Origin of the sequence: Roseinatronobacter domitianus, from assembly GCF_023336755.1 — a bacterium.
In the GTDB taxonomy this organism is placed as follows: Bacteria; Pseudomonadota; Alphaproteobacteria; order Rhodobacterales; family Rhodobacteraceae; genus Roseinatronobacter; species Roseinatronobacter domitianus.
In genome coordinates, this window is the sequence record NZ_JALZWP010000007.1 from 1 (window position 1) to 56111 (window position 56111).

Sequence of the window (56111 nt, forward strand, 5' to 3'; positions counted from 1 at the left end):
CGAAATGTCCGGGAATGGTTTGCCGCCCGCAACCATTTCGCCATAATGTTCGAGGATCGCTTCAATGCGTAACCGTATCTGAAACCCGCATGGGCCAGACCAGATACACAAAGTTCATGACACTCCCGACATAATGTCTGATGCTCTGCACCGACAGCCCGTCACCTGCTTCCGCCCAGATTTCCTGAACGAGTTTCGACATATGCCGACCAACCTTGCGCCCGAGGATCTTGGAGGCCGGCTCACGGAGATCCGGAAACAGAAGGCCGCCTCCGCGAACCTTTGCGGCACCAACAACATCAAGGAGACCGAGGTCAATCAGATCGTTGTGCACAGGTACCCGCCGTCTTGAGGCGACGGTCTTGAGGCGACGGTCGTCGGTTTCCATGATATCGAAGAAGACGACACCATCCTCTTCACGGATGTAGTCCACCCCGATCCCGGCGATTTCTTCACGCCGCATGCCCGTATATGCGGCAATAAGGGGCACCCAATACAGCCCGCTGGTCCGGCGCACGTCGAGCGGGGGCAGGCTGCGGCCCGAACCAGAGTCAGTCCAGTAACGATGGACGAATAGCCTCTTCAGTTCATTCAGCATGAAAGTCCTCTTTTTGTCACGTTGACGTACCTTTTCTTTTCGTCTGAGGCTGCTGGGGTCCAGCCTGGGATGAAGTTCGAAACCTTCGGACTTGGCGGCAGCAACGAGGGCGCTTGCGTGGTCGACGTACCGATTGACCGTTCCGACGGACAGGCCCACCTTGTCTTTTGGGAGCGTTGCGGCCTTCGCTAGGATCGTTTCCAGCGGCAGGGTGTGATCCAAGGGGGATTTTCCGAACGATTTTGGTAGCTTGTACAATGTCGAGCGGAAATGTACGAAATCTGGCTGAAGCAGGGTCCGGATATCTGTTTTCCCGGTAACCCGCTGAAGAAGCGTACCAAAAGCTTTATATTGGCGCGCTGTCTTGTCCTCCAACCCCTCCTCGGCGTTTCGCTTGAACTCCAGCATGCGCGCGATCACAGCATCGATAGAAGGGTCAAGCTGAAGGGACGCAGGTTCGGGCATTGGGACCTCAACTTGAAGGTTCGGGACCTCCACCGGCTGAAGCACCGCCATGCCCGGTAGGGCACCAGCAGCGTCTGGCCGCGGCGCGTCTGTTCGCTGCCCTTCGGAAGAAAACACCCCCCGGGCCGGGTCGAACTGACTCAATACTTCGGACGCCAGTGACCGCGCAGGCGGTATCGCCTCCACGGCCATGGCTGCGCGCATTCCCTCAATGTGAAGTTCGAGCAGTTGGGCCTGTTCACGAGGTCCATTGATCCGACGACCATTCACCTCTTCAAATACCGCTGCACGGTGATCTGCGCCGACATGGCTCCGCAAGATGGGCCCGAAGTTGGAATCCAAGACCAGCCGGAGCATGGCCACCTCGGCACGCGTACGGCCTGCGGCCATCATCTCTTGCTCGACCCGGTCCGAGATCGTCGCGCCGATCCCTTGTTCCGCCAGAATGTCCCAAGCCTCCTTCGTGCCCGAGACAATCTGGCGTTCAATTTCGCAGGGCGGCGATCCGTATCGGAATCGGAGATCCCCTCGTAGGTCATGCTGTGCCGTCACATGGGTTTTCACCACATGCTGCAAATACTGCCGTGCCTCAGCCAGTGTAATTCTATCCTGTTCAAGGGCCGCGATCATCGGCTCACTCTCCGCGCTTAACACACGGGATAATATAGTCGCACGAACCCGGTCTGTGGTACGCAAAGACACCCTAAGGTCGCAGATAGTTGTGGATTGAGGGCGGACCTTGCGTCGCCAGTAATAAACGCCGTCTCGGCGGGTGAGATGAGGAAGAGCGGTCATCTTCGGGCTCCGAATGGGAGACCGACGCGCTTTTCACCGCCGCAGCGGTGTCACAGTCTGGTGTCACAGTAACGGACCCCCGAAGGGGAACGCTAATGAGATCAGATACTTAGGAAAATATTGGCTCCGGCGGTAGGGATCGAACCTACGACCAATTGATTAACAGTCAACTGCTCTACCGCTGAGCTACGCCGGACCATGACCGCGCTATAGCAACTGCGTTTCAGAGCGTCCAGTGGGATTTTGAAGATTTTCTCATCTTGCGCTCATGCGGGTGAAAATGGCCCTCGGACACAGCTCCGGGGTTGCGGTTACTTCGGCGCGGGCGTGCAGGTCCGCGAGGTGGGCAAAGACATTGCGGGCAGCGGCCTTATGCAGAGCCGATGGCGTGGCGTTATAGATTTTCGTCACCAGGGTGGCGATATCGGCCCGTCCTTGGTCCAACTCACGCAATATAGCGTCTTCGCGTGCGCGGCGATGGGCAACAAGTTCGGCAAGCCGCGCGCGCGGTTGCTCGATGATCGCGCCGTGTCCCGGATGGAAGAGCCGGGCTTCAACCCCCTGCAACTGGGCAAGCGATCGCATGTAGCTGCCCATATCGCCATCCGGGGGCGACACAAGCGAGGGCGCCCAGCCCATGACATGATCGCCGGTAAACAGGTGGTCCCGCCATAGGAAACACATGTGATTCCCCATATGGCCGGGGGTCCAAAGCGCGGTCACGGCTTCGGAGCCAAGCGGCATGCTTTGCCCGTCTTGCAGGCTGACATGGGGTTTGAACCCATGGTCCACACCCTCGCCACCGCCGATATCCGCACGGTCGGCCAGCGCGTTCATCTGCGCGGTTCGGCCCGCCCGGCTGTCGCCATAGGCCAGAATTGGTGCGCCGGTCGCGGCGGATAATCGCGGAGCCAATGGCGAATGGTCCATATGACTATGCGTCACGAGGATGCTGGTCACACGCCGCGGTCCTATCGTGTCCAGCAACTGTGCTAGGTGCGCGGGATCGTCCGGGCCGGGGTCGATGACGGTGACTTCGGTTGCGCCCAGAATATAGCTGTTGGTTCCGTCTGCCGTCATGGGGGACGGGTTTTCAGCGCGGATGAGGGTCAGGTCGCGGTCAAGCTGGGCAATCAGGGTCATGGGCCGAAATTACCCCGGTGCGATGACGCTGTATAGCGTATAAGCTAGCACGCATATGATGAACGGAGCCACCGTGAAAGCACAGCTCAAATCCTTTTTGCCCCGCAGTTTTTTCGGGCGTGCAGTGTTGATTTTGGTGGTGCCGATCATCGTCATCCAGATTGTCCTGTCGATTGTCTTTGTGCAGCGGCATTATGAACGCGTTACACAGCAGATGACTGAAACCGTGTTGCAGGCCGTGGGCGTGGTGATTGAACAGGCCGATGCTGCGCCGGGTGAACGCACGGCATTTGCGACCGGGACGGGGCTTGCCTCAGCTTTGGGTTTGCAGGTGCAGATCCTTGAGGACGCGCCGCGCATACCCGCCAGCCACGCCGCTTGGTATGATCTGGCAGGTCGCGAGATATTGGATGTGTTGCAAGCGCGTGCACCGGGGTATCTGGGCGCGGTCCTGCGCCGTGATCCAATCGATAGCGCTGTCCTGTGGGTGGATATCGACGCGGGCACGCTGGAGGTTTCCATTCCGCGCGATCGCTTGGCGCCGACAAACCCGCATCAGCTTTTGGTGATCGTTTTTCTGGCCTCTGTGGTTCTTATCCTGATGGCGCTGCAATATTTGCGTTTGCAAATCCGCCCTATCAGGCGGCTTGGAGCTGCGGCAGAGGCCTATGGTCGTGGCCAGTCCTTGCCGTTTCGAGCCTCTGGCGCGCGTGAAATTCGGGCAGCGGGGTTGGCCTTTATCGACATGCGCAACCGGATCGAGCGGCAGAATTCCCAGCGCAAACTGATGCTGTCAGGTCTGGGCCATGATATGCGCACGCCGCTCACGCGGATGCGTCTGGTGTTGTCCATGTCGGACCCAACGGAGGATACGGCCGCGCTTGACGCTGAAATCACCGACCTCGAGAAGCTGCTGAACTCGTTCCTGGATTATTCGCGCGGAGAAAACTACGCGCAGGAGGGGCGGTTCGATCCCTCTGCGATCTTGTCCGACCTCGTGGCGCGCTATCGCGCGGCGGGTCGGCAGATAGAAATGCAGGTTGCGCCCGGTGTGCCCCGCGATCTGCGGTTGCGCGAAGGTCAGTTGGAACGCGTGCTTGATAACATTCTTGGCAACGCGCTGGATTACGGCAAACAGGCGCGTGTTGCCATGTTCACGCATGCGGCTTCGCTGGTCATCACGATAGAGGATGACGGCCCCGGCATTGCGCCTGCGGACCGCCAGCGCGCCCGCGAACCCTTTGTCCGGCTCGACAGCGCCCGCAACCTGGATGTCGGTGCGCATGTCGGTCTGGGGCTGGCCATTGCGGATGACGTGATGCGCGTGCATGGCGGTCGTCTGGAACTGGATGACAGCCCGGCCTTGGGCGGGTTGCTGGTGCGGTTGATCTTGCCGCTCAGCCGCCAAGCCTGACGCCAGCGCGGGATTCACAACCCATAAATATTGGCGAATTTCGTGTCCAGATAGGCCAGCAACGGCGCTTCATCCGGGCGCGCGCCGCCGCAGGCGTGGGTGATGGTTGCGACAGAGGGGCGCAGGCCACCATGGCGCTGCACACGGTCGGCCAGCCAATCCGTGGCGGGTGCCAGATCGCCTTCGGACAAGCGCGCGTCCAGATCGGGAATATCCGCACGCAATGCTTGGTGCAGACATCCGGCATAGATATTCCCAAGCGCATAGGTGGGGAAGTATCCAAACAGCCCGACCGACCAATGCACATCTTGCAAAACCCCATTCGAGGGCCGGTCAACCTTATACCCGAAATCGGCTGCGAAACGGGTGTTCCAAGCCTCTTCCAGATCGGCGGGGGCGAGGGTGCCCGCAATCAGGGCGCGTTCCAGATCGAAGCGTAGCATGATGTGCAGATTATACTGAACCTCATCCGATTCGGTGCGGATATAGCCCTTGTGAACGCGGTTCACGGCAGCATGAAACGCATCTGCGCTGTCAATGTTCACTGCGCCGAATTCGGCCTGCATCGCACCAAACAGCCAACCTGTGAACGCACGCGAGCGGCCAAGCTGGTTTTCATAAATCCGGCTCTGGCTTTCATGCACGCCCATCGACACGCCATGCCCCAAGGGGGTTAACGCATAGTCGGGGCTGATATTCTGCTCATAGGTGGCGTGGCCCACCTCGTGCAGGGTGGAATACAGGCAGTTGAACGGATCGCTTTCGACGACCCGCGTTGTAATGCGCACATCCGCGCCTGATCCGCTGGAAAACGGATGCACAGCCAGATCAATACGACCCCGGTTGAAATCATATCCGAAGCGCCGCGCAAGGTCGTTTGCCAGCCGCAATTGAGCCTCTTGGGGGAAGTGGCCTTGCAGGGCAGGGGGTGTCGGCGCGCCCAGAATACGGTCGCGCAAATCGACCAGCCGAGGGCGCATTCGGTCAAAGATCGCGCCGACCTGTGCCGCGGAACTGCCCGGCTCATAATCCTGCATCAGCGCGTCATAGGCGTCACCGCCTTGGGCGATGGCTTGGCCTTCCTCGCGGCGCAGGGTGACGACCTGCTCCAGCCAGGGCAGAAAGGCGGCCACGTCATCGGCGGCGCGCGCGTCTTCCCATGCGGTTTGTGCCAGCGCGGTCACGCGGGCCAATTCCGACGCCAGACGCGCGGGAACGCGAATGTTGCGCAGATAGTCGCGCTGTGCCTCTCGCAGGATAGCGGCGCCCGTCTCATCAGGGGCATCGGCTGCGTCCAACAAGGCGCCCAGGCGCGGATCGGTGCGGCGGGCATGCAGCAGGTCTTCGATCGCTGCCATTTCCTCGGCGCGCTGCTCATTCGCACCGCGTGGCATGACGGTTTGCTGATCCCAGCCCAAGCGGCCAGCCACTTCGCCCAAGGCGGCGGTTTGGCGCAGATGCGCGCGCAGGTCATCATAGGCGCTCATGCTTTTGCCCCGCGCAAGCTGTCAAAACGTGGATATTGCGACACGTGGCGCGCGCGGATAATCAGCACCCAAAGCAGCACGGCAGTGGCCTGATGGGCAATCCCAAGCTGCCAAGGGGCGGCATAGATGACCGTCACAATGCCAAGGATGATCTGCCCCAACACCACCAGCCCCACCGCATTGAACGCAAATCGTGTGGCCCCATGCGCCGATTTACGCCCGCGCAGCCATACAACCAGCGCGAACACGGCCAGCAAGTAGCCCGCAACCCGGTGCACGAATTGCGCCATGGCCGGGTTTTCGAAGAAGTTCTGCCAGATCGGGACCATGTCCAGCGCCTCTGGCGGGAAGAACACACCGTTCATCATCGGCCAATCGGTATAGCCGCGCCCGGCGTCAATGCCCGCGACCAGCGCGCCCAGCAGGATTTGCAGGAATGTGAAGTGCATCAGCCCGGTAGAAAGCGAGAACAGCTTGCCTTCGCGCGCGCGTCGCGCCTTCAGCAACTCTGCCTCTGGTCGGTTCAGCAAGAACGTATACCACGCGATGAAGCCAAGGATGACAAAGGCCAACCCCAGATGTGTCGCCAGCCGGTAGCTTGCAACCGATACCATGCCTTCATTCAGGCCAGATGCGACCATCCACCAGCCGATTGCCCCCTGAGTGCCGCCCAATGCGCCCAAGAGCAGCAGGCGAGGTGTCCAGCCGGTCGGGATGCGCTTGGTCAGCCAGAAGGCCAGAAAGCCCACCGCCCAGACCAGCCCGATCACGCGGCCAAGCTGGCGATGCCCCCATTCCCACCAGTAAATGACCTGAAATTCCGACAGGCTCATGCCTTGGTTCATCAGGCGGTATTGGTCGATCTGGCGATATTTGTCGAATTCAGCGGCCCAATCTTCTGCCGTCAGGGGCGGCAAAGCCCCAGTCACGGGCCGCCATTCGGTAATCGACAACCCGCTATCGGTCAGCCGCGTCATGCCGCCTACGGCGATCATAACACAGACCAGCGCGAACAGCACCATCAGCCACAGCCGGATCGCCCCGCGCGCGCCTTTGCGGCTGCGGTCGATAACACCCCCCTGGGGTGCGGCCTGTGCCTGTTTGCTGTCGCTGACCTCTTGGAATATCGCGCGTTTTGCGGCCATGTGCGGGCTCCTGCTATGTGCGGCGCAAGCTAGTGCGCGCGCGTGCCTTGTTCAAGCGTCAGTCCGTGTCGCGGGTGCGGGCCATATGCCGCAATATGCCGTGCAATGTCTGCACATCGGCGCGCGTTAGCGGCAGGCGACCCCACATGTTGCGCAGGGTCAGCTTCATGCTGGCGGCCTTGGCAGAGGGAAAGAAGAACCCGGTCTGACCAAGCTGGGTTTCGACATGGTCGCCCAGCTTCTCGCGCTCTAGCCCGGTGGCAAATTCCGTGCCTGCCATCGCGTGCACTTCTGGCGGTGTGTCGGTGGTTTGGCGCAGGAATTCATAGGCCACCAGCAACACGCATTGCGCCAGGTTCAAAGAGTAGAAGGCCGGATTCACCGGCACTGTGATGATGGCATTGGCGCGCGCCACGTCCTCGTTTTCCAGCCCAGAGCGTTCCGCCCCGAACAGCACCGCCACGCGCTTGCCTGCCGCTGTCATCGCGCGGGCTTCGGCCATGGCGCGTTCGGGCGTCAGCACCGGCTTGGTAATGCCGCGCCCGCGCGCGGTGGTGGCATAGACATAGTCGCAATCGGCCACGGCGCTGGGCAGGTCATCGAACAGCCCCGCGCGATCCAGCACGGGCGACGCGCCAGAGGCCAGCGCCACCGCATCCGGGTTCGGCCAGCCATCGCGCGGTGCAACGACTCGCATCCGCGCGCATCCGAAATTCAGCATGGCGCGGGCTGCGGCCCCGATATTGCGCCCCATCTGCGGGCGCACCAGCACCATCAGCGGGGTGTTTTGCTCGAAAATAGCGTCGTCTTGAGGGGTCATGCGGCGTCCTAGCGGAGTTTGTCCTGCCATAGCCTTGCACAAGCGCCCTCGCAAGTCGGGCGCGCTTGTTTCCGGGCGGCGCGCGGTCTAGAAGGCGCGCAGCCCCTGCATGAAAGATCTCGCCATGGCCGAGGATACACCCCAGCTTTACCTTGTCACGCCCCCCAGCTTCGAGTTGGAGAGCTTCGCGCCGCAACTGGCCCGCATTCTGGACGCGCAGGAGGTCGCTTGCCTGCGTCTGCACATGGCCACCCAAGACGAAGATGCGATTTTGCGCGCGGGCGATGCGTTGCGCGAATTGGCGCATGCCCGCGACATCCCGCTGGTGATTGCCGATCATGTGCTGATGGTCGAACGCCTTGGTCTGGACGGGGTGCACCTGTCCGACCCCGGCACCGGCATCCGCAAATTGCGTGACACGATGGGCGCCGATGCGATCATCGGTGCGCATTGCGGGAACCTGCGCCACGACGGCATGGCCGCCGGAGAGGCTGGCGCGGATTACATCTCTTTCGGCCCGGTGGGCGAGACGCTGCTGGGCGATGGCGCCCACGCAGAACGCGAATTGTTCGAATGGTGGTCTGAACTGATCGAGGTGCCCGTTGTCGCCGAAGGCGCGCTGACCCCCGAACTGATCGAGAGCCTTGCGCCGGTTACGGATTTCTTCGCCATTGGCGCAGAAATCTGGAAAGAGGAAGACCCGCTGGCACGCCTGCGGGCGCTGATCGCAGCTTTGGGCTAGAGCATACCGCGCAAAACCGGAAACCGGTTTTGCGCAAAAGCCACGCTAGGCAGCATTGGTCAACGGCAAGCGCCGCGCGACCAGTTCCGCCCAATAGGCGCACCCGGCTGGTATGGCGTCATCGTTGAAATTATATTCCGGGTGATGCACATCGGCGCTGTCGCCATTGCCGACAAGGATATACGCGCCGGGGCGTTCTTCCAGCATATAGGCGAAATCCTCGCCGCCCATGACAAGGGGCGCATCTGCACAGTCACCGGCGACCGCACGCGCAGCCTCGGCAGCGTATTCGGTTTCCGCGCTGGTATTCACCATCACCGGATAGCCGCGCATGTAATTGACCCACGCGCTTGCGCCATAGGCTTGGGCGGTCAATTCGGCCAGCTTGGGCAAGCGGTCTTCGGCCAAAGCACGCATCTCGGGCGATAAGGTTCGTATTGTGCCGCGCAAGGTCACATGTTGCGGGATCACATTGAACGCCTGCGATTCGGTCGCGAAAGACGTGACAGAGACCACCATTTCCTGAGTTGGGTCCGCGTTGCGGCTGACAATGCTTTGCAGCGCCAGAACGATATGCGCCGCGACAACCGTTGTATCCACGCAGTGATGGGGTTTCGCCGCATGGCCCCCGCGCCCTTCAACCGCAATTTCGAATTGGTCGGTGGCGGCAAAGAAAGGACCGGGGCGGATGGCGAAAGTTCCGGTCGGCACGCCGGGCCAGTTGTGCATCCCGTAAACTTCGGTAATGCCAAACCGTTCCATCAAACCGTCTTTGCACATTTCACGCCCGCCACCGCCGCCTTCTTCGGCGGGTTGGAAGATGACGGCCACGGTTCCGTCGAAAGCGCGTGTTTCGGCCAGATATTGGGCGGCACCCAGCAACATTGCGGTGTGCCCGTCATGGCCGCAAGCGTGCATTTTACCCGGCTCGGCCGACGCATAGGGCAGCCCGGTTGCTTCATGGATTGGCAGCGCATCCATATCCGCGCGCAGGCCGATGCAGCGGCCCGGTCCGTTGCGCCCATGGATTACCCCGACCACGCCGGTGCGTCCGATAGCTGTTTCCACGCTGTCGCAGCCGATCGCGCGCAGTTGCTCTGCCACGATGCTGCTGGTGCGATGGCAGTCGAACAGAATTTCCGGATGCGCGTGAAAATCCCGGCGGAGCGCGGTAATCTGTGGCAAAAGCGCAGTAATTCTGTCTGGAACCTGCATAGTTTTCCTATCCTTGTCTGGACCCTTCACAAGAATAATCGCAAGCTGCGTTTGTATTGGTTGTAAAGGTTCTTTGAACGTGACGATGCCACACCCTGAAGTGACACACCAGCCGTCGCCGTCAAGCATTGCGGTCGGGTCTGAACAAGTCTGGCCTGAACACGCGGCACCGGTAATCGTCTTCGGTGCGCTGCGGTCGGGCACGACATTGTTGCGGCTGATGCTGAATGCGCATCCCGACCTGAACAACCCCGGAGAGGTTGATTTTCTGACGGACCACATCCGGCGCGCGCCCGACGCGCCGACGGGCTGGCGCTATGATCTGGCTGCCTTGCGGGCGGATCGCATGTTTCGCGCCCAACAAATCGAGATTCCAGACGGGCTGGATGGGCTGGACCTGACTCATGCCTTGTTGCAAAGGCTGGCGGCCAAGAAGGCGCGCGGTTTGCTCTGCGTCAGCATGCACCGCGATCTGCCATTGGCGGTCGAGTTGTTGCCCGGCACGCGGGTGGTTCACCTGTTGCGCGATCCGCGTGATGTCGCGCGCTCCAGCGTCGACATGGGATGGGCCGGAACACTTTACCACGCCAGCGACCATTGGGTGCGCTCGGAGCTGGAGTGGGACCGCTGCAGGGAAACGCTACGCCCGCAGGACTGGGTCGAATTGCATTTCGAGGCTTTGATGGATGCGCCTGAAGTCGAGTTGGCGCGGATATGCGATTTTCTGGGCGTCCCCTATTCCAGCACGATGCTCACCTATCCGGAGCATTCGACCTATGCCGCGCCCAACCCAAAGATTGTGCGTCAATGGGTGCATGGTTGCGCGTCACAAGATATCAAAGATCTTGAAGGCAAGATCGCCCCGTTAATGACAGCGCGCGGATACCAGCCCAGTGCCGCCCCGACGCAGGCTCCCGATCGTGTCCGGCGCGTTCGACTGGCGTTGCGGCATAAGTTTGGCACCTGGGCTTTCGGGGTGCGCAATTACGGGGCAGTGCCGTTTTTCGGTGCGCGGATTTCCAGTAAGTTGCGTCTGACTGGCTTGCAGCGCCATTTCCAACGGCGAATCGACGCGCAGATCCGACGAATGTTGCGCTAAAGTATGTGTCGCAAAGCGCAAACTGCTTCTGCACAAAAAGACATGCGCTCACAAAGGGTCAAAGCCTTTAGCATGACGGCGAATGAACCTGGCGTGCATGCAATGGGTGCATGGATCTTTAGCCTGTCACAAACTCATCGGCGCGGTAGCCCTGAATATACAAGAGCGCGGTCAAATCACCGTGGTTAATGCGGATGTCGCATTGCGCGGCAACGCTGGGTTTTGCATGCAGGGCCACGCCCGCGCCTGCCATGCCCAACATACCAAGGTCGTTCGCGCCGTCGCCTACGGCGATCACCTCGTATGGCGAAATGCCAAGCCGTGCCGAGATGTCCTGAAGGGCTGCGACCTTGGCCTCGCGCCCAAGAATGGGCTCTGCGACGGTGCCTGCCAGCTTTCCATCGGTGATATGCAGCGTATTCGCGCGGTGCTCGTCGAAACCGAGTGCGTCCGCGACATGCGCAGTAAATGCTGTGAACCCCCCAGACACAAGCGCGGCATATCCGCCATGCGCCTTCATCGTGGCGATCAATTCGCGCCCGCCGGGGGTGAAGGTTATGCGCTCTGCAAGAACCTTGGCGATTGCGCTCTCGGGCAGGTCGAGTAGGAGTGCGACCCGTTCGCGCAGGGCGTCCTCGAACTCCAGCTCGCCATTCATGGCGCGGGCTGTAATTCCGGCGACATGCGCGCCGACGCCCGCGTCATCGGCCAATTCGTCAATGCATTCCTGCCCGATCATGGTGCTGTCCATATCGGCCAGCAGCATCATCTTGCGCCGCCCATGCGCGGGGCGCAAAACCATGTCGATGCCCATCGCTTGCAGGTCGTCCCAGACTTGCCAGCGATTCGCGGGCACTTCTTCGAGGGGGAACTCTGCGGCGATGTCGGGGTTCAGCCATTCCGCGACGCCGCCGCCCCATGCGTTGCGCAGCGATTCGACTGTGGCCGCGGTCAGATTGGCGGCGATGGGGTTTGCAAGCAGCGTGACGACATACATTGGCAATTCTCTCTCACGGTGGGGCGGGTCGCTTTCGCGCGCTCAAGCGGCGCTTTAGAGCAAAAGTTTTGCTTGCGCCAGCCCGGCAACGGGCGTAATGGCGACAGCGGGACACCCTTCCCCAACGAAGGGCACATATCTGGAAGGATACCATGACGAACCCCGTTCAACCGGCCCAGCGCCCGGTCAATCCGCGCTTTTCTTCTGGCCCCTGCGCCAAAATTCCCACATTCGATCTGGCTAAACTTGCCGACGCGCCCTTGGGCCGGTCGCACCGTGCCGCCGTGGGCAAAGCCAAGCTGAAAGCCGCCATTGATGGCACCCGCGAAATCTTGGGCGTGCCCGATGATTACCGCATCGGCATCGTTCCCGCATCCGACACCGGCGCCGTGGAAATGGCGATGTGGTCGCTGCTGGGCGAACGCAAGACCACGATGGTCGCCTGGGAAAGCTTCGGCGCAGGCTGGGTGACGGACGCGGTGAAACAGCTGAAGCTGGACGCCGAGGTCAAGACAGCCGATTACGGCCAGATCGTCGATATGGCCGCCATCGACTATAACACCGACGTGGTGTTCACCTGGAACGGCACCACCTCGGGCGTGCGCATGCCGCATGGCGACATGATCCCGGCGGACCGCGAAGGTCTGACCATTTGCGACGCGACTTCTGCGGCCTTCGCGATGGACCTGCCCTGGGACAAGCTGGATGTCGTGACCTTCTCTTGGCAAAAGGTGATGGGCGGCGAAGCTGCGCATGGGATGCTGATCCTGAGCCCCCGTGCCGTGGAACGGCTGGAAAGCTACACGCCCGCATGGCCGCTTCCCAAGATTTTCCGCCTGACCAAAGGTGGCAAGCTGATCGACGGTATTTTCAAGGGTGAAACGATCAACACGCCGTCGATGCTGGCTGTCGAAGATTACCTGCTGGCGCTGGACTGGGCGCGCGATCTTGGCGGGCTCTCCGCGCTGATCGCACGTTGCGACGCCAATGCCGCCGTGATCGACAAGTTCTGTGCCGCGAATGACTGGATCGCCAATCTGGCCGAAGATCCGGCGACGGCCTCGACCACCAGTGTGTGCCTGAAATTCACGGACCCAAGCATCACCGACGGTGCGGCCTTTGCAAAAGCCGTCGCCAAGCGGCTGGAGGCCGAAGGCGTGGCACTGGATATCGGCGCTTACCGCGATGCGCCCGCCGGCCTGCGTATCTGGTGCGGGGCGACCGTGGAAACGGCGGATATCGAAGCGCTGATGCCATGGCTCGACTGGGCCTATCATGCCGAGCGCGCAGCACTCGACGCAGCCGCCTGAGCGCTTCACGGCACCACAAGAACACCCGTCCCGGGCTTGACCCGGGACCTCTCCTCTCATGTCCCTTACAAGGAGGCCCCGGATCAAGTCCGGGGCGCAACGAAAATGACCGCACCCAAAGTTCTCGTATCCGACAAACTATCCGAAACCGCCGTCCAGATTTTCCGCGACCGCGGCATCGACGTGACATTCGACCCGTCCATCGGCAAAGATAAAGACAAGCTGCTAGAGGTCATCGGTCAATATGACGGCCTTGCCATCCGCTCTGCCACCAAAGCTACCGAAAAGGTGCTGGAGGCCGCGACCAACCTGAAGGTCATCGGTCGCGCCGGGATCGGGGTCGACAATGTCGACATTCCCGCCGCGTCGAAAAAGGGCGTGATCGTGATGAACACGCCGTTCGGCAACTCCGTCACCACCGCCGAACATGCGATTTCGCTGATGATGGCCGTGGCGCGGCAAATCCCGGAAGCCAACGAATCCACCCATGCCGGCAAATGGGAAAAATCCCGCTTCATGGGTGTCGAGTTGTTTAACAAGACCCTCGGCGTGATCGGCGCCGGCAATATTGGCGGCATCGTTTGTGACCGCGCGCGGGGCTTGCGCATGAAGGTCGTGGCGTTCGATCCGTTCCTGTCCGAGGAGCGCGCGGCCAAGCTGGGTGTGACCAAGGTGGACCTCGATGAGCTTCTGGCCCGTGCCGATTTCATCACCCTGCATGTGCCGCTGACTGACAAGACCCGCAACATTCTGTCCGCCGAAAGCCTTGCCAAGACCAAGAAGGGCGTGCGGATCATCAACTGTGCGCGTGGTGGTCTGGTCGATGAGGCGGCCTTGGCCGATGCGATCAAGTCCGGCCATGTCGCCGGTGCCGGCTTCGACGTGTTCGAGGTCGAGCCTGCCACGGAAAGCCCGCTCTTTGGCTTGCCAAACGTGGTCGTTACCCCGCATCTGGGCGCATCGACCACCGAAGCGCAGGAAAACGTCGCCTTGCAGGTCGCAGAACAAATGTCAGATTACTTGCTGACGGGGGCTGTGCAAAACGCGCTCAACATGCCGTCGGTCACCGCAGAGGAAGCACGGGTCATGGGGCCGTGGGTGAAATTGGCGGGCCATCTGGGCGCTTTTGCAGGTCAGTTGACGGATGAGCCGATCAAGGCGATCAACATCCTTTATGATGGCGTCGTGACCGAAATGAACCTCGACGCGCTGGGCTGTGCCGCCATCGCCGGGGTGATGAAAGCCACGAACCCCGATGTGAACATGGTGTCGGCTCCGGTGCTGGCGAAAGAGCGCGGCGTCCAGATTTCGACCACAACGCAGGCCAAATCGGGCGTGTTCGATGCCTATATCAAGCTGACCGTCGTGACAGAAACGCGCGAGCGGTCGATCGCGGGAACCGTGTTCTCGGATGGCAAACCGCGTTTCATCCAGATCAAGGGCATCAATATCGACGCCGAAGTTGGTGCGCATATGCTATATACCACCAACAAGGACGTTCCGGGTATTATCGGCACCTTGGGCGGCACGCTGGGGGGCAATGGTGTGAACATCGCGAACTTTACCCTTGGTCGCAAGGATGCGGGTGGCGACGCGATTGCCATGCTGTATCTGGATGCGGAACCGACAGAAGCCGCTCTGGACGCTTTGCGCGGCACCGGCATGTTCCAGCAGGTGCGCCCGCTGGAATTTGACACACACTGATCCCTGCAATCAGCTTGCAAGGGCCTCGGTTGACGCCGGGGCCTTTTGCGGTTTTGGTAGCGCTAAACTCTCTGGGGCAGGCGATGCAGGTTTACGCTATTGGTGATATTCATGGGCAACTTGACCTGTTGCAAGGCGCGCATGACCTGATTGCGCGCGACCGTGCGGCCTATGGCTGCGCCGACGCAGAGATCATTCATGTTGGCGACCTCGTGGACCGGGGGCCAGACAGCCCTGGTGTTGTGCGTTACTTGCGTGAGGGTGTGGCGCGCGGCGAAAACTGGCAGGTGCTGATGGGAAACCATGACCGCCTCTTGCTGAACTTCATCCGCAAACCAGATTGGCGTGATCCCGGCCTGCGGGCCGGGCTGGACTATCTGCACCCGCTGATCGGAGGGCGCGCGACCCTGCAAAACTACGGCGTGGACGCGGCGGCGTTGGAGGATATAACGCTTGCCCGCGCGCAGGCCACAGCACTGGTCCCACAAGATGATCTGGCGTTCATCGCAGCCCGTCCGCGCATGATTGGCACGGGCGCTCATCTTTTCGTCCATGCCGGGCTGCGCCCCGGTGTGCCGCTGGACCGTCAGACCGAAGACGACATTTTGTGGATTCGCGACCCGTTCCTGTTGGATTCGCGTGACCATGGTCCGCTTGTGGTTCACGGTCACACCGCGCTGCCGCAAGCCTGCCACTATCGCAACCGGCTGAATATAGACAGTTCAGCCGCCTATGGTGGGCCTTTATCTGCGGTGGTGTTGGAGGGGCGCAGGGTCTGGCTTCTGACGCCGCAAGGTCGCGTTGAACTGTCTCCTCTTTAGGCGCAGTCCTCTTTCTCTTTCATTATTCCTGACAGTGCAGAAATAATCTGTGCTGATGTAACCTATGGTTGTAGACTAAACATGGTTACTACAGGAATCGGTCCGACCTTTCGAAAAAATGGAGATAGATATGCATTTGCAACCATTGCAGCAGGCCCGCCCCGCATCTCGTGAGCTGGCGCTTTTTGATGATAGTGTCTTTGCGCTTTACCTTGGGCAGGCTGCCGCTCGCATTTTCACGCATGGTTCGATTTGCCACCTGACCAGCGGCGAAAGCCTGACGCTTGGCGGACCGCAAAGGCTGACAGTCGTGCTGGAGGGTGTTTTGATTACCGACAGTGGTTGGCAAGGTCCGGGGTGCCATATGATCGGGGATGGGACGTGTTACAGGGTCAAAAGCGACACCGCCTCAGTCTGGGTGCTGGATCGCGGTGCAGTTGGCTGGCAAGGACCGGGCCTTCAAGCCCTGCATTTTGCGCTTGAAATGGCGCTGGCTGCGGCAGGGCGGGCGCTAGAGGCCGCGATCCCGCCGGACGATCTGCCCGATCCCGAAACGCTCAGCGACGTGAACCATCCGCAGATCCTGCGCACCGCAGCCCGATTGCGCCGCACCAGCGAAGCGGCAACCGCGGATGCGGTGTTCCGCTTCGTGCAGGCCATGCCCTACCGCTTCGGCAATTGGCAGGAACGCGCCTCGGACACCTTGGCGCGCGGCAACGGCATGTGCACCACCAAGGCCAATTTGCAAGTGACCCTGATGCGGGCAGCGGGCCTTGAAGCTGGCTTCGTGGAAATGCCCATGTCCATGGCGGTGCTGGGCAAGCTGATGCCAAGCGCTTGGCTAGCCATGATGCGCCCGACGGTGCGGCATTATTTTGGTGCCGTCAAACTGGGTGGGCGCTGGCACGCCGCCGATTCGTCCTACAATGACGACAGCATGGGCATCTATCTCGAAAGCTTTCCCGACTATGCACATCTGCTGCCGGCGCGCCTGTTCGACGGGCAACCCTACAGCCCGACGGCAGAAAAGAACGGCATGGACCCATTCGATATTCACGTCGTCCCGCATCTGAACGCGGAAATGAGCAAGAAAAGCCGTTTCACCCCGGCGCATTTCGAAGCGCTGAATACACGGCTTGACCGCGCGCAAGGATCGTGGCGCAATTGGGTCGCAGAAGACCATCCTGATCTGGGTGCCAATCTGCGCAGTGTCAGCTAAGGCGGGAACCGCATGAAATTTGACTGGGATTACACCGCGCCGACCCCAAGCGACATGGGCGACCATGACGTGCCGCCTGCAAGCACACGGCTTGCAGGCAAACGGGTCGCATTGCTGGTGACAGGCGGAATCGCCGCCATGAAAACCCCGCAAATCGCACGGGCTCTGCGCCGCCACGGGGCCGAAGTGACCGCCTTTGCCAGTGCAGATGCGTTGCGCTATGTCGCGCGAGAGGCGCTGGAATGGGCCTGCCTTGGGCAGGTCGTCGACGCGCTGACATGGCGCGCAGAACACCTGTCCGACAATGCGCCCTTCGACGCTTATCTGGTGGCACCCGCCACGCACAACACCATCGCCAAGATGGCGCAAGGTATTGGCGACACGCTGGTGACATCCGCCTTGATCTCGGCGCTGGGCCGGATGGAACAGGGACGGACAAAAGTTCTGGTGGCGCCCACCATGCACGGCTCCATGCACAATGCGCAACTGGTGGACAATGCCAAACGGCTGGCCGCGCAAGGCGTGCGCTTCATTGCCCCGCGCGATGCTTACGGCAAGCACAACCTGCCCGATACGACTGTGATCTGCACGGCAGTCGGCCGCGCGCTCTCAACCTCATCGCTTAAAGGCAAACCCATTCTTGTCACCGCAGGGCCGACGCCTGTGCCCATCGATGGGGTGCGCCGCATCGTCAACCGGTTTCGCGGGCGGCTGGGTGCCGACATTGCCGAGGAACTTACCTGGCGCGGGGCGGATGCTGAACTTTTGCTAGGTGACGGCGCGTGGCGCCCTTTGGCCCCGATGCGGCTTAGCATCGCCCGCACCTATAACGAGTATCGCGACATGGTGGTGGCGCGTGCTGAACAGGGTCTGTTCGCGGGCATCTTTTCGGCGGGTGTGGCCGATTACCGCCCCAAACAGGTGGTCGATGGCAAGATCGTGTCAGGCAGCGCGGAATTGCCGCTGCTGCTGGAACCCACCGAAAAGGTGATCGACATGGCCATGGACGCAGGCGGGGCGATGCACACGGTCGCGTTCAAATACCTTGAAAACGTGTCCGAGGAAGAGCTGATCCGCGTCGCCTCGAAACGCCTGGACCGCGCCAGCCTTGTCGTGGCCACACGCGGCGAGGACACAAAAGGCCGCGAGCAACGCGCGCTCATGGTGCGGCGGGACGGGGTCACGCCGGTCGCAGGCAAAGCCAGAATCGCCAGCGCGATCGCCGACCATCTCGAAACCTTGACCACGCCAGAAGACACCCGCCTCGCGGCGGAATAACCCCCTTCATCTTGCCCTAAATACTCAAAACCGGAACCCCTGCCCAAAGGGCAGGGGTGACATATATACTTGCGGCGTAGCCGCGCCTTTTGGTCAAATCCGGTCGCAGATCACCCCCAAGGGTTTGCGCGCCCACGCTCCATGCTTTTTCCCTGTTCTTCGGCCAGCTTCACAAGCGCGGAGATGCGGTTCTCGGTATTCGGATGGGTCGAAAACAGCTTGTCGCGTTTGTGCACATGCAACGGGTTGATGATGAACATATGCGCGGTTTGCGGGTTTTGTTCGGCGCGATCATAATCAATCCGGCTGGCAAAGCCCTGTATTTTCTCCAGCGCCGAAGCCAGCCAGAGTGGGTTGCCGCAGATTGCCGCGCCCACGCGGTCGGCCTCATACTCGCGCGAGCGTGAGATCGCCATCTGCACCACCGCCGCAGCCATCGGCGCAAGGATCATGACCAGAAGCGTGACGATAATATTCCCCCGGTTGCGACCTGCGCTAAAGAACATGGCGAAATTTGCCAGCATTGAAATGGCCCCGGCAAAGGTCGCAGTGATCGTCATGATAAGCGTGTCGTAATTCCGGATATGCGCCAACTCATGCGCCATGACCGCCGCCACTTCTTCGTTTGACATGCGCCGCAGCAGGCCCGTCGTCGCAGCCACGGCGGCATTTTCCGGGTTGCGCCCGGTGGCGAATGCATTGGGCTGATCCTCGTTAATCACATAAACCCGCGGGCGCGGCATATCGGCCCCATCGGCCAAGGCATGCACCATGCGCTCCAAGTCCGGGTGGACCTGGCTGTTGCATTCCTGCGCGCTATGCATGCGCAACACCGCTTTGTCGGAATTCCAGTAGGAATACCCGTTCATGCCGACAGCGACGACCAAGGCGATCAGAAGGCCCGCGCCGCCGCCCAGGGCATACCCCACGGCCATGAACAGCGCCGTCATTGCAGCCATCAGAATGGCGGTTTTTGTATATCCCATCGTAATGCGCCCCCGTCAGATTTAATCCGCTATCATATGGGCACAGCGGCGGGGCGGCGCAAGCATTCCGGTCAGTCGCTCAGCAGGCCCGCTTCGCGGAACGCGGCGCGCAGGTCGGATTTAGGGCGCGCGCCGATATGGCCGATCACTTCTGCCGCGGCCATGCAGCCCATGCGGCCCGCGGTGTCCATGTCGCACTTCATGGCCAGCCCGAACAGGAAGCCTGCGGCGAACTGGTCGCCCGCGCCGGTGGCATCGACCGGGGTCACGGTCTGCACCGGGATTTCAACGCGCACCCCATCGCGGATAATCCAGACCGGGTCGCCCGAACGGGTGCAAACGATCAGATTACAGTCCTGCGTGGCTTGGGCCAGCGCGTCTTCAAGGTCGTTTGCCTCGTAAAGCGAGACCCATTCCTGTTCGTTGCCGATGACATAATCCATGTCTTCGGCCACCAGTTTGCGGAAATCGGCGCGGTGGCGGTCCACGCAGAACGGGTCCGACAGGGCGATCCCGGCCGTGCCGCCGGTGCTGCGGCAGGCGCGCGCGGCTTTCAGGAACGCCTCTTTGCCCTTGTCCTTATCGAACAGGTAGCCTTCGAGGAAAACGATCTCGCTGTCCGACATAACGCGTTCATCCACGTCATCGGGGCCAAGTTCGGCGGACATGCCCAGATAGGTGTTCATGGACCGCTCGCCATCGGGGGTGACAAAGATCATGCTGCGCGAGGTCGGCAATTCGCCGCCCGCAACTGGTGCATTGACAAATTTTGCGCCAACCCTGTCGGAATCCTGCGCGTAGAACCGGCCCAGTTCGTCGTCATTCACCCGGCCAACAAAGGCCGCGCGCAGGCCCAATGCCCCCGCACCTGCCAGCGTATTGGCCACCGACCCGCCAGAGGCTTGCGCGCGGTCCTGCATGGCTGCAAACAGGGTTGCGGCGCGGTCACGGTCAATCAGTTGCATGATCGCCTTATGGATATCCATCCGCTCCAGAAAGCGGTCCTCCACGGTGCTGATGACATCGACAATCGCATTGCCGATCCCGGCAATCTGGTAGGTTTTCATGGGGTTTTGTCCTCGAATTGGCACAGGTCGCGGATCAGGCAGGTGCCGCAGGCGGGTTTGCGCGCCTTGCAGGTGTAGCGGCCATGCAGGATCAGCCAGTGATGCGCGTGCAGTTGGTATTCGGCGGGAATATGGTCTTCGATCGCGCGTTCGACCACATCGACATTGCGGCCGGGGCAAATGCCGGTGCGGTTGCCGACCCGGAAGATATGGGTGTCCACGGCCTGCGCGGGCATGCGCCACCACATGTTCAGCACCACATTGGCGGTTTTGCGGCCCACACCGGGCAGCGATTGCAGCGCCGCGCGCGAAGAGGGCACCTCGCCGCCATAGTGCTCGACCAAGATGCGCGACAGCTTGATGACGTTCTTGGCCTTGTTGCGATACAGGCCGATGGTCTTGATGTGCTGGGTCACGCCCTCTTCGCCAAGCGCCAGCATCTTCTCGGGCGTATCGGCCACGGCGAACAGACCGCGCGTGGCACGGTTCACGCCGACATCGGTGGACTGCGCCGACAGCGCCACGGCTACGACCAGCGTATAGGCGTTCACATGGTCCAGCTCGCCCTTGGGCTCCGGGTCTGCCGCATGGAAACGACGAAAGATCTCGCGGATCGTAAGGTAATCGAGTTGCCTGACCATGGGCTGTTCTATGCCTTGTCGTGGGCTGCGCGGCAATCCCCTAGCCGCGCGCCATTGCGGTCAAATCCAGCGCGCCCAGATCACGCATGATCGCACGCACGGTTTGGGTGAAATGATCGCTATCGCCGGGGTGGTGGTCGCCTTGGTGAATAATCATGGGGGGCAATAGCTTGAAGGGGCTGCGCGCGCCTTTGCGCGCCTGCACGATCACCCGTTGTGCCGGGCGGTGCGCGCGCGCGGCCAAAGGCAGCACCGTGGCACTCGCGCGGCCTTGCAGGCCAGCCAGAAGGTCGGGCAGACGCTCTGTGAGGTGAATGAACGTCAAATAGCCGCCGTCGCGCACCCGGCGCAGGCCGATGTCCAGCCAATCGGCCAAGGGTGTGTCTTCGCGCAAAGCGCGGTCGCGGCCTGCATCCTGTGCGGCGGGGCCGTGGGCGGCGTAATAGGGCGGGTTGGCCATGACATGGTCGAATCGCTGATTGCGCATGCCCGGGGGCAGGGCGCGAAGGTCCGCGTGTGTCACCGATAAGGGGGCCTTGTTTTCAGCCGCATTGCGCTGCGCGAGGGCCGCATAATCGGCCTGAACCTCTACCCCGGTCAGGGCAAGGCCCGGCACGCGTGCGTTCAGGCACAGGCTGGCCACGCCAACGCCGCAGCCCAGTTCCAGCACGCTTTGTCCTGCGCGGGCAGGGATCGAAGCGGCAAGGAATACCGGGTCCGTCGCCGCGCGGTATCCGACACGCGGCTGCCATGCCTTTACATGCCCGTCCAGAAAAGCATCGCAGGTCAACTCTGCATTGTTTGACTCAGTCATGTAGGGGAATACCATTCTCTCTCAGAATGGAGGTTGCGATGAAATGGTCTTCGCGCCGCACCAACAGCCGCCGCGGCATCATGCCCAAGGTCGATTCGAGCGTGTGCATATGGACGTCCACGTTGAACACCTCTATACCCTCGCCCTGTAACAAGGCTGTGGCAAACGGAATGATTGTTGGGTTCGTTGTGCGTAAAAGCTCTTTCATGGTCGTAGTTTAGTAACCCCCGGACGGGTTTGTCGAGACAGGATGCACAGGATGGACACGCAACATATGCAGGACCGCCCCCATGACGCGCTGGCGGCGCATTTGGCGGATGATCTGACGGCGGTCAATGCACTTATACGCAAGACCATGGCATCCGAGCACGCGCCGCGCATCCCCGAAGTTACGGCGCATTTGATCGAGGCGGGCGGCAAGCGCATCCGGCCCATGTTGGTTTTGTCTGCTGCCGAGCTGTGCGGATATGATGGCGCGCATCATCACCATTTGGCGGCCACGGTAGAATTCATTCATACAGCCACGCTTTTGCACGATGATGTGGTCGATGAAAGCGCTCAGCGGCGGGGGCGGGCGACGGCTAACTTGTTGTGGGATAACAAATCCTCTGTGCTGGTTGGGGATTATCTGTTTGCCCGCGCGTTTCAGCTTATGGTGGCCTGCGGATCGCTGCGGGTGCTGGATATTCTGTCGAACGCCTCTGCCACGATTGCCGAAGGCGAAGTGCTGCAACTGACCACAGCGCAGAACCTGGGCACCACCGAAGACCAATATCTGCGGGTGATCCGGGGCAAGACGGCGGCGCTGTTTTCGGCGGCGACCGAATCTGGTGCGGTGCTGGCTGGTGCCTCCGAGGACAAGGTCCGCGCGCTGTTCACCTATGGCGACGCGCTGGGCATCAGCTTTCAGATGGTCGATGATTTTCTGGATTTTGGGGGCGCGGGAGACGGGATCGGCAAGCGCATTGGCGACGATTTCCGCGAACGCAAAGTGACGCTGCCGGTTATCCGCGCGGTGGCGCGCGCCGATGAAACAGAGCGCGCCTTCTGGCAGCGCACCATTGCCAAGGGCGACCAGCAGGATGGCGATTTCGAACAGGCTTGCGCCATCATCGCCAAGCATGGCACGCTGGAAGACACCCGGACAGAGGCACTTGAATGGTCGGAGCGCGCAAAAGAAGCGCTGATTGTCCTGCCCGACACGCCGTTGCGCGCCATGCTGTCGGACTTGGCGACTTATGTGGTTCAGCGCCTGAAGTAATCGTCACAGAGCCGACAGGATTTCTTGGGCCTGAAGGCTGTCTTTGTCCATCTGGGTAATCAGCTTGTCGACCCCTTCAAAGGCGACTTCATCGCGCAGATGGTCCACCAACGCCACGGACAGGCGCGCGCCATACAGATCACCTTTGAAGTCGAACAGGAAGGTTTCCAGATTGGGCGTGTTCACCCCGAACATTGGCCGCACTCCCATGGATGCCACCCCGTGGTGCCGCCCGGCATGTGGGCCGTCCAGCACATCGACCAGCACTGCATAAACCCCGAAGCGCGGGGGGTGCAGCCCTTCAATCGACATGTTCGCGGTTGGGTAGCCCAGCGCGCGTCCGCGCTTCTCGCCATGTAGCACCGGGCCTTCGATCCGGTGCCAATGCCCCAGCATTCTAGCGGCGTGGCGGGGGTCGCCTTCTGTCAGCGCAGCACGAATGGCGGTCGAAGAAAACACTTCGCCATCATGCGCGACAAGTTGGGCCACGGTCACATCAAAGCCCAGCTCTGCTCCAAGTGCCTGCAAATCCGTCGCTGTCCCCGCGCGCCCCTTGCCAAAGCAAAAATCCGCGCCGATCACGACATGACGAATGCCAAGCCCGTCATGCAAAACCTGAACTGCGAAGTCACGCGCCGTAAGTTCCGAGAGTTTTGCGTCGAACGGCAATTCATACAGCCGTTCAACCCCCAATATGTCCAGCCGATGCGCCCGCGCCTGTGCGTTCATCAGGCGAAAGGGGGGCGCCTCGGGGGTGAAGAATTGGCGCGGGTGCGGCTCGAACGTGACAACGCCCAACGGCACAGCCGTGCGCCGGGCCAAGTCGATCACCGCACGGTGGCCCAAATGCAGCCCGTCGAAATTGCCCATGGCAACCGATGCGCCACGTGCACTGTCGTCAAGACCTGTCCAATGGTGGAAAACCTGCATCTGCCCTCTTTGGGGCAAATGCGCCCCTTAGTCGAATTTGCGGCTGGGGGCGAGCACGGTGGCTTCGCCCTTCAGAACCGTCATATCCCCCACCGTGCAGCGACAATCAAGGGTCACACGGCGTTTGCCATAGTCGATTGTCAAAACCGTCACCTCGGCGCGCACCACGTCACCTGGGCGCACAGGGGCCATGAACTTCAACGACTGGCCCATATAAATCGTGCCATGGCCGGGCAGCTGCTCGCCGATCACGGCAGAGATCAGCCCGGCGGTCAGCATGCCATGCGCGATCCGGCCTTCAAAGATCGTGTCCTGCGCATAGGAGTCGTCCAGATGCACCGGGTTGCGGTCGGTCGACACCTCGGCGAATAATTCGATGTCGCGGTCGGTGATTTCCTTTTGCAGATGGCGCGCCATCCCGATTTCAAGATCTTCGATACAGATCGTGCCACGCGGGAAATTGTCATTCATGCCATTGTCCAACATCGTATCACGCCTTTCAAAGGTTCCGGGCCATGTTGCGGTGCAGCGATAGCCCATCAGGCCGAGTCGCGCAAGTGGCTTGCGTAATAAAATGTCAGTATGGCGGGTTTATGGTGTAATTATGTTGCGTGGCATTCTGTCGCAATGAACGTCAAAACCGCCTTTACCGAAGCCGCCCAATCGCAAAGGTAGGCGATTGCTCTTCGCTTTGTAACCACGCATCAAGCGGCGATTGTTCCGGCTGTTCCACATCCGCGCCGAATTCCTCTGCCGCAAGCCCACCGGTGATGAACAGCGTATCCACCCCTTCGGCTACACCGCCTTTAACGTCAGTCTGGATGCCATCGCCAATGGCGATCACGCGGTCCTCTGCAAAGGTCAGCCCCAGCTTTAGTGCGTGGCGGCGGGCCAGATCGTAGATTGGTGGGTGAGGCTTGCCGAAATAAAGGCTCTCACCGCCCATCCGGTCATAAAGCTGCGCCAATGCGCCCGCGCAATAAATGCGGGTATCGCCGTAATCGACAACAATATCGGGGTTGGCACAGAGCAGCTTCAGCCCGCGCGCCTTGGCCGCCAGAAAGCGCCCGCGATAGTCCTCGGGGGTTTCGGTCAACTCCTCGAATGGGCCGGTGCAGACAATGCCCTCGGCTTCGTCGTAGCTGACGCGCTCAATCGCAGGGCGGTCGCTGGCCCAGTCGGGCAGGTCGGTGAAAAAACCGTCATCCTTGTCCGGGCCAAGATGCCAGACCTTCGTGCCCACCGCGCCCATCAGCATGGCTTGCTGCGCCGCGTCGCCCGATGTTGCGATCGCGTCATAAGCGTCATGCGACAGGCCCATCTCATCCAGCCGTGCCCGCACGCCCGCCTCGGGACGGGGCGCGTTTGTCACCAGAATGACTCGCTTGCGAGCTTTGCGAAAGGCGATCAGTGCGGCTTCGGCTGCCGGGTAGATGGCCTCACCATTATGCACGCAGCCCCAAAGGTCCACCAAGGCAAGGTCATAATCTGCCGAGACCTCGGCAAAACTTTGCAGGATGCGGGTCATGTTGGGCCTTTCAAACTGCCAAAACGGGGATGATCTGTTTCTTGCGGCTCATGACGCCGGGCAGAACGACCGTATCGCCCGTCACGAAAGCGCCGAAGGACTTTTCCGCCACCGTGCGTGTCAGGTCATTGGGAACCAACATGGTCGCTTCCTCGCGCAGAATATCGACCACGAATAGCAGCACCTGATCGGCGCCGTCCTCTGTGGCGACGCTGTCCATGCTGGTCATCAGGCTGTCCTTGCGCGACAGGATCTGCTCTGGCGAGGTGGTCTCCAGCACAGAGACGCGAAATTTCTTGCCGCCAACCTCGTAATTTTTGCTGTCCATCCGCAGCAATTCCGCATCCGAAAACGCCGAGACATCCGATTTGGCGGCAAACATCGCGCTGGCCAATTCGCCCATATCCACGCCCAGATCATCGGCCAGTGCATGGGCAATGGCGCGGTCTTCCTGCGTGGTGGTGGGCGAACGGAATTCCAGCGTGTCCGACAGGATGCAAGACAGCATCAGCCCTTTCACAAAGCGCGGCGCTTGCGCCATGTGTTTGCCGATCAGGCTGTGCATGATGGTCGCGGTGCAGGCCAGCGGGCGAATGGTAATGTCGATTGGCCCTTTGGTTTCCAGACCGCCGACCAGCTTGTGGTGGTCAATAATCGCAGTCACATCCAGTGCGTTGATGTTGGCGGGCAACTCGCCGGGGTTGTTGGTGTCCACGATGACGGCAGGCGTGCCATCAGCAATCTCGGTCACGATCCGCGGCTTGGGGCAGTCCCAATGCGTCAGCACAAACGCCGCTTCGGTGTTGGGTTCGCCCAGCAGCACCGCCTCTGCCGGGGTTTTCTTCACCTCGGTCAGGAACCATGCCCAGATTATGGGCGACCCTGTCGAATCCGTGTCGGGCGAAAGATGGCCGAAAACAAGCATTGTCATAGTGTGCTGCCCCGTCTGTCTATGGTTTTCGGGCGGCTTATAGGCGCTATGACGAGGGTTGTCATCCACTGTTGCGAGCCTGCTTGCGGACACCCAATTACAAGGGCGCCAAAGCGAAAGATTTTTGCCAACGGACCCGTTGACAGGCTGTCGCAGCCTGCCTACCTATGCGTCGTTAGCACTCACCCGATACGAGTGCTAATCAAATTCAACCTGGAACCAAGGGAGTGTTCTCAGATGGCATTCAAACCGCTGCACGATCGTGTGCTTGTTCGTCGCGTCGAAGGTGAAGAAAAGACCAAGGGTGGTCTTATCATTCCCGAAACCGCCAAGGAAAAGCCCGCCGAAGGCGAGATCATTTCCACCGGCGATGGCGCACGCAAGGATTCGGGCGAATTGATCGCACCTGCCGTCAAAGCGGGCGACCGCGTTCTGTTCGGCAAGTGGTCCGGCACCGAAGTCACCGTCGATGGTGAAGAGCTTCTGATCATGAAGGAAAGCGACATTCTGGGCGTTATCGCCTGATCTCGCACCTGACCTATTCAATTCAGACAACCAGGAGGCACCAAAATGGCTGCTAAGGACGTCAAATTCAACACCAACGCCCGCGACCGTATGCTGCGCGGCGTCAACATTCTGGCCGATGCTGTCAAGGTCACGCTGGGCCCCAAAGGCCGCAACGTGGTCATCGACAAATCCTTCGGTGCGCCCCGTATCACCAAAGACGGTGTGTCGGTTGCCAAGGAAATCGAACTGGAAGACAAGTTCGAGAACATGGGCGCGCAAATGGTGAAAGAAGTCGCCTCGCGCACCAATGACGAAGCGGGCGACGGCACCACCACCGCGACCGTTCTGGCACAAGCAATCGTGCGCGAAGGTCTGAAATCGGTTGCCGCTGGCATGAACCCGATGGACCTCAAGCGCGGCATCGATCTTGCGACCAAGAAGGTCGTCGAAGCGATCATGGCATCGGCCCGTCCGGTCAATGACAGCGACGAAGTTGCGCAGGTCGGCACGATTTCGGCCAATGGCGAGCGTGAAATCGGCCGTCAGATCGCCGATGCCATGCAGAAGGTCGGCAACGAGGGCGTCATCACCGTCGAAGAAAACAAGGGTCTGGAAACAGAAACCGATGTCGTCGAAGGCATGCAGTTCGACCGTGGTTATCTGTCGCCCTATTTCGTGACCAACGGCGACAAGATGATTGCGGAACTCGATGATGCGCTCATCCTGATCCATGAGAAGAAGCTGTCCTCGCTACAGCCGATGGTTCCGCTGCTGGAGCAGGTCATCCAGTCGCAAAAGCCGCTGCTGATTATTGCCGAAGACGTTGAAGGCGAAGCACTGGCCACCTTGGTCGTGAACAAGCTGCGCGGCGGTCTGAAGATCGCGGCTGTCAAAGCTCCTGGCTTCGGCGATCGCCGCAAAGCCATGCTGCAAGACATCGCGGTTCTGACCGGCGGTCAGGTCATCAGCGAAGACCTTGGCATGAAGCTGGAAAGCGTGACCATGGACATGCTGGGCACCGCCAAGCGCGTCTCCATCACCAAAGACAACACCACCATCGTGGATGGTTCCGGCGAGAAAGCAGAGATCGAAGCACGCGTTGCCCAGATCCGCTCGCAGATCGAGGAAACCACCAGCGATTACGACCGCGAGAAACTGCAAGAGCGTCTGGCCAAGCTGGCTGGCGGTGTTGCCGTCATTCGCGTCGGTGGCATGAGCGAAGTCGAAGTGAAAGAGCGCAAGGATCGTGTCGATGACGCGCTGAATGCGACCCGCGCAGCCGTTCAGGAAGGTATCGTCGTTGGCGGCGGTGTGGCCCTGATCCAGGGTGCAAAAGCCCTTGACGGCCTGCAAGGTGAGAACCCCGACCAGAATGTCGGTATCTCGATCGTGCGTCGTGCACTTGAAGCACCGCTGCGCCAGATTGCTGAAAATGCAGGCGTCGATGGTTCCGTTGTGGCCGGCAAGATCCGCGAATCCGATGACAAAACCTTCGGGTTTAACGCGCAGACCGACGAATATGGCGACATGTTCAAATTCGGCGTGATCGACCCCGCAAAGGTCGTGCGCACCGCGTTGCAAGATGCGTCTTCGGTTGCTGGCCTGCTTATCACCACCGAAGCCATGATCGCTGACAAGCCCGAGCCCAAAGGTTCGAACTCTGGCGGCGGCATGCCCGACATGGGTGGCATGGGCGGCATGGGCGGCATGATGTAAGCCTGCCCGGCGCATGAACTTACGGAAAGGCCGTCCCTCGGGGCGGCCTTTTTTATGGCGTGACGCGGTTGTTTTGGCTGCTTGGGCAAATTGTTTTTGGTGTCGGGCCTGCGGTGGTCTAGGCTTCACGAATTAAGACGTTTTAATCGGTTTGCCGGAGATTTTGATGCCTCGTTTTTCCATTAACGTGATTGCGGCTGCGGTTTCCTTGGGTATCAGCGCCCCGAACGCTGTCGCACAATCGCTGGAATCTGGGTTCTCGGCCTTGGAACGCGGCGATTTTGCCACCGCCTATCGCGCGATGCGTGAAGCCGCGGCACAGGGCGATGCGCGGGCGGCTTCCATGATGGGAGAGATATTCGGTGTCGGCCCTTATGCCCGCCCATCTGAGGCGCCGTCTGCATCCCAAACCGCGACCCCGGCGGCACCGCAACTCCGCCCAGAGGCTGCGGTCCCGGCAGGGCGCCTTCTGGCGCCCGTGGTCATCCGTCGCCCGCCGCCGCGCCCCTTTGCCGTGCCGACCCGGCCAGAAGGGCTGATTGATGACATGTTCGCGCCGGTCGATCTGGCGCTTGCCGAAATCGGGCGCGACCTGTTTTTCGATCCCGTGCTTTCGGGCAACAAGGACGTGTCCTGTGCAACCTGCCATCACCCGACGCTGGCCTCTGGCGATGGGGTGTCGCTTGGGTTGGGCACAGGGGCTGTAGGGCTGGGGGATGACCGCAGCCCGACCGGCCCGTATGCCGCCGCCGAGCGCATTCCGCGCAACGCGCCTGCGCTCTGGAACTTGGGAGCGCGGGATATTCGCGTCTTATTCCATGACGGTCGTGTGGAGCGCGATCCGTCCAATCCCGCAGCGGTTCTGACGCCGCAAGGGCCATTGGAGTATATGGCGTTGGACAGTATTCTGGCCACGCAAGCGTTGTTCCCGGTGCTGTCCCATGCAGAGATGGCCGGGCGTGCCGGTGAAAACGAAATCGCCACCGCCGTGGCGCAAGAGCGTATTCATGGGGATACGGGCGCTTGGGGGTTGCTGGCCGCGCGTGTTGATGCGCTGGACGGATATCGCACCGGCTTTGCCGCATGGCGCGGGCAGGACGCCGCGGTGGGGATAGATGAGATAGCCAATGCCATTGCCGCCTTTATCAGTCACGAATTCCGCGCCAACGACACCGCCTTTGACCGTTACATGCGCGAAGAGGCCGCGCTCTCGCCCGAGGCGGGGGAAGGGATGCGGCTGTTCTTTGGGAAGGCGCGCTGCGCCGAATGCCATTCGGGGCCATTGCTCAGCGATCAGCGCTTTCACGCCATGGGGGAGCCACCCATCGGGCCGGGCAAGGAACGCGACTCCCACGGGTATACGCGCGACATTGGGCGCGCGGCGTTTACACTGGACCGCTCTGATGCTTACGCCTTTCGCACGCCGATGTTGCGCAACGTGGTGCATAGCGGCCCGTGGGGCCATGCCGGTGCATTTTCCGACCTGCGCGATTTCCTGATCCACCACATGGACCCGGTCAAAGGCCTGGAGCGCTACAGCCCGCAAGCGGTTCTGCCGCAACTGGCCAGTGCGGTACAGGATTATGGCGCGCTGTCGAACCGGATGCAGCTTGGCGCGGTCAAGAAGGCCGCCGCAAGCACGATGCGACGTTACGCCATGCCCGCGCTGTCAGACGCCGAGATCGGGATGATTTTGGCGTTTCTGGACGCACTCAGCGATCCGGCATCGCTGGACGGGCGCTTGGGTGCGCCCGACACTCTGCCAAGCGGGTTGCAGCCGGACCGCTGAGGCGGCGGATTACTCCGCCGCCGCGTGTTGCAGCGCGCGCACTCCGATATTGCCTTCGCGCATAGCCCGGATCGCCTGCACCGCTGCGTGGCTGCCCGCCGCAGTGGTGTAATAGGGGATCTTGTCATAGAGCGCGACCGCGCGAATTTCGCGGCTGTCCTCTATGGCTTGCGCGCCTTCGGTGGTGTTCAGCACCATGGCGATTTCGCCACTTTTCAGCAGGTCCACGATATTCGGGCGGCCCTCATAGACCTTGTTGACGACCTCGCAGGGCACGTCCTGCGTGGCCAGCCAGTCGGCGGTGCCGCGTGTGGCGACGATGGCAAAGCCCATCTCGACCAGCAATTGCGCGGCCTCGACCATCATCGGCCCCTTGTCGTAATCCTTGATCGACAAGAACACGCGTCCTTCGCTGGGCAGGTCCACACCTGCACCCAACTGCGCCTTGTAGAAGGCGCGGTCAAAGCGGCGGGCCCAGCCCATCACCTCGCCCGTGGAGCGCATCTCTGGCCCCAACAGCGTGTCGACACCGGGGAAGCGCGCAAAGGGCAGCACGGCTTCCTTGACAGAGAACCAAGGTGTTTGGGGGTCGGCCAAGGTCATAGGGTCGCCCATTGGCAGGGGCTCGGACGGGGCGACATCTGCCGTGATCGGCGCACGCATCGGGAAGTTTGACAGCGGTTCGCCCGCCATCAGCCGCGCCGCGATCGACGCAATCGCGCTGTCGGTCGCTTTGGCGACAAAGGGCACGGTGCGACTGGCGCGTGGGTTCACTTCCAAAACGTAAATGTCGCCATCCTTGATGGCAAATTGCACGTTCATCAGGCCGACCACGTTCAGCCCGCGCGCCATGGCTTCGGTCTGCACGCGCAATTCGGCAATGGTGGCGGCATCCAGCGAGTAAGGGGGCAGCGAGCACGCACTGTCGCCCGAATGCACACCCGCTTCCTCGATATGCTGCATGATGCCCGCGACATGCACGTTCTGGCCATCACATAGCGCATCCACATCCACTTCGACCGCGCCGATCAGGTAGCTGTCGAGCAGAACGGGGTTCTTGCCCGACACCTGCACCGCGTCGCGGATATAGCGCTCCAGGTGGGCGTCATCGCGGACAATCTCCATCGCGCGGCCGCCCAGCACATAGGACGGGCGGATCACCAGCGGATAGCCGACCTTCTGCGCGATCTGGAATGCCTGTTCGGGGCTGGATGCGATGCCGTTGACCGGCTGGCGCAGTCCCAGCTTGTTCAGGAGCGCCTGAAAACGCTCGCGGTCTTCGGCCAAGTCAATCGCGTCGGGGCTGGTGCCAAGAATGGGGATTCCCTCATCTTGCAAAGCATTCGCCAGCTTCAAGGGCGTCTGCCCGCCAAACTGCACGATCACACCGTGGAGCGTTCCGTTATCCTGCTCGACCCGCAGAATTTCCAGCACATGTTCCAATGTCAGCGGCTCAAAATACAACCGGTCCGAGGTGTCGTAATCGGTCGACACGGTTTCGGGGTTGCAGTTAATCATGATCGTTTCATAGCCGACATCGGTCAGCGCGAAACAGGCATGGCAGCAGCAATAGTCAAACTCGATCCCTTGACCGATCCGGTTCGGGCCACCGCCAAGGATGACCACTTTCTTGCGGTCAGACGGGCGCGCTTCGCATTCGGCATCGCCCATGACAGGGGTTTCATAGGTCGAATACATGTAGGGGGTCTGGGCTTCGAACTCTGCGGCGCAAGTGTCGATCCGTTTGAACACCGCGTTCACGCCCAGATTGCGGCGCGCGCGGCGAACCTGCCCTTCGTCGCGCCCGGTCAGCGCGGCAAGCCGGGCATCGGTGAAGCCAAACATTTTCAACTCGCGCAGCCCATCGGCAGAGACAGGCAGCCCATCGGCCCGGATGCGGGCTTCCATGTCCATGATTTCGCGGATGCGCGCCAAGAACCACGGGTCAAAGGACGTCGCGGCCTGAATTTCGTCGTCTGACAGCCCCTCGCGCATGGCTTGCGCAATCAGGCGCAAACGGTCGGGGGTCTGGGCGCTGATGGCCTTGATGATCGCCGCGCGGTCAGGTGCGCCGGGAATGACGATTTCGTCAAACCCGCTCAGGCCGGTTTCCATGCTAGCCAGCGCCTTTTGCATGGATTCGTGGAAGGTCCGGCCAATCGCCATCGCCTCGCCCACCGATTTCATGGCGGTGGTCAGTTCCGGCTTGGAACCCGCGAACTTTTCAAAAGCGAACCTTGGGATTTTCGTGACAACATAATCTATGGTCGGCTCGAAACTGGCAGGTGTCACTTTCGTGATATCATTGTCCAGCTCGTCCAGTGTGTAGCCGATGGCCAGCTTGGCCGCGATCTTGGCAATCGGGAAACCCGTGGCCTTTGACGCCAGCGCCGAGGAGCGCGACACACGCGGGTTCATCTCGATTACCACCATGCGCCCATCAGCTGGGTTGATCGCCCATTGCACGTTGGACCCGCCAGTTTCCACCCCGATCTCGCGCAGCACGGCAATAGAGCCATTGCGCATGATCTGGTATTCCTTGTCGGTCAGTGTCAGGGCAGGGGCCACGGTGATGGAATCGCCCGTATGCACGCCCATCGGGTCCACGTTTTCAATGGAACAGACGATGATGGCGTTGTCGGCGCGGTCGCGCACGACTTCCATTTCATACTCTTTCCAGCCCAGCAGCGATTCATCGACGAGAATTTGGGCGACGGGCGATGCATCCAGCCCCGAACGGCAGATGCGTTCGTAATCGTCGCGGTTATAGGCCACGCCGCCACCCGTGCCGCCCAGCGTATAAGCTGGGCGAATGATCGCGGGCAGGCCGACATATTCAATTGCCTCTATCGCCGCAGCAACCCCGGCATTGATGTCATACTTGCCGGTTTCGAGCTTTGGCGCGGCAACGATTGTCGCTTTGGGGTTTTCCAGCCCGATGCGGTCCATTGCCTCGCGGAACAGTTTGCGGTCCTCGGCCATTTCGATGGCCTCGCGATTCGCGCCGATCAACTCGACCCCGAATTTTTCCAGCACGCCCATATCGGCCAGCGCCAGCGAGGTGTTCAGCCCGGTTTGCCCGCCCATCGTGGGCAGCAGCGCGTCGGGGCGCTCTTTCTCGATGATTTTGGCAACGATTTCGGGCGTGATAGGCTCGATATAGGTGGCATCCGCCAGCCCCGGATCGGTCATGATCGTTGCGGGGTTCGAGTTTACCAGGATGACCCGATATCCCTCCTCGCGCAGCGCCTTACAGGCCTGTGCGCCGGAATAGTCGAATTCGCATGCCTGTCCGATAACGATGGGCCCGGCCCCGATAATCATGATGGAGTGGATGTCGGTTCTTTTCGGCATGGCTGGCCCCCTTGCACGCGCAGGCGCGTGCCCTGACAAGGGCCCGCGCAAATTGAGGCGGGGTTATAGGCAAAGGCCGTCCCAGTGCAACCCAATTCGCGCGGCACCGTCAGCTTGCTGCGGACGCGACAATCGCTTGCGCGTTTAAATTGAAATTTAACCTTGGTTGGACTACCAAGACTGGTGCCGAACGGAACCAAGACTATTTTAAGAAAGCTGTTTAAATGGTAGAAGCCGAAATTGTCCGGCGCCGATGGCGAGGGTTGTCCATGTCAGACCCAGATCAGGAAAAGACGATGCCGGATAGTGACAACGAGCAACGGTTGACCGAAATTCAGGCGCTTGTGGTCAAATTGATCAACCGCCTTCTGTCGGTGCCGGTCGAGCATGTCGACCGCGCCGTTGACGACGGCTTGGCGCAGCTTGGCAGTTTCACCGGGCGAGATCGGACCTATGTCTTTGTGATCGAAGGCGATCGGGGCAGCAACACCCATGAATGGTGTAGCGATCACACCGAGGCAATGATCGAGCATTTGCAGGATTTGCCAGTCAAAGCGTTCGAATGGATGTTGGACCCAATTCGCACCGGTGGTGCGTTTCATTTGCCCGATATTGCCGATTTGCCGACCGATTCGACCGAGCATGAATTCCTGTCGCAACAAGGGATACGCTCGCTTTTGATCGTGCCGATGATCGACGAGGAAGCGCTGGTCGGGTTTGTCGGGTTCGACAGCGTGCGCAATGCCGGAAAATTCCTGCCTGGCGAAATCTACCTGCTGCGCTCGTTTGCAGACGTTGTTCGATCAGTCCTGATGCGACGCAAGACAACGATAGAAATGCGCCGTGCGGAACAAGACCTGGCTCGCGAGCGCGCGTTCTTGAAGGGCATTGTCAGCACGAATGCCGCCGGTTTCGTTGTGTTGTCGGATACTGGCGCGATCATTTATGCCAATGACGAGGCCGAGCGCGTTTTGGGTGTGACCGTGGCCGAGATGATCGGGCAGAGCTACAACTCACCGAATTGGCGGATTACGGATATCAATGGGCAGAAGGTGCCCGACGCACAAGAACCGTTCAGTATTGTCAAGCGAACCGGTGAAATGGTGCAGAACCACCGTATTGCGCTGCATTGCGACGATGGCGTGCGCTACGCGTCCATCAATGCCGCCCCGATCGCGCGCGATGGGGTCGACGTTGCCTCTATCGTGTATTCCGTGACCGATGTGACAGGCTTGGTAAAAGCCGAACAGGCGCGTGAAACTGCTTTGCAGGACGCGCATCGCGCCAACGTGGCCAAGTCGAATTTTCTTGCCAAGATGAGCCACGAAATTCGCACGCCGCTGAACGGGATACTCGGCATTTCCGACATTCTTGAAGAGATGACGACCGACCCGGCACAGGTTCGTATGCTCGACATCCTGCGCGATAGCGGGGGGTTGTTGATGGGAATTATCAACGACCTTCTGGACATGTCAAAGATCGAGGCTGACGCGCTGGAGCTCGAATCCACCGCGTTTTCACTCACGGATCTGGGGCGACGCACGGAAGAGGTTCATACCTTGCGTGCGTCCGAAAAGCGTTTGTCTTTCGGTGTGAAAATAAATGATCCGCTCGGTCAGGACCGTTTGGGCGACCCGCAGCGCCTGACTCAGATCTTGCACAACATGATCTCGAACGCGATCAAGTTTACCGAGCGTGGCCATGTGTTTGTCGAGATCAGCGCCCCCGATGAATGCTCTGTCATCATGACAATCGAAGATTCCGGCATTGGAATGACCGAATCGCAACATGCGCGCATGTTCGACCCGTTTGCTCAGGCTGACAGCACCATTTCACGCCGTTTTGGCGGGACCGGGTTGGGCATGTCGATCGTGCGCAACCTTGTAGACCTTATGGGCGGCACGATCGAGACAAAATCGGCCCCCGATGTCGGAACCACGGTATCGGTTCATCTGCCGATCCCGTTGGCGCCACCTGATGCGCAAACACGCGCGGTGACACCTGTGTCAGGCGATGAAACCGCCCGCATCCTTCCCGCGATGTCGATCCTCGCCGCAGATGACAACCGCACCAACCAGATGATCCTGAGTATCATGCTGGGCCAATTGGGCGCGCGCGTCACGCTGGCCAATGACGGGCTCGACGCGCTCGAGAAATCGCGCAAGGAACGCTTCGATCTGATGATCCTCGACATTTCCATGCCGGGCATGGACGGCGTGACCCTGCTGAACACCATTCGCTGTGAAGAAAATCGCGCAGGTCTAAAGAATACACCGGCCTTTGCTTTCACGGCAAATGCCATGTCGCACCAGGTTGAGAGTTATCTTCAGGCGGGTTTCGACGCGTGTCTGACAAAACCGCTCAAGCTGGAGCGGCTGCATCATACTTTGCTTGATTTTTTCGCAGAGCGTGCGGTCAGTGAAGCGGCTCTCCCGTCACCGAAATGATCCGCCCGCCCGCTGCGCGAGCGTCCTCGAGGTCATGCGTGACAAGGATGACGGGCAGGGCGCGTGCCTGTGCAAAGGTGAAATCCCGAATCTGATCGCGCAGGTTGGCGTCGAGCTTTGAGAAAGGTTCATCCAAGAGCAGCGCCTGCGGGGCGCTGAGCAATGTCCGCATAAGCGCAACCCGCGCCTTTTGCCCACCCGAAAGCGTTGCCGGGTCGCGCGCGCCCATCCCGTCTAGCCCGGCGGCGTCGAGCGCCTGAGCGATCTGCCTATCGCGGCTGGGCACACCCCGCGGCAGGCCAAAGCCCAGATTGCCCGCGACTGAGAGGTGTGGAAACAACACGTCATCTTGAAACAATAGTCCCATGCGGCGCGCATGTGTGGGCAGGTCGGTCATATCGCGCCCGTTCAGATATATGCGCCCCGACATTTTGAAACCGGGGGGCAAGGCCCCGGCCAGTGCCGCAAGGGCCGTGGACTTGCCGCAACCGGAAGGGCCCATGATGGTCAGCACCTCGCCTGCGGCGATGGTTGTGTCCAGTGCGACCATCGGCTGACCACCGCGTGAAATGCGCAAGCTATCAAGCGTCAAAGTCATGTCACTCTCAGCCCTCTTCTACGGCGCGCGAGCAGCGCGGGCAGCGCCAGTGCCAGTGCGAAAACCGCCAGCGGCAATGTCATTTGCACCACCGCCCAGACCCCGATCAGCCGCCGGTTGCCCGATGCCGCCAGTGCTACGGCTTCTGTTGTGACGGTGCCGACCCGTCCTGCGCCAATCAGCAAGGTCGGCAGATATTGCGCAACGGATGTGGCGAATCCCACCGCGAAGGCGATGCAAAGCGCGCGTGTCAGCATCGGCAATCGCACGGCAAGCAAAACCCGCCATGGCGCGGCGCCAAGCGTCGCGGCCACAAGCCCGGCGCGACTGTCCCAGGCTTTCCAAGGGTCGGATAAGGACAGCATGACATAGGGCAGCACAAAGACAAGATGCACCAACAGCACCGCGCCAAGGGTGCCATCCAGCCCAAGCCATAAGCCAAGCGCAGACAATCCGGGCAGGAACGCGATTTGTGGCACAAGAAGCGGCAGGTAGATGATCCCGACGGCCCGTGTTGCGCCTGCCTGCAACGCTGCGATTGTCAGGGCCAGAGCAATCATCGCTGACAGCCCGGCAAGCGTGGCTGTTGTGCCGCCCAGTCGCCAAAGCTGTTGGGATTGGTCCGTCCAGACGCGCAGACCAAAGTTTTGCGGCAGCAGGTCCGGGAAACGCCACAGCCCTGCAACCGACCAAAGCGCAAGCCCCGCAAGCCCAAGCCCCACGCCCAGCCCGATGGCCAGGGTTGGCAGGGCTGCGAGCGCGCGCAAGGGGCGGTCCCAGCCCGGCGCGCGCGCACCCTGTGATGCCCAGATGCGCCCGCGTGCGGCGATCAGGCGTTCTGCCAAGACCCAAGCTGCCAGCGCGCCCAGAACCAGCAGCAGTTGCAGCACGGCACCGGCACTTGCCGTGAAGCGCAAGGACAGGTCGGGCGCGGTCATCCAGTCCAGCACCTGCACCGCAAGGGTGGGTGGGCGTGTTGGGCCAAGGATAAGGGCGACATCGACCACGGACATGGAAAAGGCCAGTACGGCAAAGACAGGCAGCCGCAGTTGCGTGTAGATTGCCGGCAGGACTGTCTTGGTCCATCCGATCACACGGCCATACCCCAAGGAGCGTGCCACCGCCATGCGCCGGGCGCTGTCGGTCTGGCCAAGCGCCGCAAGTGTCATCAACATCAGGAATGGCACTTCTTTCATGACCAGCCCTGCGATCAGGGCCAGCCCCGCTTGGTCATGCACGATCAACAGGTCTGGCGGGCGGTCCCAACCCGTCGCCCAAGGCGATAGGGCACGCGCAACCCATCCAGAGGGCGCGATCAGAAAGGCCAGCCCGAAGGCCGCCGCCGCATGGGGCAGGGACAGAAGCGGCGCAAGCAGGCTTGTCACCACGCGAAAACTGCGCGTGCCTTGCCACGCGGCGACGATCAGCAGGGTTATGGCCAGCGACAGCACGGTCGCGCCGATGCCGGTAAACAGTGACAAGCGCACCGCCGCGCCAAGGCCCGGCCATGCCAGCAGCTCGCGCCACGGGTCAAGGCTGAACGCCGCGCCTCCCAAGGCCGGGAAGTAGCCGAAAGCAGGCAGCACCGCGCCTGCCAGCCCCGCCGCAACCGGCAGCGCCATAAGGGCGACCACCAGCCCCGGCGCGGCGCGGATCATTCAGCTGTGCCGTAACGTGCGGTCCAATCCTCTGCCACGCGGGTCATCCAGCTTGGGTGTGGTTCCAGCAGGCCGGTGCCCATTGCGTCAGGCGCAAGCGTGGCAATGCCCAGTTCCAGCGCGCCGAAACGCGCGCGGTCCTCTGGCGCAAGCCGGTCCATACCCAGCACGGTCTGAAACCCCAGAACGGCGGGATCTTGGGCCAATGCCTGAATTTGCGGGTCAAGGATAAGGTTCGCCAGAACCAGTGCCCCCGCTTTGTTGGCGGCATTATAGGGGATGGACAGGTAAGACGAATTCGCAAGCGTGCCGTCATCGAACACCATGGTGCGGATCGTGTCGGGCAATTCGCCATCGGCAATCGCCGCCGACGCGCGACCGGGGTTGAACGAGAAGCCTATATCAACCTCGGCATCGGCCAGAAGCTGGCCAAGCGCGGGTTCGTTCGCGGGATAGGCGCGGCCCGAACGCCACAGGTTCGGCGTGATTTCATCCAGAAAGGCCCAGAGCGGCGCCGTCACTGTGTCGTAATCCACGGCATCGGTCGGGCCAAGCAGCACCGAAGGGTCATCCAGCACGCCATAAAGCGCCTGTTTCAGAAAGGATGTGCCCAAGAAATCCGGTGGTTGCGGATAGGTGAAGCGTCCGGGGTTCTCGGCAATCCATGCGCGCAAAGCATCCAACGAGCGGGGCGGTTCCGGCACCGCCCGACTGTCATATTCGAACACCATCTGGAACATCGCCCAAGGGCTGCCATAGCCCTCGACCGGCAGGGTGAAGTCGATTTCGACCGCCGGGTTCGCATCGGTGTCGACCAAGGGCCAATTGGGCAGGTCATAGGCGAACGGACCAAACAGCAGACCCTGATCCTTCATGGATGCGAAATTTGCGCCGTTGATCCAGATCGCATCTACCGCGCCGCCCGTGTCGCGGCCCGCTGCGCGTTCAGACACCACGCGGGTTACTGCATCGGCGGTATCTGCAAGGCGCACATGTTCCAGCGTGACATCATGGCGTTCTGACAGCACCTCGCCCACTTGCGCTATGAAAGCATTGATGCGCGGATCGCCGCCCCAAGCGTGCCAATAGACCGTCTGACCGCGCGCCTGTTCCAGAACGGCGGGCCAATCCGCAGGGTTCGGGGTTTGGGCAACGGCAGGCAACGCGCCGCCCAACGCACAAGCCGCGACGCAGGTCAAAAAACGCATGAAAGATTCCTTCTGTTTTCCTTGTATCTGCCGTTACGTTAAAGAACTGTCAAAGGTTACGGTAAGTTTCAGGTTGCGACACATTACCGTGAAACATTCGGTGCGCGTGCTACGTATACTGTAGCGCAAGCCTGATACAAGCCAAGCAAGAGGCCCCATGCTGGACCGACATCTGCGCCCCTTCATCGACCCTCCGCTGAACCTGATCGGCGGCCAGATAGCCCGGTCCGGCTTGACCGCGAATATGGTCACATTGATCGGCCTTGCTTTTGGGCTGGCGGGGGCCGGTGCGATCATCGCCGGGCATTTTTTGCTCGCGGTGGCGCTGATCCTCGCCTCGCGCCTGGCGGATGGTCTGGATGGCGCGGTTGCACGCGCGCAGGGGGTCACAGATTTTGGCGGCTATCTGGATATCACCTGCGATTTCATATTCTACGCCGCGATTCCCTTGGCCTTCATCCTGCATGACCCTGACAGCAATGGCGTGGCCGGTGCGGTGCTGCTGGCAAGTTTCTATATAAACGGTGCGTCGTTCCTGGGCTATGCGATCTTGGCCGAAAAGAAGCAGATGCGCAGCGACCTGCACGGCGTGAAATCGCTTTATTTCACAGGTGGGCTGCTGGAGGGCGCCGAGACCATCGCGTTCTTTATTGCGATCTGCCTGTGGTCGGGTTGGTTCGTGCCCTTGGCCTATGTGTTCGCCGCGCTGTGTGGCGTGACGGCTGGCGCGCGTATCTTGCTGGCCGCGCGTGTGTTCACGCGGTAGACCGCGCCTTACAGCTTGCCTTTGCTTGGCGGCACGCTGATCGGTCCGCCAACATCCCTTGGCAAGGAAAGCTGCGCCACCTGTTCGGCAATAGGCTGGACAGAAAGTGGATGCGTGGTGCCAGAAAACCGCGCCGGGTCGTCCAGCACTTGCCACGCGCCTTTGTGATAGACCTCTAATGTCGAAAACCGCGCCTTGTAGTCCATCTTGGGGCTGCCGGGGACCCAATAACCCAAATAAACGTAGGGCAGTCCCACCCGGCGTGCCAATTCGATCTGGTCAAGGATCATGAAACTGCCAAGGGATTGGTCGGCCATCTCCGGGTCGAAGAAGGAATAAACAAGGCTTAGCCCGTCTTCCAGAACATCGCTCAAGCACGCAGCAATCAAAGGGCCGTTCGGGCCAGTGGCCGCGTCGCGGTATTCCAGAACGCGCGTGCGGACCGGCGTTTCCTCGACCATGGCGGAATATTCGAACACGTCCATATCTGCCATGCCGCCATGGGTATGCCGGCTGTCCAGATAGCGGCGGAACAGCGCATATTGATCTTCTGTCGCCCAAGCGCTGGTCACATCGCGTTTCAGATGCGCGTTTCGATTAACCACACGACGTTGCGACCGTGACGGGGTGAAATCCGCCACTCGGATGCGTGCCGAAAGACAGGCCGCACAATCGGCGCAAGAGGGCCGATACAGAACATTCTGCGACCGGCGGAACCCTTGCTGCGACAGCTTGTCATTCATAGCCTCGGCCTGATCGCCCTGCAAAGCCGTGAACAGCTTGCGTTCCATCCGGTCCGGCAAATAGGGGCATGGCTGAGGGGCAGTCACATAGAACTGCGGAACGGTCGGCAGGGAATGACGCATTGGCGGCTCTTGTTATGCAAAACCCGGAAAGGTTAGCAAGCGATTGGCCTTTCGCCAAGCCTGCAAACATAACCTATCCGCGTTATTCAGGGGCAATTCGATGCAGCATGGTGGTCGACAGAAGGTGATCGTGCAACCCTTGCCGGTAGGGAGACAGCAATATCAACGCAATGGAAACAATCTGAAGCGGAAACACCGTCCACATCACGGCATGTGTGCTGCTGTAGATGAGCGCGGTGGTCACATCGGGTGTGCGCCCGTTCAGATGCCGCCATTTCAGCGCCATGACCATCATGCCCAGTGTTGCGCCGTAGCGTGACAGCATAACGGTGCGGTAGGCCACAGAGATCGCAGCGAACAAAAGCGGCAAGAAAAACGCGCTGATAAACAATGTCAGCACCAGCCCGACAAGCGTCAGGGCAACCGTGACCAACAGGTCAATCGCCCATGCTCCGGCGCGTTTCAATGGCACGTCCGTGTAGAATTCTGGCTGAAGCGCCGGGTCAGGCAAGGTCATCCGGTAAAATCCGCAACTGTGGCATGGGCGACAGAGATAAGAACCCGCGGGGCAATTGAAAAGACGTGGCGCGGTGTTCCGGCTGCGGCAAAGACGGTATCGAAGCTCAACAGCCGTGGATCGGCCCATGTTGCGGGCGCCGTCAGGTGTCCGATCGGGGCCACGCCGCCGATGGCAAATCCTGTGACCGCGCGCACCTGAGCGGCGTCGGCGCGGCCCAAATCCTCACCCGCCAAAGCGCTGGCCTTATCGGCGCAGATGCGGTTGCCACCCGCTGTCAGGAACAGGTAAAGCGCGCCGCTTGTCTGCCCTGCGAACAGGATCGACTTTACGATCTGGTCCAGCGCGCAGCCGCAAGCCTCGGCGGCGAGTTCCGCGGTGCGCGCCTCTCCGGGTTCTATTATGGTGTTTGGCAGGCCCGCATCGGTCAATGCGCGGGCCACGCGAGCGACGGATTTACTCAAGCGCGTCCAGAACCTCTGCCAATGTGCCGATCAACTGATCGATATGCGATTTCTCGATTATCAAGGGCGGCGACATGGCGATGATATCGCCCGTGGTGCGGATCAGGATACCCTTTTCATAGGCTTGCAAAAACGCGTTGAAGGCCCGCTGCGTCGGCTTGCCTGCAATCGGTTCCAGTTCCACCGCGCCGATCAGCCCCATATTGCGCGTGTCGATGACATGGCGATGGCCTTTCAGCGAATGCACCGCATCCTCCCAATAGGGCGCAATGTCATGCGCGCGGGCGAACAGGTTGTCCTGTTTATACGTCTCCAGCGTGGCCAGCCCGGCGGCGGAAGCAATCGGGCTGCCCGAATAGGTATAGCCGTGGAACAACTCGATCAGGTTTTCCGGCCCTTGCATGAAGGCGTCGTGAATATCCGCCGTGGTCAGCACCGCGCCCATCGGGATTACGCCATTGGTCAGACCCTTGGCGCAGGTAATCATGTCGGGCATCACGTCGAAATGCTGCGCGGCAAAGGCGCTGCCAAGACGGCCAAAGCCGGTAATGACCTCATCGAAAATCAGCAGAATGCCGTGCTTGCGGGTCAGTTCACGCAGGCGCTGCAAATAGCCCTTGGGCGGGATCAGCACACCGGTGGACCCGGCCACAGGCTCGACAATCACAGCGGCAATCGTGTCCGCGCCGTGCAGCGCGACCATGCGCTCCAGATCATCGGCCAGATGCATGCCATGCTCTGGCTGGCCGCGCGACCATTGGTTTTCGGGCAGATGCGTGTGGGGCAAGTGGTCGACCCCTGCCAGCATGGCGCCAAAATGACGACGATTGTTGACAATGCCGCCCACCGAAATGCCGCCGAAATTCACGCCATGATAGCCGCGCTCGCGCCCGATGAGCCGGGTGCGGGTGCCGTTGCCAAGCGCACGGTGGTAGGCGATGGCGATTTTCAGCGCGGTTTCCACGCTTTCCGACCCGGAATTGGTAAAGAATGCGTGGTCGATACCTTCGGGCGCCAGATCGACCAGACGGTTGGCCAGTTCGAACGCTTTGGGGTGGCCCATCTGGAAGGCAGGGGCGTAATCCAGCTCCGTGACCTGTTTCTTGATCGCTTCGGTAATCAAGGGCCGCGCATGGCCCGCGTTGCAGCACCACAGCCCCGCCGTGCCGTCCAGCACCTGACGTCCGTCCGATGTGGTGTAATGCATACCATTGGCCGCGACCAACATGCGGGGCGCCGCCTTGAACTGGCGGTTCGCGGTGAACGGCATCCAGAAGGCGCGCAGGTCGTTTGGTGTAGGACGGTCAAGCATGGCTGGCTCCGATTGCAGGGTTGCGGGAACGCTACCATAATAGAGCGCCCGTGCAAGCCTGACCGGCGCTTGAACCGGGCAGCAGTTTGGGGCATTGCCTAACGGGCAAACAAGGGTTGGAGACTGACATGAGCCGCGCATTCCTATTTCCCGGTCAAGGGGCACAAACCATCGGCATGGGCCGCGCGCTGGCCGACAGTTACCCGGCGGCGAAAGCGGTGTTTCAGGAAGTCGATGACGCTTTGGGAGAGGCTTTGTCGACGTTGATCTGGGACGGCGATATCGCCGACCTGACCCTGACTGCCAATGCGCAACCGGCGCTGATGGCAACGTCCTTGGCGGCGTTCCGCGCTATGGAAGCCGAAGGCGTGGCAATCACCGATGCGGCTTTTGTCGCAGGGCATTCGCTGGGCGAGCATTCGGCGCTGGCGGCGGCGGGGTCGCTGTCGATTTCTGACGCGGCCAAGCTGTTGCGCATCCGGGGGCGTGCGATGCAAGCCGCCGTGCCGGTGGGCGAGGGGGCAATGGCGGCGCTGCTGGGGCTGGATTTTGCCACCGCATCTGAGATTGCGGCAGAGGCTGCGCAGGGCGAGGTGTGCCAAGCCGCCAATGACAATGACCCCGCGCAGGTGGTCGTCTCTGGCCATAGGGCGGCGGTAGAACGCGCGGTTGAAATTGCGAAAACGCGCGGCGCGCGGCGGGCCATGTTGCTGCCCGTGTCGGCCCCGTTCCATTGCGCGCTGATGCAGCCTGCGGCCGATGCCATGGCAGAGGCGCTGGCCGGCGTTGCCCTGAATGCGCCTGCTGTGCCGCTGGTGGCCAATGTGAGGGCGGAAGCGGTCAGCGATCCCGCCACCATTCGCGCGCTGCTGGTCGAGCAGGTGACCGGGTCGGTGCGGTGGCGCGAGTCGGTCGCTTGGATGGCCGATCAAGGCGTGACCGAATTCTGGGAAATCGGCGCGGGCAAGGCTTTGTCGGGGATGGTCAAACGGATTGCAAAAGGGTCAGACACCCGCACCGTGGGCACGCCAGAGGATTTGGCGGCTTTGGCGACGTGACCAAGAGGCCCCGGCTTTAGGGCCGGGGCGCGAGGTTCAGGGAATGATCCGGGCGTATTTCACGCCTGCCAGTGATGCACCCGCCAGAACGCCCGACTGTCCGAACACCACAGCAATGACGGGGGCGAATTGGGTCGTGGTTTCGGCCCCAAGTGATCCGCCTTGCGTCGGGGTAGCATAGCGCAGGTCCGCGCTTGCAGCCCAGCCTTCGGAATAACGAAAATCCGAAAGCGCCTGTTCGGTCATGAAAAACAGCGCATGAGCATATTGCTGCCCGCCGATTTGCAAACCAAAGCTGGCGCGGGTGGCGGAATAGTAGTCGACCGTAGCATCATCTATGCGCAGCGCGCCGCGCCCGTAAGAGCCACCGACGAACAGCCCTGCCTCTGTAACGACAGGGATATACAGAATCCCACGCGAGTTCTCGAATAGTTCACCCAAACTGGGATAGTTGCTGCGAAGATAGTCGCGAGCGGAGTCGACCCGCGCATCCAGACGGTCGGCACCCTCGCTGCCGATTGGATTGCCGCAAGCGGCCAATCCAGTGGTGATACCCGCCAACCCTGCGAGCGTGAAAGCCCGCCTGCTTATCTGTGTCATTGCTCTGCCTCTGATAAAGGATACCGCTATCCTGCGACCTTGACACTAAATTAGCGCGAATGTGCGGCTTTGTCACCCGTGTGCGGAGCTTTGCGGCAGTTCCTTGCGCATGCCCAGAGTCTGGCTTGGATCGCGTGTCAAACTTACCTTTGCCCTTGGTCGCCTTGCATCAGAAGGTTTGAGTATAAAGCGCGTGGGCCTCTTCATAGGTCATAACGCCGGAGATTGGGTATAGGCCGCGCGACATCAATTCGTCGCGCTGCAACGACATGATATCGAGTTGCGCACCCGCACCCATCGTGGACAAGCTATGTCCGACCGAATTGTCGTCGGCTTCTACCGCGTTCATGAAAGCCGCGACCCGATCTTGTTACCAGCCCCTCAGTGTGCTGTCGGTTGCTTCCGCAAAGCAAATCACTTGCGGATAGACCCAACCTTGCGGCAGCAAACCCGGTCGACCGAACAGGATGCTGGCCACGCGCGCACCGCTCAAGCTGTTCTGAATGTCCATGCCCAAAGGATCGGTGCCCGTCCTGACGGCCACAACAGAGGACACGCCAAGCCCGACGGTTGCCGCGGCCAACACGACCCAATCCACCATGATCGCACCTGATTGGTTCGCCAACAACCGCTGGATGCGTCAAATAGCATGGTTCATTCTGTGCCCCCTTGTTGAACCTATGTCCAAGAATTATAAAAGCAGCGGGGCAAAAACTGGGGCGTGAATATGGCCAGACTATGAAAGCGCCGCTGCCACGCGGGGCGCAAAATAGGTCAGCACCCCGTCGCAGCCTGCGCGTTTGAACGCCAGCAGGCTTTCCAGCATGACCTTTTCGCCATCCAGCCAGCCGTTCTGCGCCGCCGCCATCAGCATCGCGTATTCGCCAGAGACCTGATAGGCAAAGGTCGGGCGCTGGAAGCGGTCCTTCACGGCGCGGCAGATGTCCAGATACGGCATGCCGGGCTTAATCATGACCATATCGGCGCCCTCTGCCAAGTCGCGCGCGACGCAGGCCAGGGCTTCTTCGCGGTTGGCGGGGTTGATCTGGTAGGTCGCCTTGTCGCCGACCAACCGCGCGCCCGCGCCGACCGCATCACGGAACGGGCCGTAAAAACCCGACGCGAATTTCGCGGCATAAGACAGGATCGCCACATCCCGATGTCCGGCCGCTTCCATCGCGGCACGCAAAGCGGCGATGCGGCCATCCATCATGTCAGACGGCCCAAGGATGTCGGCGCCCGCCTCGGCCTGTGCCAACCCCATCTGGACGAGCGCGTCCACGGTTTCGTCATTCAAGATCTGCCCATCCACAACAAACCCGTCATGGCCATTGGCATTATAGGGGTCGAGCGCGATATCGGTCATCACCATCAATTCGGGCAATTCCGCTTTCAGCATGCGGATCGCGCGGTTGGTCAGGTTGTCGGGGTTCCAGGCTTCGGCACAATCCTCGGTGCGCAACTCTTGCGCGGTGTAGGGGAATAGGCAGATCGCGGGGATGCCAAGGGCCAGCGCCTTTTCTGCGGCTGGCAACAGGCGGTCCAGTGACAGGCGGTTTACGCCGGGGAGGGAGGGGATCGGCTCTTCAACGCCCTCTCCGTCACGAATAAAAACCGGCCAGATCAGGTCGCCCACACCTAGCCCGTTTTCTTGCACCATGTCGCGCAGGGCGCGGGTGCGGCGCAATCGGCGCATACGGGCGGCGGGGTAGGGGGCGGGGCTGTGCATCTGTCTGTCCTTCGGTCCGGTTCTGCCCTGTGGTGCCATGCAAATGCCGGAAAGGGAAGATACCGCGCGTCACCTGCCCGGTCATGCGGTGTTACGCGCTATCCGGCATCAGCCCGCGCGTGGCGGTCAGCGCCGCCATGACTGATGCTCGCGTCACCTGCCCCAATACACGGTCCCCGTCCGACAAGGCCAGCGTGTCATGCTGGTTGTCGAATTGCGCCATGACCTCTCGGATTGGCATGTCCGCCGGGACACTGCGCGTCGGTGCGCCGACCACGCTGGCGGGCACAAGCGCGTCGCGCGCGCGCAGCACGCCCAGCGGGTTCATATTGGCGACGAAATCGGCCACATACTGGTTCGCGGGGGTCTGGAATATCTGCGCGGGCGTGCCGCATTGGATCATCCGGCCACCTTCCAGAATGGCAATTCGGTTGCCCAGTTTGAACGCTTCGTCCAGATCGTGGCTGACGAAGATGATGGTGCGTTTCAGCCGCGCTTGCAGTTCCAGAAGTTCGTCTTGCAGCCGCGCGCGGATCAGCGGGTCGAGCGCCGAAAACGGCTCATCCATCAAGAGCACGGGTGCGTCAGTGGCGAACGCCCGCGCGAGTCCCACGCGCTGTTGCATCCCGCCCGACAAAGCGCTGACAGGCTGGTCGGCCCATTGCGTCAGGCCCACCAGTTCTAGCTGCGTGTCGATCTTTTCGCGCCGGGCGCGTTTGCCCATTCCGGCCAGTTCCAACCCCAGCCCGACATTCTCGCGCACCGACCGCCACGGCAGCAGGCCAAATTGCTGGAACACCATCGCGACCGTCCGGGTCCGCAAACGGCGCAATGTGGCGCGGCTGGCATTTGGCACGCTGACCAATTCGGTGCCGTCATTGACCAGCACATCGCCCTGCACGATGGGGTTCAGCCCGTTCACCGCGCGTAAAAGCGTGGATTTTCCTGACCCTGACAGGCCCATCAGCACGACAATCTCGCCCGGCGCCACATCCAGCGAACAATCATGCACGCCCAGAACCTGGCCCGTCTTTTCCTTGATGGCGTCGCGGCTCTGGCCGGTTTCCATCAGCGGGATTGCTTTGTAAGGGTTTGACCCGAAAACGATAGAGACGTTTTGAAAACGAACGGCGGGATCGGTCATCGCGCTGCCTCCACCCGTAGCATGCGGTCAAGCATGATGGCCACGGCGACGATGACCGCGCCCGCCTCGAAGCCAAGCGCCGCATTGACCGTGTTCAGCGCCCGCACAATCGACACGCCCAAGCCCGGTGCGCCCACAAGCCCTGCGATGACCACCATCGACAGCGACAGCATGATGGTCTGGTTCAACCCGGCCATGATCTGTGGAAAGGCAAAGGGCAGTTCCACCTTCCAGATGCGCTGGGCCGTGGTCGCGCCAAAGGCCGTCGCCGCTTCAGATAGCGCCTGCGGGGTGGACCGGATGCCAAGTTCCGTCAGCCGGATCGCGGCGGGCATGGCGAAAATGACAGTCGCAACCAGCCCCGGCACCATGCCAAGCCCGAACAGCACCAGCACCGGAATAAGATAGACGAAGACCGGCAGCGTCTGCATCAGGTCCAGAATAGGCGTCAGCGCGCGGTAAAACCGCGGGTGATGCGCGGCATAGATACCCAAGGGAACGCCCACACCCATACAGACCACGCAAGACGCCAGAACAAGCGTCAGCGTCTGCATCGTTAAGTCCCAATAACCTTGGTTCAACGCGAACAAGGCGCAGAGGCCCACGATGATGACCGACACCAGCCGGCGTTGCAGCAGCCATGTCAGCGCGCAGAACGCTGCAACAATGATGAACGGGTGCGGCACGCTCAGCGCGCTTTCCAACCCGCCAATCATGCTGCGCAGAGTTTGTTCCAGTGTATCGAATGCTGTGATGAACGTGTCTTGCAGCCATTCAAACCCCATTGCGACCACGCGGCCCACCGGGATTTTCGCGTCTATGATGGGTTGGGTAAATGCGTCGGCCATGCGGTGCCCCTTAATCAAAAAAACGCCCCGGACCATTGGCCGGGGCGCGAAGGGATCAGTTCAGCGCGGCCATAACGGCGGCCATGGCGTCGCCGCCGTCTGCCGTTGTCACGCCCTCCAGCCATGGGCTGATAGCGTCGGTGTTGGCCGACAGCCACGCGGTCGCGGCGGCTTCGGGCATCGTGCCATCATTCAGGATCGCGCCCATGATCTCGTTTTCCATGGCCAGCGTGAATTCGAGGTTGTTCAGGAACGCGCCGACATTCGGGCATTCCGCGACAAACCCGGCGCGCGTGTTGGTGTAAACCTCTGCACCGCCGAAATTGGGGCCGAACCAGTCGTCGCCACCGGCCAGATAGGTCATGTCATAGGCGGCGTTCATCGGGTGCGGTTCCCACCCAAGGAACACAACAGGCTCATCCCGGCGGTCAGCGCGGGCGACTTGGGACAGCATCCCCTGCTCAGAGCTTTCGACCACCGTCAGGCCCGACAGTCCGAACGCATCGGCCTCGATCATATCAAGGATCAGGCGGTTGCCGTCATTGCCCGGCTCGATCCCGTAGATTTTGCCGTCCAGTGCCTCGGCCTGCGCGGCGATGCTGGCGAAATCGGTGATCCCAAGGGCCGCGCCTGCCGCATTGGTGGCAAGCGTGTATTTCGCGCCGGTCAGGTTGCGGCGCACTGTGTCGACGGTGCCTGCCTCGCGGTAGGGGGCGATATCGGCTTCCATCGTGGGCATCCAGTTGCCAAGGAACACATCGACATCGCCATTGGCCATGGACGTGTAGGTTACGGGCACTGACAGAACCAACGTGTTGGTGTCATAGCCCAAGGCGTCCAGCAGCGTGGTGGCTACAGCGGTTGTGGCGGTGATGTCGGTCCAGCCCACATCGGAAAAGGTGACAGACGTGCAATCTGCAAAAGCTGGGCCAGCGGCCAAAGCGGCGGCGGCAAGCGTCGTCAGGCGAAGGGTCATTGATATTTCTCCCATGTTGCGTTTTTTCTTGATTGACCAATCAATAAACAATCGGATAGCAAACTTGCAACAGAAATGTCGTTTAAGGGGCCAAGCTGCCATGCCGAAGGTTGGAATGGAACCTATCAGGCGCGACGCGCTAATCAAAGCCGCTATTGTCGAGATCGGGCAGGCGGGGTCGCTGGATGTGACCGTCAGCCGGATCGCCAAGCGCGCGGGTATGTCGGCGGCGCTGGCGCATCATTATTTTGGCTCAAAAGAAGCAATGTTTCTGGCCGCCATGCGGCATGTGCTGTCGGTCTATGGTGCCGAAATCCGTGGCGCGCTGATCGCGTCCGACACGCCGCACGACCGCTTGCGCGCTCTGGTGCGGGTGTCTTTCACCGGCAGCAATTTCCGGCGCGAGGTCGTCGCCGCCTGGCTGAATTTCTACGTTCTGGCGCAGCGGCAGGACGATGCCGCGCGGCTGCTGCGGATATATCAAGCCCGGCTGCGGTCGAACCTGCGCCACGCACTGCGGCCCTTGGTTGGCGCGCGTGCGGGCGATCTGGCCGATGGCGCGGCGGCGATGATTGACGGTGCCTATCTGCATGAAGCCCTTGGCACCGGAGAGCCGGACAGCGCGCGCGTCTGCGGGCAGGTGCAGGGCTGGCTAGAGGCCGCGATAGACGGAGGACAGTCATGAGAGCACAACCCAAAGCCAGCCATTTCATCGGCGGTGTGTATGTCGAGGATGACGCCGGCGCGGCGTTTCACAGTCATTATCCAGCAACCGGAGAGGTGATCGCCAAGCTCCATTCGGCCACGCCCGCGATTGTCGAGCGGGCCATGGCCGCCGCAGCAGATGCACAGGCCGACTGGGCCGCGCGCCTGCCTGTGGAGCGGGGCCGCATTTTGCAATGTGCCGCGCAGATCATGCGCGATCGAAACCAAGACTTGTCCGAGTTGGAAACGCTGGATACCGGCAAGCCGCTGCAAGAGACATTGGTGGCCGATGCGGCTTCCGGTGCGGATGCCTTGCAGTATTTTGCGGGTTTTGCGCCGACCGTGACGGGCCAGACCATCGCGCTTGGCCGCGACATGGCGTATACCTTGCGCGAGCCTTTGGGCGTCTGTGCTGGCATCGGTGCTTGGAACTATCCGATCCAGATTGCGGCCTGGAAAGCCGCGCCGGCCTTGGCGTTTGGCAATGCGCTGGTGTTCAAACCGTCCGAGGTGACGCCGCTTTCGGCGCTGGCCTTGGCCGAGATATTGCATGAAGCGGGCTTGCCCGCGGGGCTGTTCAACGTGGTGCAGGGCGCGAGCGATGTTGGCGCGGCGCTGGTGGGCGACAGCCGCGTCGCCAAGGTCTCGCTGACCGGGTCGGTGCCGACGGGCCGCAAGGTTTACGCGCAAGCCGCCGAGGGCATTCGCGCGGTCACGATGGAACTGGGCGGCAAATCGCCCCTGATCGTGTTCGAAGATGCTGATCTGGACAATGCCGTGGGCGCGGCGATGCTCGGGAATTTCTATTCCTCGGGGCAGATCTGCACCAATGGCACGCGGGTCTTCGTGGCGCGTTCGGTGCTGCGGCCGTTTCTGGAAAAACTGGCCGCGCGCACAGGGCGCATTGTTATGGGCGACCCGCTTGATGAAGCGACGCAGATGGGGCCGCTGGTCAGTGCTGCGCAGGCTGAGCGCGTGATGGGCTACATCGCGCGTGGGATTGCTGAAGGTGCACGGTTGGTTTGCGGTGGCAAATCGGCGGGCGGGTGGTTCGTTGAACCGACGGTGTTCGCCGATGTGACCGATGAGATGACCATCGCCCGCGAAGAAATTTTCGGGCCGGTGATGTCGGTGCTGGTGTTTGACGACGAGGACGAGGTCATCGCGCGCGCCAATGCAACCGAATACGGGCTGGCGGCGGGGGTGTTTACCCGCGACCTCACCCGCGCACACCGTGTTGTTGGGCGTTTGCAGGCAGGCACCTGTTGGATAAATGCCTATAATCTGACGCCGGTCGAAATGCCCTTCGGTGGCGTCAAGGCCAGCGGGGTCGGGCGCGAGAACGGGCACGCGGCCTTGGAGCACTATACGCGGGTCAAGTCGGTCTACCTGGGCATGGGGGATGTCGATGCGCCCTATTGAGCAGCCGCAACCAAATTGCCGCGCCTTGCGGCGCGCAGAGATGTGACGCTGGCCCGCCTGTCGGCGGGCGTTTTGCCCCACCGCTGTGTGGGGCGGCAGATGTCGTTATTTTGCTGAGAGGCGGTTCAGGGGCAGGTCTGCCCTGAACGCGCCATGTCAAGTGTAACGCTGTCCGGTCCGCGTCAAGGACAAGCCGCGCAAGCGCGGTCGCTGGCGCGATCCTTGACCCGGCCCGGACAGCTTTCGGAGCCTATGAGACATGCAGGCGGATTATGTGGTTGTGGGGGCTGGGTCTGGCGGATGCGCGGTGGCGTATCGGCTGGCAGAGGCCGGTCATTCGGTGATCGTGGTGGAAGCGGGTGGGTCGGATGCCGGCCCGTTCATCCAGATGCCGGGTGCTTTGTCCTATCCGATGAATATGGCGCGCTATGATTGGGGCTATCAGACGGAACCCGAGCCGCATTTGGGCGGGCGGCGTTTGGCGTGCCCGCGCGGGCGCGTTCTGGGCGGGTCGAGCAGCATTAACGGCATGGTCTACGTGCGCGGCCATGCGCGCGATTTCGACCATTGGGCCGATCAAGGCGCGGATGGCTGGCGCTTTGCCGATGTGCTGCCCTATTTTCGCCGGATGGAGAATTGGCAGGCGGGTGCAAGCCCGTGGCGCGGGCAGGGTGGGCCGCTGCATGTGTCGCGGGGCAAGCGCGAGAACCCGTTGTTTGATGCCTTTGTCGAAGCCGGGCGGCAAGCCGGCTACCCTGTGACAGAAGATTACAACGGCGCGCAGCAGGAAGGGTTCGGCGCGATGGAGGCGACGATCCATCGTGGACAGCGCTGGTCCGCCGCGCGGGCCTATCTGCGCCCTGCCGTGGCGACGGGCCGGGTGCGTGTGGTGCGAGGGCTTGCCGCGCAGGTCTTGTTTGATGAGGCGAACCGCGCCATCGGGGTTGCGTTGCAGGATGGGCAGACCATCCATGCGCGCGCCGAGGTGGTGCTGGCCGCAAGCAGTATAAACACACCGCAGATTTTGATGTTGTCGGGCATTGGCCCTGCCGCGCATCTGGCCGAACATGGGATCAAGCCGCGCGCCGACCGCGCGGGTGTGGGGCAGAACCTGCAAGACCATCTGGAACTTTATCTGCAATATGCGGCCAGCCAGCCCATTACGCTGTTCAAATATTGGAACCTGTTGGGCAAGGCTTGGGTTGGCGCGCAATGGTTGTTGGTGCGCAAAGGTCCGGGGGCGTCGAACCAGTTCGAGGCCTGCGCCTTCATCCGCTCGCGCGCGGGGGTCGAGTATCCTGACATTCAGTATCATTTTCTGCCAATTGCTGTGCGCTATGACGGGCAGGCCGTGGCCGAGGGGCATGGGTTTCAGACTCATGTCGGCCCCATGCGTTCTGTCAGTCGGGGTTGGGTCAAGCTGGCCAGCCCGCGCGCGCAGGACGCGCCGCGCATTTGTTTCAACTACATGAGCGACTCGCAGGATTGGGAGGATTTCCGTAGCTGTATTCGCCTGACGCGCGAGATCATGGGGCAGGCGGCCTTTGCGCCTTATTTGAAGTATGAAATCCAGCCGGGTGGCACTGTCCGGGATGATGCTGCACTGGATGCGTTCATCCGTGACCATGTGGAAAGCGCCTATCACCCTTGCGGCACAGCGCGGATGGGCCGGCCCGACGACCCGCTGGCGGTGGTGGACCCAGAGGGCCGTGTTATCGGGGTGGACAGGTTGCGCGTGGCCGACAGTTCTATCTTTCCGCGCATCCCTAACGGCAACCTGAATGCACCGTCGATCATGGTAGGCGAGAAAATCGCAGACCATATGCTGGGGCGCTGTCTGCCGCCGATGAATCTGGAACCTTGGACTGATCCCGATTGGGCGCGGCAGCAGCGCTGAAATTTCTTGCAAATTTTCAACATCTGCTCAAGGATCGCGCAGAAGGTGGGGCGAATGCAGGCATCAGACTTGCACAGCCCCGCTGTGCATGCGCTGCTGCGTTATCAAGAATCCGACAGGAGAATGACCATGTTCTACAAATCCGTGACTGCCGCCTTTGGGCTTAGCCTGGTGGCTGCCGCCGCGCAGGCGCAAACTTCCATGCCCTTTGCGCTGGATTGGCGTTTCGAGGGCCCGTCTGCCCCTTATTTCGTGGCCATCGACAAGGGTTATTTCGCCGATGCCGGTCTGGAGGTAGAAGTTACCGCAGGTCAAGGTAGTCTGGATGCGATCCCGAAAGTCGCAACCGGCGCCTTCCCCGTGGGCTTTGCCGACATGAATAGTCTTATCAAGTTTCTGGACCAGAACCCCGGCGCGCCCGTGATTGGCGCCATGATGGTCTATGACAAGCCGCCCTTCGCCATCGTGGGCCGGAAATCCCTGGGCGTCGAAACCCCGTCCGACCTGGAAGGAAAGGTGCTGGGCGCGCCGCCGCCCGATGGTGCCTGGGCGCAATGGCCGATCTTCGTGGCCGAAACCGGGATTGATGCAGCTGCCGTCACCGTGGAACCCGTCGGTTTCCCAACGCGAGAGCCGTCGCTGGCCGAAGGCACCGTGGATGCTGTCACCGGCTTCAGCTTCACGTCTTTCCTGAACACTGTGCGCCTTGGTGTGCCCGAGGATGACGTGTCGGTCATTCTGATGGCGGATCATGGCGTGGACCTGTATGGCAACGTCATTATCGTGAACACCGATTTTGCCGCCGAAAACCCGGACTCCGTAAGCGCGTTTCTGGATGCGGTTGCCAAGGGCATGGTCGACACAATCGCAGACCCCGCCGCCGCAATCGAAAGCCTTGCCGCGCGCAACCCCGCCATGGATGCGGAACTGGAACTTCGCCGTCTGGAACTGGCGCTCGAAGCCAATATCGTGACCGATGCGGTGCGCGCCAATGGCATGGGTTTGATCGATGATGCCCGTTTTGCCAATGCGCTGGAACAGATCGCGCTGACCTACGAATACCAGACAACGCCGGATGCGAGCCTGTATTTCACCGATGCTTACCTGCCCGAAGGTGGGTTCAAGCTGGATTGATTGGGCGGAGGGCCGGTGCATGACACCGGCCCTCTTCGCGTTGGGGGCTGAATGGAAAACCTGATTGAAATAAAAGGCGTGCGCCACGCCTACAGCACCGATGCCGGGCCGTTGCCGGTTCTGGACGGGCTGGAAATAGCTGTGCCCGAAGGGGGCTTCGTTGCCGTTGTTGGGCCGTCGGGTTGCGGGAAATCCACCCTGACCCGGCTGATCGCGGGATTGATGAAGCCCGACCATGGCGAGGTCTGGTTGCATGGCGAGCGCGTCAAAGGGCCTCGGTCGACCGTGGGCATGGCGTTTCAGAACCCGGTTTTGCTGGAATGGCGCAGCATTCTGAAAAACGTGCTGCTGCCGTTGGAAATCGTGCCTTCGAAACTGTCGAAGAAGGAGGCCGAAGATCGGGCACGCTTTTTGTTGGCGCTTGTGGGGCTGGAAGGGTTCGAGGATAAACGCCCGTCGGAACTTTCCGGCGGGATGCGTCAACGTGCAAGCCTGTGCCGTGCGTTGATTCATCAGCCAGAGGTGTTGATCCTTGATGAACCTTTCGGCGCTTTGGATGCCTTCACCCGTGAAGACCTGTGGCAGACCATGCATAAGGTGAAGGAACGCGAACCCTTCACCGGTGTGTTGATCACGCATGATCTGCGCGAATCGATCTTTCTGGCCGATCAGGTCGTCGTGCTGTCGGGTCGTCCTGCGAAAACGCAATATGTGCTGGATATTCCACGCAACGCGGCGCCCACGCTGGATGATCTCTATACGCCCGAAGCTGCGGAACAGCTTAACATCTTGCGTCATCAAATTCAGGTCGCCCAAGGCCGCACCACGGAGGGCGCGGCATGAACAAGCATGTCCAAGCCGTCGCCGTGCCACTGATCGCGGTTGTGGTATTTCTGATATTCTGGGAATTGCTGGTCTGGGCCAATGGTTGGCCAACCTTCAAGATGGCGGCACCGTCTGACCTGCCCGCCGCTTATATCCGCTAT

The 56111-nt window shown here is 61.1% G+C and carries 52 protein-coding genes and 1 tRNA gene (1 of these 53 running past the window's edge); 21 read left to right on the top strand and 32 right to left on the bottom strand.

Annotated features, from left to right (window positions below):
- Nucleotides 1–61 precede the first annotated feature (61 nt).
- The 3 genes from M3N55_RS08410 to M3N55_RS08420 all read right to left on the bottom strand — a co-directional run bounded on the left by M3N55_RS08410 (nucleotide 62) and on the right by M3N55_RS08420 (nucleotide 3001).
- Nucleotides 62–1693, bottom strand: coding sequence for a site-specific integrase (locus tag M3N55_RS08410; protein ID WP_249058087.1), 1632 nt, complete (start codon nucleotides 1691–1693; stop codon nucleotides 62–64).
- A 286-nt stretch (nucleotides 1694–1979) separates the two neighbouring features.
- A tRNA-Asn gene (locus tag M3N55_RS08415) sits at nucleotides 1980–2054 on the bottom strand.
- 59 nt (nucleotides 2055–2113) lie between these two features.
- The gene (locus M3N55_RS08420; protein ID WP_249058088.1) at nucleotides 2114–3001 is read right to left on the bottom strand and encodes an MBL fold metallo-hydrolase; all 888 of its coding nucleotides are present in this window, start codon (nucleotides 2999–3001) and stop codon (nucleotides 2114–2116) included.
- Nucleotides 3002–3074: 73 nt separating this feature from the next.
- Between M3N55_RS08420 and M3N55_RS16765 the strand changes: the two genes are divergently transcribed.
- Nucleotides 3075–4415, top strand: coding sequence for an ATP-binding protein (locus tag M3N55_RS16765; protein WP_249058089.1), 1341 nt, complete (start codon nucleotides 3075–3077; stop codon nucleotides 4413–4415).
- Nucleotides 4416–4429: 14 nt separating this feature from the next.
- Here M3N55_RS16765 and M3N55_RS08430 read toward each other — a convergent pair whose 3' ends face one another.
- Genes M3N55_RS08430 through M3N55_RS08440 form a run of 3 tightly spaced genes read right to left on the bottom strand, consistent with a single transcriptional unit; the run spans nucleotide 4430 to nucleotide 7867 of the window.
- A complete protein-coding gene (locus M3N55_RS08430) occupies nucleotides 4430–5902 on the bottom strand; it encodes a carboxypeptidase M32 (RefSeq protein ID WP_249058090.1) in 1473 nt (490 codons plus the stop codon).
- Entirely contained in the window at nucleotides 5899–7047 is a 1149-nt protein-coding gene (gene ctaA, locus M3N55_RS08435; protein WP_249058091.1) for a heme A synthase, read from the bottom strand. The genes M3N55_RS08430 and ctaA overlap by 4 nt, the downstream gene beginning before the upstream one ends.
- 58 nt (nucleotides 7048–7105) lie before the next feature.
- Nucleotides 7106–7867 carry an RNA methyltransferase gene (locus M3N55_RS08440; protein ID WP_249058092.1) on the bottom strand — a complete coding sequence of 254 codons (762 nt, stop codon included), beginning with the start codon at nucleotides 7865–7867 and terminating at the stop codon, nucleotides 7106–7108.
- Between the two features lie 124 nt (nucleotides 7868–7991).
- Here M3N55_RS08440 and M3N55_RS08445 point away from each other — a divergent pair, with 124 nt between their 5' ends.
- Nucleotides 7992–8609, top strand: coding sequence for a thiamine phosphate synthase (locus M3N55_RS08445; protein WP_249058261.1), 618 nt, complete (start codon nucleotides 7992–7994; stop codon nucleotides 8607–8609).
- Nucleotides 8610–8654: 45 nt separating this feature from the next.
- On the opposite strand, the gene M3N55_RS08450 is transcribed toward M3N55_RS08445, so the two are convergent.
- Nucleotides 8655–9824 carry a M20 aminoacylase family protein gene (locus M3N55_RS08450; RefSeq protein WP_249058093.1) on the bottom strand — a complete coding sequence of 390 codons (1170 nt, stop codon included), beginning with the start codon at nucleotides 9822–9824 and terminating at the stop codon, nucleotides 8655–8657.
- Between the two features lie 85 nt (nucleotides 9825–9909).
- Between M3N55_RS08450 and M3N55_RS08455 the strand changes: the two genes are divergently transcribed.
- Nucleotides 9910–10923, top strand: coding sequence for a sulfotransferase family protein (locus M3N55_RS08455; RefSeq protein ID WP_249058262.1), 1014 nt, complete (start codon nucleotides 9910–9912; stop codon nucleotides 10921–10923).
- A 118-nt stretch (nucleotides 10924–11041) separates the two neighbouring features.
- On the opposite strand, the gene serB is transcribed toward M3N55_RS08455, so the two are convergent.
- On the bottom strand, nucleotides 11042–11920 hold the full coding sequence (serB, locus tag M3N55_RS08460) for a phosphoserine phosphatase SerB (protein ID WP_249058094.1): 879 nt from the start codon (nucleotides 11918–11920) through the stop codon (nucleotides 11042–11044).
- 152 nt (nucleotides 11921–12072) lie between these two features.
- Here serB and M3N55_RS08465 point away from each other — a divergent pair, with 152 nt between their 5' ends.
- From M3N55_RS08465 to M3N55_RS08485, 5 genes are all read left to right on the top strand, one after another.
- Nucleotides 12073–13230: a phosphoserine transaminase gene (locus M3N55_RS08465; RefSeq protein WP_249058095.1), complete on the top strand. Its 1158-nt coding sequence runs from the start codon at nucleotides 12073–12075 to the stop codon at nucleotides 13228–13230.
- Between the two features lie 105 nt (nucleotides 13231–13335).
- The gene (gene serA, locus M3N55_RS08470; RefSeq protein ID WP_249058096.1) at nucleotides 13336–14934 is read left to right on the top strand and encodes a phosphoglycerate dehydrogenase; all 1599 of its coding nucleotides are present in this window, start codon (nucleotides 13336–13338) and stop codon (nucleotides 14932–14934) included.
- Between the two features lie 83 nt (nucleotides 14935–15017).
- Nucleotides 15018–15755: a metallophosphoesterase gene (locus M3N55_RS08475; RefSeq protein WP_249058097.1), complete on the top strand. Its 738-nt coding sequence runs from the start codon at nucleotides 15018–15020 to the stop codon at nucleotides 15753–15755.
- Nucleotides 15756–15885: 130 nt separating this feature from the next.
- Complete coding sequence (locus tag M3N55_RS08480; protein ID WP_249058098.1) at nucleotides 15886–16974, top strand: transglutaminase family protein; 1089 nt, start codon at nucleotides 15886–15888, stop codon at nucleotides 16972–16974.
- Nucleotides 16975–16986: 12 nt separating this feature from the next.
- Nucleotides 16987–18252 carry a flavoprotein gene (locus tag M3N55_RS08485; protein ID WP_249058099.1) on the top strand — a complete coding sequence of 422 codons (1266 nt, stop codon included), beginning with the start codon at nucleotides 16987–16989 and terminating at the stop codon, nucleotides 18250–18252.
- A 110-nt stretch (nucleotides 18253–18362) separates the two neighbouring features.
- On the opposite strand, the gene htpX is transcribed toward M3N55_RS08485, so the two are convergent.
- The 5 genes from htpX to M3N55_RS08510 form a co-directional block, all read right to left on the bottom strand.
- Entirely contained in the window at nucleotides 18363–19238 is an 876-nt protein-coding gene (gene htpX / locus M3N55_RS08490; protein ID WP_249058100.1) for a zinc metalloprotease HtpX, read from the bottom strand.
- A 71-nt stretch (nucleotides 19239–19309) separates the two neighbouring features.
- Nucleotides 19310–20305, bottom strand: a complete 996-nt coding sequence (locus M3N55_RS08495; RefSeq protein WP_249058101.1) for an adenosine kinase — start codon at nucleotides 20303–20305, stop codon at nucleotides 19310–19312.
- On the bottom strand, nucleotides 20302–20946 hold the full coding sequence (nth, locus tag M3N55_RS08500) for an endonuclease III (RefSeq protein ID WP_249058102.1): 645 nt from the start codon (nucleotides 20944–20946) through the stop codon (nucleotides 20302–20304). Before nth ends, M3N55_RS08495 begins: the two co-directional genes overlap by 4 nt.
- A 40-nt stretch (nucleotides 20947–20986) precedes the next feature.
- Entirely contained in the window at nucleotides 20987–21760 is a 774-nt protein-coding gene (locus M3N55_RS08505; protein WP_249058103.1) for a tRNA1(Val) (adenine(37)-N6)-methyltransferase, read from the bottom strand.
- A complete protein-coding gene (locus M3N55_RS08510; RefSeq protein WP_249058104.1) occupies nucleotides 21753–21968 on the bottom strand; it encodes a putative signal transducing protein in 216 nt (71 codons plus the stop codon). Before M3N55_RS08510 ends, M3N55_RS08505 begins: the two co-directional genes overlap by 8 nt.
- A gap of 51 nt (nucleotides 21969–22019) precedes the next feature.
- Between M3N55_RS08510 and M3N55_RS08515 the strand changes: the two genes are divergently transcribed.
- On the top strand, nucleotides 22020–23021 hold the full coding sequence (locus tag M3N55_RS08515) for a polyprenyl synthetase family protein (protein WP_249058105.1): 1002 nt from the start codon (nucleotides 22020–22022) through the stop codon (nucleotides 23019–23021).
- 3 nt (nucleotides 23022–23024) lie between these two features.
- Here the strand turns inward: M3N55_RS08515 and M3N55_RS08520 are convergent, their stop codons facing one another.
- The 4 genes from M3N55_RS08520 to M3N55_RS08535 all read right to left on the bottom strand — a co-directional run bounded on the left by M3N55_RS08520 (nucleotide 23025) and on the right by M3N55_RS08535 (nucleotide 26410).
- Nucleotides 23025–23951 (bottom strand): bifunctional riboflavin kinase/FAD synthetase, encoded by a 927-nt coding sequence (locus M3N55_RS08520; RefSeq protein ID WP_249058106.1) that lies wholly within the window; start codon nucleotides 23949–23951, stop codon nucleotides 23025–23027.
- A gap of 27 nt (nucleotides 23952–23978) precedes the next feature.
- Complete coding sequence (locus tag M3N55_RS08525; protein WP_249058263.1) at nucleotides 23979–24422, bottom strand: MaoC family dehydratase; 444 nt, start codon at nucleotides 24420–24422, stop codon at nucleotides 23979–23981.
- Nucleotides 24423–24597: 175 nt separating this feature from the next.
- Nucleotides 24598–25479, bottom strand: a complete 882-nt coding sequence (locus M3N55_RS08530) for a TIGR01459 family HAD-type hydrolase (protein ID WP_249058107.1) — start codon at nucleotides 25477–25479, stop codon at nucleotides 24598–24600.
- Between the two features lie 10 nt (nucleotides 25480–25489).
- Nucleotides 25490–26410 (bottom strand): manganese-dependent inorganic pyrophosphatase, encoded by a 921-nt coding sequence (locus M3N55_RS08535; RefSeq protein ID WP_249058108.1) that lies wholly within the window; start codon nucleotides 26408–26410, stop codon nucleotides 25490–25492.
- Between the two features lie 237 nt (nucleotides 26411–26647).
- Between M3N55_RS08535 and M3N55_RS08540 the strand changes: the two genes are divergently transcribed.
- From M3N55_RS08540 to M3N55_RS08550, 3 genes are all read left to right on the top strand, one after another.
- Nucleotides 26648–26935, top strand: coding sequence for a co-chaperone GroES (locus M3N55_RS08540; protein ID WP_249058109.1), 288 nt, complete (start codon nucleotides 26648–26650; stop codon nucleotides 26933–26935).
- Nucleotides 26936–26980: 45 nt separating this feature from the next.
- Nucleotides 26981–28633 carry a chaperonin GroEL gene (groL, locus tag M3N55_RS08545; protein ID WP_249058110.1) on the top strand — a complete coding sequence of 551 codons (1653 nt, stop codon included), beginning with the start codon at nucleotides 26981–26983 and terminating at the stop codon, nucleotides 28631–28633.
- Nucleotides 28634–28799: 166 nt separating this feature from the next.
- Nucleotides 28800–30422: a cytochrome-c peroxidase gene (locus M3N55_RS08550; protein ID WP_249058111.1), complete on the top strand. Its 1623-nt coding sequence runs from the start codon at nucleotides 28800–28802 to the stop codon at nucleotides 30420–30422.
- 9 nt (nucleotides 30423–30431) lie between these two features.
- On the opposite strand, the gene carB is transcribed toward M3N55_RS08550, so the two are convergent.
- Nucleotides 30432–33776, bottom strand: coding sequence for a carbamoyl-phosphate synthase large subunit (carB, locus tag M3N55_RS08555; protein ID WP_249058112.1), 3345 nt, complete (start codon nucleotides 33774–33776; stop codon nucleotides 30432–30434).
- A 269-nt stretch (nucleotides 33777–34045) separates the two neighbouring features.
- On the opposite strand from carB, the gene M3N55_RS08560 reads away from it, so the two are divergent.
- Complete coding sequence (locus M3N55_RS08560) at nucleotides 34046–36223, top strand: hybrid sensor histidine kinase/response regulator (RefSeq protein WP_249058113.1); 2178 nt, start codon at nucleotides 34046–34048, stop codon at nucleotides 36221–36223.
- Here the strand turns inward: M3N55_RS08560 and M3N55_RS08565 are convergent.
- The 3 genes from M3N55_RS08565 to M3N55_RS08575 are packed head-to-tail and all read right to left on the bottom strand — an operon-like array spanning nucleotide 36192 to nucleotide 39687.
- Nucleotides 36192–36821 (bottom strand): ATP-binding cassette domain-containing protein, encoded by a 630-nt coding sequence (locus M3N55_RS08565; RefSeq protein WP_249058114.1) that lies wholly within the window; start codon nucleotides 36819–36821, stop codon nucleotides 36192–36194. The two genes, M3N55_RS08560 and M3N55_RS08565, sit on opposite strands and share 32 nt — an antisense overlap.
- A complete protein-coding gene (locus M3N55_RS08570; protein ID WP_249058115.1) occupies nucleotides 36818–38479 on the bottom strand; it encodes an ABC transporter permease in 1662 nt (553 codons plus the stop codon). The genes M3N55_RS08565 and M3N55_RS08570 overlap by 4 nt, the downstream gene beginning before the upstream one ends.
- Nucleotides 38476–39687 carry an ABC transporter substrate-binding protein gene (locus tag M3N55_RS08575; RefSeq protein ID WP_249058116.1) on the bottom strand — a complete coding sequence of 404 codons (1212 nt, stop codon included), beginning with the start codon at nucleotides 39685–39687 and terminating at the stop codon, nucleotides 38476–38478. The genes M3N55_RS08570 and M3N55_RS08575 overlap by 4 nt, the downstream gene beginning before the upstream one ends.
- A gap of 157 nt (nucleotides 39688–39844) precedes the next feature.
- Here M3N55_RS08575 and M3N55_RS08580 point away from each other — a divergent pair, with 157 nt between their 5' ends.
- Nucleotides 39845–40453: a CDP-alcohol phosphatidyltransferase family protein gene (locus tag M3N55_RS08580; protein ID WP_249058117.1), complete on the top strand. Its 609-nt coding sequence runs from the start codon at nucleotides 39845–39847 to the stop codon at nucleotides 40451–40453.
- A gap of 8 nt (nucleotides 40454–40461) precedes the next feature.
- Here M3N55_RS08580 and M3N55_RS08585 read toward each other — a convergent pair whose 3' ends face one another.
- The 4 genes from M3N55_RS08585 to aptA all read right to left on the bottom strand — a co-directional run bounded on the left by M3N55_RS08585 (nucleotide 40462) and on the right by aptA (nucleotide 43612).
- Nucleotides 40462–41319, bottom strand: a complete 858-nt coding sequence (locus tag M3N55_RS08585; protein ID WP_249058118.1) for an arginyltransferase — start codon at nucleotides 41317–41319, stop codon at nucleotides 40462–40464.
- An 82-nt stretch (nucleotides 41320–41401) separates the two neighbouring features.
- A complete protein-coding gene (locus tag M3N55_RS08590) occupies nucleotides 41402–41836 on the bottom strand; it encodes an RDD family protein (protein ID WP_249058119.1) in 435 nt (144 codons plus the stop codon).
- On the bottom strand, nucleotides 41833–42300 hold the full coding sequence (locus tag M3N55_RS08595) for a YbaK/EbsC family protein (RefSeq protein WP_249058120.1): 468 nt from the start codon (nucleotides 42298–42300) through the stop codon (nucleotides 41833–41835). The genes M3N55_RS08590 and M3N55_RS08595 overlap by 4 nt, the downstream gene beginning before the upstream one ends.
- Complete coding sequence (gene aptA / locus M3N55_RS08600; protein WP_249058121.1) at nucleotides 42293–43612, bottom strand: omega-aminotransferase AptA; 1320 nt, start codon at nucleotides 43610–43612, stop codon at nucleotides 42293–42295. Before aptA ends, M3N55_RS08595 begins: the two co-directional genes overlap by 8 nt.
- A 128-nt stretch (nucleotides 43613–43740) precedes the next feature.
- Here aptA and fabD point away from each other — a divergent pair, with 128 nt between their 5' ends.
- The gene (gene fabD, locus M3N55_RS08605) at nucleotides 43741–44670 is read left to right on the top strand and encodes an ACP S-malonyltransferase (protein ID WP_249058122.1); all 930 of its coding nucleotides are present in this window, start codon (nucleotides 43741–43743) and stop codon (nucleotides 44668–44670) included.
- A 36-nt stretch (nucleotides 44671–44706) separates the two neighbouring features.
- On the opposite strand, the gene M3N55_RS08610 is transcribed toward fabD, so the two are convergent.
- From M3N55_RS08610 to choX, 7 genes are all read right to left on the bottom strand, one after another.
- On the bottom strand, nucleotides 44707–45270 hold the full coding sequence (locus M3N55_RS08610; protein WP_249058123.1) for a lipid-binding SYLF domain-containing protein: 564 nt from the start codon (nucleotides 45268–45270) through the stop codon (nucleotides 44707–44709).
- A 169-nt stretch (nucleotides 45271–45439) separates the two neighbouring features.
- Nucleotides 45440–45619 (bottom strand): hypothetical protein, encoded by a 180-nt coding sequence (locus M3N55_RS08615; RefSeq protein ID WP_249058124.1) that lies wholly within the window; start codon nucleotides 45617–45619, stop codon nucleotides 45440–45442.
- Nucleotides 45620–45640: 21 nt separating this feature from the next.
- Complete coding sequence (locus M3N55_RS08620) at nucleotides 45641–45871, bottom strand: hypothetical protein (RefSeq protein WP_249058125.1); 231 nt, start codon at nucleotides 45869–45871, stop codon at nucleotides 45641–45643.
- A 135-nt stretch (nucleotides 45872–46006) separates the two neighbouring features.
- Nucleotides 46007–46999: a porphobilinogen synthase gene (gene hemB, locus M3N55_RS08625; protein WP_249058126.1), complete on the bottom strand. Its 993-nt coding sequence runs from the start codon at nucleotides 46997–46999 to the stop codon at nucleotides 46007–46009.
- Between the two features lie 91 nt (nucleotides 47000–47090).
- Entirely contained in the window at nucleotides 47091–48143 is a 1053-nt protein-coding gene (gene choV, locus M3N55_RS08630) for a choline ABC transporter ATP-binding protein (protein WP_249058127.1), read from the bottom strand.
- Nucleotides 48140–48991 carry a choline ABC transporter permease subunit gene (gene choW / locus M3N55_RS08635; RefSeq protein ID WP_249058128.1) on the bottom strand — a complete coding sequence of 284 codons (852 nt, stop codon included), beginning with the start codon at nucleotides 48989–48991 and terminating at the stop codon, nucleotides 48140–48142. The genes choV and choW overlap by 4 nt, the downstream gene beginning before the upstream one ends.
- Nucleotides 48992–49046: 55 nt before the next feature.
- Nucleotides 49047–49967, bottom strand: coding sequence for a choline ABC transporter substrate-binding protein (choX, locus tag M3N55_RS08640; protein ID WP_249058129.1), 921 nt, complete (start codon nucleotides 49965–49967; stop codon nucleotides 49047–49049).
- A 100-nt stretch (nucleotides 49968–50067) separates the two neighbouring features.
- Here choX and betI point away from each other — a divergent pair, with 100 nt between their 5' ends.
- The 6 genes from betI to M3N55_RS08670 form a co-directional block, all read left to right on the top strand.
- Nucleotides 50068–50652 carry a choline-binding transcriptional repressor BetI gene (gene betI, locus M3N55_RS08645; RefSeq protein ID WP_249058130.1) on the top strand — a complete coding sequence of 195 codons (585 nt, stop codon included), beginning with the start codon at nucleotides 50068–50070 and terminating at the stop codon, nucleotides 50650–50652.
- Nucleotides 50649–52094, top strand: coding sequence for a betaine-aldehyde dehydrogenase (betB, locus tag M3N55_RS08650; RefSeq protein ID WP_249058131.1), 1446 nt, complete (start codon nucleotides 50649–50651; stop codon nucleotides 52092–52094). Before betI ends, betB begins: the two co-directional genes overlap by 4 nt.
- A gap of 259 nt (nucleotides 52095–52353) precedes the next feature.
- On the top strand, nucleotides 52354–53991 hold the full coding sequence (gene betA, locus M3N55_RS08655) for a choline dehydrogenase (protein WP_249058132.1): 1638 nt from the start codon (nucleotides 52354–52356) through the stop codon (nucleotides 53989–53991).
- Nucleotides 53992–54120: 129 nt separating this feature from the next.
- Nucleotides 54121–55125, top strand: coding sequence for an ABC transporter substrate-binding protein (locus M3N55_RS08660; RefSeq protein WP_249058133.1), 1005 nt, complete (start codon nucleotides 54121–54123; stop codon nucleotides 55123–55125).
- A gap of 51 nt (nucleotides 55126–55176) precedes the next feature.
- Nucleotides 55177–55968: an ABC transporter ATP-binding protein gene (locus tag M3N55_RS08665; protein ID WP_249058134.1), complete on the top strand. Its 792-nt coding sequence runs from the start codon at nucleotides 55177–55179 to the stop codon at nucleotides 55966–55968.
- On the top strand, nucleotides 55965–56111 hold the beginning of the coding sequence (locus tag M3N55_RS08670; protein WP_249058135.1) for an ABC transporter permease. Its footprint extends 621 nt past the window's final position; only the first 147 of its 768 coding nucleotides appear in the window; it begins with the start codon at nucleotides 55965–55967; the stop codon falls past the right edge of the window. The genes M3N55_RS08665 and M3N55_RS08670 overlap by 4 nt, the downstream gene beginning before the upstream one ends.

Excerpts from the sequence above, each read along its gene's own strand:
- choV (WP_249058127.1), bottom strand. The coding sequence starts at position 48,143 with ATGACCGATCCCGCCGTTCGTTTTCAAAACGTCTCTATCGTTTTCGGG.
- M3N55_RS08590 (WP_249058119.1), bottom strand. The coding sequence starts at position 41,836 with ATGACCTTGCCTGACCCGGCGCTTCAGCCAGAATTCTACACGGACGTG.
- betB (WP_249058131.1), top strand. The coding sequence starts at position 50,649 with ATGAGAGCACAACCCAAAGCCAGCCATTTCATCGGCGGTGTGTATGTC.
- M3N55_RS08540 (WP_249058109.1), top strand. The coding sequence starts at position 26,648 with ATGGCATTCAAACCGCTGCACGATCGTGTGCTTGTTCGTCGCGTCGAA.
- choW (WP_249058128.1), bottom strand. The coding sequence starts at position 48,991 with ATGGCCGACGCATTTACCCAACCCATCATAGACGCGAAAATCCCGGTG.
- M3N55_RS08485 (WP_249058099.1), top strand. The coding sequence starts at position 16,987 with ATGAAATTTGACTGGGATTACACCGCGCCGACCCCAAGCGACATGGGC.
- M3N55_RS08450 (WP_249058093.1), bottom strand. The coding sequence starts at position 9,824 with ATGCAGGTTCCAGACAGAATTACTGCGCTTTTGCCACAGATTACCGCG.
- M3N55_RS08420 (WP_249058088.1), bottom strand. The coding sequence starts at position 3,001 with ATGACCCTGATTGCCCAGCTTGACCGCGACCTGACCCTCATCCGCGCT.
- betA (WP_249058132.1), top strand. The coding sequence starts at position 52,354 with ATGCAGGCGGATTATGTGGTTGTGGGGGCTGGGTCTGGCGGATGCGCG.
- M3N55_RS08515 (WP_249058105.1), top strand. The coding sequence starts at position 22,020 with ATGGACACGCAACATATGCAGGACCGCCCCCATGACGCGCTGGCGGCG.
- ctaA (WP_249058091.1), bottom strand. The coding sequence starts at position 7,047 with ATGGCCGCAAAACGCGCGATATTCCAAGAGGTCAGCGACAGCAAACAG.
- M3N55_RS08510 (WP_249058104.1), bottom strand. The coding sequence starts at position 21,968 with ATGAAAGAGCTTTTACGCACAACGAACCCAACAATCATTCCGTTTGCC.
- htpX (WP_249058100.1), bottom strand. The coding sequence starts at position 19,238 with ATGGGATATACAAAAACCGCCATTCTGATGGCTGCAATGACGGCGCTG.
- M3N55_RS08445 (WP_249058261.1), top strand. The coding sequence starts at position 7,992 with ATGGCCGAGGATACACCCCAGCTTTACCTTGTCACGCCCCCCAGCTTC.
- M3N55_RS08505 (WP_249058103.1), bottom strand. The coding sequence starts at position 21,760 with ATGACTGAGTCAAACAATGCAGAGTTGACCTGCGATGCTTTTCTGGAC.
- M3N55_RS08550 (WP_249058111.1), top strand. The coding sequence starts at position 28,800 with ATGCCTCGTTTTTCCATTAACGTGATTGCGGCTGCGGTTTCCTTGGGT.
- M3N55_RS08535 (WP_249058108.1), bottom strand. The coding sequence starts at position 26,410 with ATGACAATGCTTGTTTTCGGCCATCTTTCGCCCGACACGGATTCGACA.
- M3N55_RS08565 (WP_249058114.1), bottom strand. The coding sequence starts at position 36,821 with ATGACTTTGACGCTTGATAGCTTGCGCATTTCACGCGGTGGTCAGCCG.
- M3N55_RS08465 (WP_249058095.1), top strand. The coding sequence starts at position 12,073 with ATGACGAACCCCGTTCAACCGGCCCAGCGCCCGGTCAATCCGCGCTTT.
- aptA (WP_249058121.1), bottom strand. The coding sequence starts at position 43,612 with ATGCTTGACCGTCCTACACCAAACGACCTGCGCGCCTTCTGGATGCCG.
- fabD (WP_249058122.1), top strand. The coding sequence starts at position 43,741 with ATGAGCCGCGCATTCCTATTTCCCGGTCAAGGGGCACAAACCATCGGC.
- serA (WP_249058096.1), top strand. The coding sequence starts at position 13,336 with ATGACCGCACCCAAAGTTCTCGTATCCGACAAACTATCCGAAACCGCC.
- carB (WP_249058112.1), bottom strand. The coding sequence starts at position 33,776 with ATGCCGAAAAGAACCGACATCCACTCCATCATGATTATCGGGGCCGGG.
- M3N55_RS08455 (WP_249058262.1), top strand. The coding sequence starts at position 9,910 with ATGCCACACCCTGAAGTGACACACCAGCCGTCGCCGTCAAGCATTGCG.
- M3N55_RS08495 (WP_249058101.1), bottom strand. The coding sequence starts at position 20,305 with ATGAAAACCTACCAGATTGCCGGGATCGGCAATGCGATTGTCGATGTC.
- M3N55_RS08480 (WP_249058098.1), top strand. The coding sequence starts at position 15,886 with ATGCATTTGCAACCATTGCAGCAGGCCCGCCCCGCATCTCGTGAGCTG.
- nth (WP_249058102.1), bottom strand. The coding sequence starts at position 20,946 with ATGGTCAGGCAACTCGATTACCTTACGATCCGCGAGATCTTTCGTCGT.
- M3N55_RS08560 (WP_249058113.1), top strand. The coding sequence starts at position 34,046 with ATGTCAGACCCAGATCAGGAAAAGACGATGCCGGATAGTGACAACGAG.
- M3N55_RS08575 (WP_249058116.1), bottom strand. The coding sequence starts at position 39,687 with ATGCGTTTTTTGACCTGCGTCGCGGCTTGTGCGTTGGGCGGCGCGTTG.
- M3N55_RS08615 (WP_249058124.1), bottom strand. The coding sequence starts at position 45,619 with ATGAACGCGGTAGAAGCCGACGACAATTCGGTCGGACATAGCTTGTCC.
- serB (WP_249058094.1), bottom strand. The coding sequence starts at position 11,920 with ATGTATGTCGTCACGCTGCTTGCAAACCCCATCGCCGCCAATCTGACC.
- M3N55_RS08440 (WP_249058092.1), bottom strand. The coding sequence starts at position 7,867 with ATGACCCCTCAAGACGACGCTATTTTCGAGCAAAACACCCCGCTGATG.
- M3N55_RS08570 (WP_249058115.1), bottom strand. The coding sequence starts at position 38,479 with ATGATCCGCGCCGCGCCGGGGCTGGTGGTCGCCCTTATGGCGCTGCCG.
- M3N55_RS08585 (WP_249058118.1), bottom strand. The coding sequence starts at position 41,319 with ATGCGTCATTCCCTGCCGACCGTTCCGCAGTTCTATGTGACTGCCCCT.
- M3N55_RS08665 (WP_249058134.1), top strand. The coding sequence starts at position 55,177 with ATGGAAAACCTGATTGAAATAAAAGGCGTGCGCCACGCCTACAGCACC.
- M3N55_RS08430 (WP_249058090.1), bottom strand. The coding sequence starts at position 5,902 with ATGAGCGCCTATGATGACCTGCGCGCGCATCTGCGCCAAACCGCCGCC.
- groL (WP_249058110.1), top strand. The coding sequence starts at position 26,981 with ATGGCTGCTAAGGACGTCAAATTCAACACCAACGCCCGCGACCGTATG.
- hemB (WP_249058126.1), bottom strand. The coding sequence starts at position 46,999 with ATGCACAGCCCCGCCCCCTACCCCGCCGCCCGTATGCGCCGATTGCGC.
- M3N55_RS08525 (WP_249058263.1), bottom strand. The coding sequence starts at position 24,422 with ATGAATGACAATTTCCCGCGTGGCACGATCTGTATCGAAGATCTTGAA.
- M3N55_RS08660 (WP_249058133.1), top strand. The coding sequence starts at position 54,121 with ATGTTCTACAAATCCGTGACTGCCGCCTTTGGGCTTAGCCTGGTGGCT.
- M3N55_RS08475 (WP_249058097.1), top strand. The coding sequence starts at position 15,018 with ATGCAGGTTTACGCTATTGGTGATATTCATGGGCAACTTGACCTGTTG.
- M3N55_RS08580 (WP_249058117.1), top strand. The coding sequence starts at position 39,845 with ATGCTGGACCGACATCTGCGCCCCTTCATCGACCCTCCGCTGAACCTG.
- M3N55_RS08610 (WP_249058123.1), bottom strand. The coding sequence starts at position 45,270 with ATGACACAGATAAGCAGGCGGGCTTTCACGCTCGCAGGGTTGGCGGGT.
- M3N55_RS08530 (WP_249058107.1), bottom strand. The coding sequence starts at position 25,479 with ATGACCCGCATCCTGCAAAGTTTTGCCGAGGTCTCGGCAGATTATGAC.
- M3N55_RS08620 (WP_249058125.1), bottom strand. The coding sequence starts at position 45,871 with ATGGTGGATTGGGTCGTGTTGGCCGCGGCAACCGTCGGGCTTGGCGTG.
- betI (WP_249058130.1), top strand. The coding sequence starts at position 50,068 with ATGCCGAAGGTTGGAATGGAACCTATCAGGCGCGACGCGCTAATCAAA.
- M3N55_RS08410 (WP_249058087.1), bottom strand. The coding sequence starts at position 1,693 with ATGATCGCGGCCCTTGAACAGGATAGAATTACACTGGCTGAGGCACGG.
- M3N55_RS08520 (WP_249058106.1), bottom strand. The coding sequence starts at position 23,951 with ATGCAGGTTTTCCACCATTGGACAGGTCTTGACGACAGTGCACGTGGC.
- choX (WP_249058129.1), bottom strand. The coding sequence starts at position 49,967 with ATGACCCTTCGCCTGACGACGCTTGCCGCCGCCGCTTTGGCCGCTGGC.